The organism is Clostridium sulfidigenes, from assembly GCF_052067195.1.
Taxonomy (GTDB): Bacteria; Bacillota; Clostridia; order Clostridiales; family Clostridiaceae; genus Clostridium_J; species Clostridium_J sulfidigenes.
Genome location: NZ_JBQHQR010000002.1, coordinates 1 through 57,671 on the forward strand (window position 1 = coordinate 1; position 57,671 = coordinate 57,671).

At 29.7% G+C, this 57,671-nt stretch carries 42 protein-coding genes; 8 read left to right on the forward strand and 34 right to left on the reverse strand.

The features are described 5' to 3' along the window. Nucleotides 1-742: transposase (locus ACTNBA_RS02000; protein WP_441072158.1), on the forward strand; the 742-nt coding region annotated here is incomplete at its 5' end. A 220-nt stretch (nucleotides 743-962) separates the two neighbouring features. Here the strand turns inward: ACTNBA_RS02000 and ACTNBA_RS02005 are convergent. The 5 genes from ACTNBA_RS02005 to ACTNBA_RS02025 all read right to left on the reverse strand — a co-directional run bounded on the left by ACTNBA_RS02005 (nucleotide 963) and on the right by ACTNBA_RS02025 (nucleotide 8,229). Then, on the reverse strand, nucleotides 963-1,676 hold the full coding sequence (locus tag ACTNBA_RS02005; protein WP_441072160.1) for a phosphatase: 714 nt from the start codon (nucleotides 1,674-1,676) through the stop codon (nucleotides 963-965). A gap of 261 nt (nucleotides 1,677-1,937) precedes the next feature. Then, nucleotides 1,938-3,755, reverse strand: coding sequence for a 5'-nucleotidase C-terminal domain-containing protein (locus ACTNBA_RS02010; RefSeq protein ID WP_441072162.1), 1,818 nt, complete (start codon nucleotides 3,753-3,755; stop codon nucleotides 1,938-1,940). Between the two features lie 410 nt (nucleotides 3,756-4,165). After that, complete coding sequence (locus ACTNBA_RS02015; protein WP_441072164.1) at nucleotides 4,166-5,953, reverse strand: ABC transporter ATP-binding protein; 1,788 nt, start codon at nucleotides 5,951-5,953, stop codon at nucleotides 4,166-4,168. Beyond that, entirely contained in the window at nucleotides 5,953-7,680 is a 1,728-nt protein-coding gene (locus ACTNBA_RS02020) for an ABC transporter ATP-binding protein (RefSeq protein WP_441072166.1), read from the reverse strand. The genes ACTNBA_RS02015 and ACTNBA_RS02020 overlap by 1 nt, the downstream gene beginning before the upstream one ends. Before the next feature lie 261 nt (nucleotides 7,681-7,941). Then, entirely contained in the window at nucleotides 7,942-8,229 is a 288-nt protein-coding gene (locus ACTNBA_RS02025; RefSeq protein WP_150845806.1) for a DUF503 family protein, read from the reverse strand. A 315-nt stretch (nucleotides 8,230-8,544) separates the two neighbouring features. On the opposite strand from ACTNBA_RS02025, the gene ACTNBA_RS02030 reads away from it, so the two are divergent. From ACTNBA_RS02030 to ACTNBA_RS02040, 3 genes are all read left to right on the forward strand, one after another. Beyond that, complete coding sequence (locus tag ACTNBA_RS02030; RefSeq protein ID WP_441072168.1) at nucleotides 8,545-9,927, forward strand: MATE family efflux transporter; 1,383 nt, start codon at nucleotides 8,545-8,547, stop codon at nucleotides 9,925-9,927. A gap of 91 nt (nucleotides 9,928-10,018) precedes the next feature. Continuing rightward, the gene (locus tag ACTNBA_RS02035; RefSeq protein ID WP_441072170.1) at nucleotides 10,019-11,134 is read left to right on the forward strand and encodes an SLC13 family permease; all 1,116 of its coding nucleotides are present in this window, start codon (nucleotides 10,019-10,021) and stop codon (nucleotides 11,132-11,134) included. Between the two features lie 94 nt (nucleotides 11,135-11,228). Then, a complete protein-coding gene (locus ACTNBA_RS02040) occupies nucleotides 11,229-11,738 on the forward strand; it encodes a ferritin (protein ID WP_441072172.1) in 510 nt (169 codons plus the stop codon). 148 nt (nucleotides 11,739-11,886) lie between these two features. Here the strand turns inward: ACTNBA_RS02040 and ACTNBA_RS02045 are convergent, their stop codons facing one another. From ACTNBA_RS02045 to ACTNBA_RS02100, 12 genes are all read right to left on the reverse strand, one after another. After that, nucleotides 11,887-15,330, reverse strand: coding sequence for a pyruvate carboxylase (locus ACTNBA_RS02045; protein WP_441072174.1), 3,444 nt, complete (start codon nucleotides 15,328-15,330; stop codon nucleotides 11,887-11,889). A 502-nt stretch (nucleotides 15,331-15,832) separates the two neighbouring features. Continuing rightward, nucleotides 15,833-16,246, reverse strand: coding sequence for a hemerythrin domain-containing protein (locus tag ACTNBA_RS02050; protein ID WP_441072176.1), 414 nt, complete (start codon nucleotides 16,244-16,246; stop codon nucleotides 15,833-15,835). A 186-nt stretch (nucleotides 16,247-16,432) separates the two neighbouring features. Next, nucleotides 16,433-18,157: a flavin monoamine oxidase family protein gene (locus ACTNBA_RS02055; protein ID WP_441072702.1), complete on the reverse strand. Its 1,725-nt coding sequence runs from the start codon at nucleotides 18,155-18,157 to the stop codon at nucleotides 16,433-16,435. 106 nt (nucleotides 18,158-18,263) lie between these two features. Further along, complete coding sequence (locus tag ACTNBA_RS02060) at nucleotides 18,264-19,670, reverse strand: L,D-transpeptidase family protein (RefSeq protein ID WP_441072178.1); 1,407 nt, start codon at nucleotides 19,668-19,670, stop codon at nucleotides 18,264-18,266. A 188-nt stretch (nucleotides 19,671-19,858) separates the two neighbouring features. Further along, nucleotides 19,859-20,605, reverse strand: coding sequence for a transglycosylase domain-containing protein (locus ACTNBA_RS02065; RefSeq protein ID WP_441072180.1), 747 nt, complete (start codon nucleotides 20,603-20,605; stop codon nucleotides 19,859-19,861). A gap of 337 nt (nucleotides 20,606-20,942) precedes the next feature. After that, on the reverse strand, nucleotides 20,943-22,202 hold the full coding sequence (locus ACTNBA_RS02070; protein WP_441072182.1) for a GntP family permease: 1,260 nt from the start codon (nucleotides 22,200-22,202) through the stop codon (nucleotides 20,943-20,945). Between the two features lie 24 nt (nucleotides 22,203-22,226). Then, entirely contained in the window at nucleotides 22,227-23,369 is a 1,143-nt protein-coding gene (locus tag ACTNBA_RS02075; protein ID WP_441072184.1) for a glycerate kinase, read from the reverse strand. A gap of 304 nt (nucleotides 23,370-23,673) precedes the next feature. Beyond that, entirely contained in the window at nucleotides 23,674-24,759 is a 1,086-nt protein-coding gene (locus ACTNBA_RS02080) for a CdaR family transcriptional regulator (RefSeq protein ID WP_035131192.1), read from the reverse strand. A 75-nt stretch (nucleotides 24,760-24,834) separates the two neighbouring features. After that, nucleotides 24,835-25,998 carry a class I SAM-dependent methyltransferase gene (locus tag ACTNBA_RS02085; RefSeq protein ID WP_441072187.1) on the reverse strand — a complete coding sequence of 388 codons (1,164 nt, stop codon included), beginning with the start codon at nucleotides 25,996-25,998 and terminating at the stop codon, nucleotides 24,835-24,837. 265 nt (nucleotides 25,999-26,263) lie between these two features. Beyond that, nucleotides 26,264-27,805 (reverse strand): glycine betaine uptake BCCT transporter, encoded by a 1,542-nt coding sequence (locus tag ACTNBA_RS02090; RefSeq protein WP_441072189.1) that lies wholly within the window; start codon nucleotides 27,803-27,805, stop codon nucleotides 26,264-26,266. An 88-nt stretch (nucleotides 27,806-27,893) separates the two neighbouring features. Then, nucleotides 27,894-29,204 (reverse strand): betaine reductase selenoprotein B, encoded by a 1,311-nt coding sequence (grdH, locus tag ACTNBA_RS02095; protein WP_441072191.1) that lies wholly within the window; start codon nucleotides 29,202-29,204, stop codon nucleotides 27,894-27,896. 18 nt (nucleotides 29,205-29,222) lie between these two features. Next, nucleotides 29,223-30,548 carry a glycine/sarcosine/betaine reductase component B subunit gene (locus tag ACTNBA_RS02100; protein WP_441072193.1) on the reverse strand — a complete coding sequence of 442 codons (1,326 nt, stop codon included), beginning with the start codon at nucleotides 30,546-30,548 and terminating at the stop codon, nucleotides 29,223-29,225. 221 nt (nucleotides 30,549-30,769) lie between these two features. On the opposite strand from ACTNBA_RS02100, the gene ACTNBA_RS02105 reads away from it, so the two are divergent. After that, nucleotides 30,770-31,459 (forward strand): TetR/AcrR family transcriptional regulator, encoded by a 690-nt coding sequence (locus tag ACTNBA_RS02105; protein WP_346877228.1) that lies wholly within the window; start codon nucleotides 30,770-30,772, stop codon nucleotides 31,457-31,459. Between the two features lie 152 nt (nucleotides 31,460-31,611). On the opposite strand, the gene ACTNBA_RS02110 is transcribed toward ACTNBA_RS02105, so the two are convergent. The 9 genes from ACTNBA_RS02110 to ACTNBA_RS02150 all read right to left on the reverse strand — a co-directional run bounded on the left by ACTNBA_RS02110 (nucleotide 31,612) and on the right by ACTNBA_RS02150 (nucleotide 44,742). Further along, nucleotides 31,612-31,809 carry a cold-shock protein gene (locus tag ACTNBA_RS02110; protein ID WP_035131204.1) on the reverse strand — a complete coding sequence of 66 codons (198 nt, stop codon included), beginning with the start codon at nucleotides 31,807-31,809 and terminating at the stop codon, nucleotides 31,612-31,614. 180 nt (nucleotides 31,810-31,989) lie between these two features. Beyond that, on the reverse strand, nucleotides 31,990-34,926 hold the full coding sequence (locus ACTNBA_RS02115; protein WP_441072195.1) for an insulinase family protein: 2,937 nt from the start codon (nucleotides 34,924-34,926) through the stop codon (nucleotides 31,990-31,992). A 350-nt stretch (nucleotides 34,927-35,276) separates the two neighbouring features. Beyond that, nucleotides 35,277-38,357 carry a YfhO family protein gene (locus ACTNBA_RS02120; RefSeq protein WP_441072197.1) on the reverse strand — a complete coding sequence of 1,027 codons (3,081 nt, stop codon included), beginning with the start codon at nucleotides 38,355-38,357 and terminating at the stop codon, nucleotides 35,277-35,279. Between the two features lie 34 nt (nucleotides 38,358-38,391). Further along, nucleotides 38,392-39,333 carry a glycosyltransferase family 2 protein gene (locus ACTNBA_RS02125; protein ID WP_441072199.1) on the reverse strand — a complete coding sequence of 314 codons (942 nt, stop codon included), beginning with the start codon at nucleotides 39,331-39,333 and terminating at the stop codon, nucleotides 38,392-38,394. Nucleotides 39,334-39,613: 280 nt separating this feature from the next. Next, nucleotides 39,614-40,042, reverse strand: coding sequence for a large conductance mechanosensitive channel protein MscL (gene mscL / locus ACTNBA_RS02130; protein WP_441072201.1), 429 nt, complete (start codon nucleotides 40,040-40,042; stop codon nucleotides 39,614-39,616). After that, nucleotides 40,026-40,271 carry a hypothetical protein gene (locus tag ACTNBA_RS02135; protein ID WP_441072203.1) on the reverse strand — a complete coding sequence of 82 codons (246 nt, stop codon included), beginning with the start codon at nucleotides 40,269-40,271 and terminating at the stop codon, nucleotides 40,026-40,028. The genes mscL and ACTNBA_RS02135 overlap by 17 nt, the downstream gene beginning before the upstream one ends. Before the next feature lie 45 nt (nucleotides 40,272-40,316). Then, nucleotides 40,317-42,080 carry a PAS domain-containing protein gene (locus tag ACTNBA_RS02140; protein ID WP_441072205.1) on the reverse strand — a complete coding sequence of 588 codons (1,764 nt, stop codon included), beginning with the start codon at nucleotides 42,078-42,080 and terminating at the stop codon, nucleotides 40,317-40,319. A gap of 291 nt (nucleotides 42,081-42,371) precedes the next feature. Continuing rightward, nucleotides 42,372-43,760, reverse strand: a complete 1,389-nt coding sequence (locus tag ACTNBA_RS02145; RefSeq protein ID WP_441072207.1) for an MATE family efflux transporter — start codon at nucleotides 43,758-43,760, stop codon at nucleotides 42,372-42,374. 475 nt (nucleotides 43,761-44,235) lie between these two features. After that, nucleotides 44,236-44,742: a GNAT family N-acetyltransferase gene (locus ACTNBA_RS02150; protein ID WP_441072209.1), complete on the reverse strand. Its 507-nt coding sequence runs from the start codon at nucleotides 44,740-44,742 to the stop codon at nucleotides 44,236-44,238. A 343-nt stretch (nucleotides 44,743-45,085) separates the two neighbouring features. On the opposite strand from ACTNBA_RS02150, the gene ACTNBA_RS02155 reads away from it, so the two are divergent. After that, nucleotides 45,086-45,631 carry a GNAT family N-acetyltransferase gene (locus ACTNBA_RS02155; protein WP_441072211.1) on the forward strand — a complete coding sequence of 182 codons (546 nt, stop codon included), beginning with the start codon at nucleotides 45,086-45,088 and terminating at the stop codon, nucleotides 45,629-45,631. Nucleotides 45,632-45,708: 77 nt separating this feature from the next. Here the strand turns inward: ACTNBA_RS02155 and ACTNBA_RS02160 are convergent, their stop codons facing one another. The 5 genes from ACTNBA_RS02160 to ACTNBA_RS02180 form a co-directional block, all read right to left on the reverse strand. Next, nucleotides 45,709-46,368: an ABC transporter ATP-binding protein gene (locus tag ACTNBA_RS02160; RefSeq protein ID WP_441072213.1), complete on the reverse strand. Its 660-nt coding sequence runs from the start codon at nucleotides 46,366-46,368 to the stop codon at nucleotides 45,709-45,711. Continuing rightward, nucleotides 46,368-47,963, reverse strand: coding sequence for an ABC transporter permease (locus ACTNBA_RS02165; RefSeq protein WP_441072215.1), 1,596 nt, complete (start codon nucleotides 47,961-47,963; stop codon nucleotides 46,368-46,370). Before ACTNBA_RS02165 ends, ACTNBA_RS02160 begins: the two co-directional genes overlap by 1 nt. Next, nucleotides 47,963-49,012 (reverse strand): Fe(3+) ABC transporter substrate-binding protein, encoded by a 1,050-nt coding sequence (locus ACTNBA_RS02170; RefSeq protein WP_441072217.1) that lies wholly within the window; start codon nucleotides 49,010-49,012, stop codon nucleotides 47,963-47,965. Before ACTNBA_RS02170 ends, ACTNBA_RS02165 begins: the two co-directional genes overlap by 1 nt. Before the next feature lie 372 nt (nucleotides 49,013-49,384). Next, complete coding sequence (locus ACTNBA_RS02175) at nucleotides 49,385-50,677, reverse strand: sensor histidine kinase (RefSeq protein ID WP_441072219.1); 1,293 nt, start codon at nucleotides 50,675-50,677, stop codon at nucleotides 49,385-49,387. Beyond that, nucleotides 50,674-51,348, reverse strand: a complete 675-nt coding sequence (locus ACTNBA_RS02180; RefSeq protein WP_441072221.1) for a response regulator transcription factor — start codon at nucleotides 51,346-51,348, stop codon at nucleotides 50,674-50,676. Before ACTNBA_RS02180 ends, ACTNBA_RS02175 begins: the two co-directional genes overlap by 4 nt. A 170-nt stretch (nucleotides 51,349-51,518) precedes the next feature. Between ACTNBA_RS02180 and ACTNBA_RS02185 the strand changes: the two genes are divergently transcribed. Together ACTNBA_RS02185 and ACTNBA_RS02190 are read left to right on the forward strand one after the other, a co-directional pair. Continuing rightward, a complete protein-coding gene (locus ACTNBA_RS02185; RefSeq protein WP_441072223.1) occupies nucleotides 51,519-53,909 on the forward strand; it encodes an ABC transporter ATP-binding protein/permease in 2,391 nt (796 codons plus the stop codon). Between the two features lie 252 nt (nucleotides 53,910-54,161). Further along, on the forward strand, nucleotides 54,162-54,728 hold the full coding sequence (locus ACTNBA_RS02190; RefSeq protein WP_346847273.1) for a DUF6143 family protein: 567 nt from the start codon (nucleotides 54,162-54,164) through the stop codon (nucleotides 54,726-54,728). An 87-nt stretch (nucleotides 54,729-54,815) separates the two neighbouring features. On the opposite strand, the gene ACTNBA_RS02195 is transcribed toward ACTNBA_RS02190, so the two are convergent. The 3 genes from ACTNBA_RS02195 to ACTNBA_RS02205 are packed head-to-tail and all read right to left on the reverse strand — an operon-like array spanning nucleotide 54,816 to nucleotide 57,664. Further along, a complete protein-coding gene (locus tag ACTNBA_RS02195) occupies nucleotides 54,816-56,207 on the reverse strand; it encodes a HAMP domain-containing sensor histidine kinase (protein WP_441072225.1) in 1,392 nt (463 codons plus the stop codon). Beyond that, complete coding sequence (locus tag ACTNBA_RS02200; RefSeq protein WP_035131238.1) at nucleotides 56,189-56,875, reverse strand: response regulator transcription factor; 687 nt, start codon at nucleotides 56,873-56,875, stop codon at nucleotides 56,189-56,191. Before ACTNBA_RS02200 ends, ACTNBA_RS02195 begins: the two co-directional genes overlap by 19 nt. A gap of 33 nt (nucleotides 56,876-56,908) precedes the next feature. Next, complete coding sequence (locus ACTNBA_RS02205; protein WP_441072228.1) at nucleotides 56,909-57,664, reverse strand: ABC transporter ATP-binding protein; 756 nt, start codon at nucleotides 57,662-57,664, stop codon at nucleotides 56,909-56,911. Nucleotides 57,665-57,671 lie beyond the last annotated feature (7 nt).

A 57,671-nucleotide genomic window follows, 5' to 3' on the forward strand; every position in this document is an offset into this window, starting at 1 on the left:
GTATCGATCAAAGCTGAAAATATCAATAACTAGACTCATAGATATAATATTTCCTGAATTACCTAAACACGTTTGGTCAATTCATCAAAATTCTTCTTATTGCCTCCTAACAGAGTTATCAAGTCCGAAGGATATTGCAAGTTGTCATCTAACTAAGTTAACTAATATTCTTAATAAATCCTCTCAAGGTCGCTATGGTAAAGCTAAGGCTATTGAAATAAAGGAAGCAGCTAGTTGTTCAATTGGCATGAGCGTAAGCTCTTTATCCTTCGAACTTAAGCAAACCATTAGGCTAATTCAGTCAGTTCAAACAGAGATTGATGCTTTAGATGCCCAAATAAATAAGGTTGTTATTGAGACAAACACTCCACTAATGACTATTCCAGGTATTTCATACACTTTAGCTGCTATTATTCTATCTGAAATCGGAGATATCGATAGATTCACAACTCCAGCAAAACTCTTAGCCTTTGCTGGTTTAGAGCCTTCTACATACCAATCTGGTAAATATAATGCTTCGCATACACCAATGGTTAAACGAGGTTCTGCATATCTGCGTTGGGCCATGCTAACGGCATCAAGGACAGTTACTATGAGAGATGAAACTTTTGCTTTATACCTTTCGAAGAAACGAGATGAAGGTAAACATTACTACGTTGCTATGAGTCATGTAGCTAAAAAACTAACCCGTACCATATTTTATCTTTTAAAAACTAATACTGCATTTGTTCCACAAATGTAATCCAATAACTTTTTTTTAAAAAGCAACATTCAAGTTGCTTTATTTGTCATGCAAATTTTTAGGACACTAACAATTAAGAAATTTATATAAAAATTATATTGACTTCATATAGTTAGTCTCATAAATAGTATTCCACTTTAGTGATTTTATACACAATTAATTATTAATAAAGGTGATATATCCACACAACTATAACATTTTGTTGATATATCACCTTATATTATCTTTTTCCTAATATATATTCTAAGGAATCCATATTAAAATTTAAAACAAGTTTCTCTGGGAAATCTATCTCCTTAAGTAACTCATAGCAGGATGAAAATTCTCCTACATCATAATAAATATGAGCGTCACTGCCCATGATTATTTTAACTCCATGTTCTTTACATAAGTTTAGAAGAGTTATTTGATTTTCTCTAGCATTTCTTCTAAAGCTCTTTGGAGATATGGATGTATTATTCATTTCAAAAACCATATTTTTTTCTTTAGCCCCTAATACTACTTTTTCATAATCTAAAGGAAATCTACTATCATCAGGATGACCAATGATTTTAACATAAGGATTATCCATAACCTTTATTAAAGTATTAGTATTTTCTTCAATGGTTCCTGGTGCTACACAAGGTGGATGCATACTAGCTATGACATAGTCAAGTTCCAGTGCCAGCTCCTCTTGTACATCTATTCTACCTTCATAATCCATTATGTTAGCCTCTATTCCTTTTAGAATTCTAACTCCCATAATTTCATCCTTAATCACCTTTAAATTATTAAAATAATATTCATGAGCTGTACCTGGCATAGATATAGCATGATCTGAAACTCCAAGGACCTTTAGCCCCTTATCTCTAGCTTCCTCAATATTTTCCTTTAAAGTACTATAAGCATGCCCACTAGAAATAGTATGGGTATGTAAATCCATTAAAGCCTTCATTTATATCCCTCCATTACTTTATTTTTCTTTAGTCCTATCACTCTCCTCTATATTACCCCAAAACTGCATAATAAAAAAGGGATGATTCTTTCTATGTATTGTTCTATGAGTTATTCACATATTGAAAATCACCTCCAAAATAAAATAAAAAGCACGTAATCTTAACAACTGGACTTACGCTGTTAAGCTACGTGCTGTATCTATATTATATAAAGTAAAAAATTTTATTCTAAAGCTCGTTTAAAAAATTTTAACAATTTATTATGCTGACTTTTTCTTTTTCTTAGCAATATATCCGCCTAATGCAATTGCCATAATTCCCATAGTTCCAAATACATCTGGGGTTAATGGAGCACCAGTTTGAGGTAATTTGCTTGGATTGCTTGGATTGCTTGGTTTACTTGGATTATTAGTATTTGGAGTTGATGGCTTATTTTCTTCTTCTGGAACATTAGGTTCTGTTGGTTTTTCTTCTTCTGTAGGCTTATCTACAGTTGTATCTTCTCCTGCTACTAATATATCAAAATCTACTTCAGGGACACCATTTTTGTTCCAATCTTCAGCCATTGCATCTCTCATAACTACATTTGTGTTAACTGCATTTATAGCATTAGAGAAGTCATATTTATCTCCACCTGTTAACATAAAGTCATTTATTGCTATCGAATAGTATTTATCCATATCAATTTCAGTTCCATCATTTAGTCTTATAGATGAAACTTTTCCATCTTCTGGATTATACCAAACCTTTATACCTGCATATTGACCCCATGCAAATCCCTCTGTATTAATTCCATGTTCTATGATGCCATATAGGTCTGAACCCTTAACATCAAGAGTTACTATAGTGTTATCAAAAGGAAGAATTTCGTACATATCACCAATAGTGACATCTCCTTGTTCTAGACTTCTTCTAATTCCACCACCATTAGTTACAGCTATCTCAGTTCCTACTATTTTTCTCATAGTTTCTGCTACAGTTACACCAAGTGGAGTTACTGCAATGTTTTTATCATCATGACTTAAACGCTCTTTAAGTGAAGTTACCTTTTGTCCTAATATTTCACTTAAACCTGAATTCATATCATTTACTTCCTTTAATACATTTTCATCTACTGGAAGGGTAGCCTCTTTACCTAAAAACACATCAACACTAGGCTCTACGTCTATAAGTTTGTTGCTATCATCAAAGGTAAATGTAAGCTTAGCTAAGGCTCTACCATTATATCCACCTTCTACTACTGGTACTCCATTTATCTCTCCTGAAACTACAGCATGGTTATGACCTGCAATTACAGCATCTACACCTTCAATTTTTGCTATATCAGCAGCTTCCCCAGTTATTTCTTTTGTATTACTATCTTGATACGCTCCAGCATGTGCTATAACTACTACAGCATCAACCTTTTCTGTTTCCCTAAGTACTTTGTTCCACTTAGCAACAGTATCTACTGGATCTAAGAATTCTACATCTTTTACATTTTCAGCTAAAGTAGAAGTTGCTGTTTCTGGAGTAGAAATTCCTATTAATCCTATCTTTACTCCATTTCTTTCAACTACTTTATATGGTTGCGCATAGCTTACTCTTTCTTCAGTACCTTTTTTAACTATATTGGCAGCTAAGAAGGAGAATCCACCTTCCTTTGACCAAGCATTTATATTATCAATGCCCCAGTCAAATTCATGATTACCTATAGCAGATGCTTCAAGTCCCATAGCTTTTAGCATAGCTGTTACTGGTTTACCAGTGGTAAGATTAGAAATTGCTGTCCCTTGATATAAATCTCCTGCTGATACTGGTATAACACCATATTCAGTAGTAGCTTTAGCTTTATATTCATTTACAACTCCTACTAATTTTGCAGCCCCAATATTTTTACCAGACTCCAATACATTACCATGGAAATCATTAAAGCTTAAAATATCTACTACCTTGTTGTCATTACTAGATACGGCTTGGCTATTATTTGTTTTATCATTTTCTTCTGCATATGCCTTAGTAATATTTGATGGCATTACCAAGGTTGCAAACAAGAATAGTGACATTATAAATGCCGTAAGCCTTTTTTTCTCTTTCATACCCTTTCCCCCTAAATATAATTTAATAGGAACATAGTTAACTATATTCCTATTATCTTATATTTTATTACCCATTATTTTACTTTTCAATAGTTTTATTCTTTTTTTGTAATATATTTTATAAAGAATTATTAAAATGTAAAAAATATAGGTAAAAAATATAACAGGATTTTACCTATGTAAACCTATTTAACTATAAATCTATAAAGCTATATTCCTAGTTAAATATAGAACTATAAAACTATTTAAATAGTTAACTAGTTAACTAGTTGTTGTGCTCATGCGGGTTTCATCATATTAGGTTACTTAAACTATAAAATTAAATGTATATTTAATTTTATATTGTGCTATATATGTATATTAAAAAAATATAAAAACGTCTCTTAAAAAGAGACGTTTTCTAATATTATCTAACTTCTTACTTCTTCATTATTTCTAAATTGACTATTATAAAGTTTCTCGTAAAAACCACCCTTTATCATTAACTCTTCATGAGTTCCTTGCTCTATAATATTACCTTCATCCATAACTAAAATTAAATCCGCACTACGGATAGTTGAAAGTCTGTGGGCAATAACAAAGCTTGTTCTTCCCTTCATTATATTCTTCATAGCTTTTTGAAGTAATAGCTCTAGTCTAGTATCTACAGAGCTTGTTGCCTCATCTAATATCAATATGGCAGGATCTGATATTATAGCTCTAGCAATAGTTAACAATTGCTTTTCACCTTGAGATATATTAGATGCTTCTTCATTAAGAAACATGTTATACCCATCAGGGAGAGTCTTTATAAAGTGGTGTACATTAGCTATCTTAGCAGCTTCTATTATTTCCTCTTTCGTAGCATCAAATCTACCATACTTTATATTATCGTAAATTGTACCATTATACAGCCATGTATCTTGAAGAACCATTCCAAATATTGACCGTAGCTCTTCCCTCTTCATGTCTCTAATGTCTACTCCATCTACCTTTATAGCTCCCTCTTTGATATCATAAAATCTCATAAGTAAGTTTATAAGAGTAGTTTTACCTGCTCCTGTAGGACCTACAATGGCTACCATTTGCCCACTCTTTACCTCTGCACTTAAGTCTTTTATTAATGGCTTGTCGTCACTATACCCAAACTTAACATGTTCAAAGGTAACATTACCACGTGGATTTTCTAATTTTATTGAATCTTCTTTATCTGAAATTTCTTCCTCCTCATTTAATATTTCAAATACACGATCAACTGCTGCAAAAGCTGATTGTATAGCTGAGGATAATTGAGTTACCTGAGAAAGAGGTTGATTTATCTGCCATATATAACGAATAAATGCTTGTAGGTTTCCAACAGTAATGGCACCTGCTATGGCATTAATTGCACCTAATACTCCAATGGCTGCAATTCCTAAATAACTTACTAGAGAAACTAGGGGTGACATTATACTTGATATAAATTGAGCTTTAAATCCAGTACTACAAAGTTCTTGATTTATATCTCCAAATTCTCTTATAACATCATCTTGCTTTCCATATAGTTTTATCTCATTAAAGCCAGTATACATCTCCTGAACCTTACCGTTTAGGTTTCCTAAAGCATTTTGTTGATTATAAAACAGTTTCTGTGATCTTCCAACTATAACTCTAGATATCATATAGCTTATAGGTATTATAAGTATAGCTACTAATGCCATCTTCACATTTATTGTAAACATCATTATCAAGGCAAAAGTTAATGAAAGAACTGCATTAACTACTTGAACAAAACTTTGCTGTAATGCATTAGATATAGTATCTATATCATTGGTAATACGACTTAATACATCTCCATAGCTATTTTTATCAAAGTAACTCACTGGTAATTTTCTAATTTTATCTTGAACAGCATTTCTTAAATCCCTCATGGTATTTTGAATTGCATTAGTTAACATGAAGCTAGCTGCATATGTTGATGCTGTACCTCCTACATATACAACGACTAAAACTATTAAAATTTTTATTATATAATTAAAGTTTACTGAAGCTCCTGCTACTCCTTTCGCCATATCAAAGGCATCCTTGGTAAGCTGAGTTATAATTAATCCTTCTGTCATGGGAGCTAGAGCAGTAAAGACCGCTGCTATAATTACAAATATTATGGCCCCTATAAAAGGCCATTTATAAGGTTTTACAAAGGGAGAAATTTTACTTACTGTATTTTTAATCTTCTTCATTATGACAACTCCTCCTTTGTTAATTGTGATGATGCAATCTCTTTATATATATCGCAATTTTTCAGTAACTCTCTATGAGTTCCTATTCCAACTACTTCACCTTCATTTAATACTATAATTTTATCAGCATCCATAATAGAGCTTATTCTTTGAGCAACTATCAATACTACAGCCTCTTTAGTTTCATTTTTAAGCTTAGCTCTAAGAGTAGCATCTGTTTTGAAATCTAAGGCAGAAAAGCTATCATCAAAAATATATATTGCAGGCCTTCTTATTATAGCTCTAGCAATAGATATTCTTTGCTTTTGACCTCCAGATACATTACCTCCCCCTTCACTTATTAACTCCTCAAACTTCTTAGGTTTTTTAATTATAAAGTCATAGGCTTGGGCCACCTTTGAAGAATATTCAACCTCTTCTACAGTAGCTTTCTTTTTACCAAATCTAATATTTGTATCTATACTTCCTGTAAATAACCTAGTCTTTTGAGGTATAAATCCAATTTTTTTACGTAAAGTCTTTAAATCATATTCTCTAATATCTATGCCATCTATCTTTATACATCCTTCAGTAACATCATAAAATCTAGGAATTAGATTTATTAGTGTACTCTTTCCACTACCAGTACTTCCTATAAACGCAATAGTTTCTCCCTTTTTAGCTGTAAAGGAAATATCTTTAAGCACAGGTACTTCTCCATCTGGATAAGTAAAGGTAACTTTATTAAACTCTATAGTTCCTTCATTATTACTTTTCTTGATTCCATTCTCAGGATTCTTGATAATAGGTTCAGCATCTAATAGCTCTTGTATTCTATTAGATGAAACTTGTGCTTTGGGATACATAACAAATACAGTTGAAAATAACATAAGTGAAAACATAGCATGGAATAAGTACTCTATAAAAGCAACTAATTGTCCTACTTGAAGAGTTCCCACATTTATCATGCTACTAGAAATCCAGAATATGGCTATGATTGCTAAATTAAGCACTAAGAAAAAGCTTGGCTGAGATATAGACATAAGCTTGAAAATCTTCTTTGAAATCTCAGTATAGTCCTTATTAGTTTCAGCAAATCTTTCTCTTTCATGATCATCATTACCGAAAGCTCTTATTACCCTTATCCCTGTCAAATTTTCTCTAGATATTCTGTTTAACTTATCTAAATTTTTCTGTTGAATCTCTGACCATGGATGGGAAATTTTGGCTATTATAAATACACCAACAATTATAAATGGTAATGTAACAGCTAATATACTTGATAAGGATGAACTTGTTTTAAGTATCATCACTAGGCTTACTATAAACATTACTGGTGTAATCAACGCTAATCTAAGTAATATATTTATAAATTGCATTACTTGAAATGCATCGTTGGTAGTTCTAGTAATCATTGATGATATACCAAATCTATCATATTCACTATGAGAAAACTCCTGTGATTTTTTAAATATATCATTCCTTATATCTCTAGTTACATTTGTAGATATTTTAGATGAACAATATCCTAACAATATTGTCCCTAAAACCCCTATTATAGATATAACTACAATTATAAGTCCCATTGTTTTTATATATTCTATATCACCATTAGCTATTCCCTTGTCAATAACTTTAGCCATAATAGTTGGTATTCCAAGTTCAACTAAAGCAAAGCCAAATACTGATATTATATTAATCATAAGAAGCATTTTATAATTTTTTAAGTATTTTAAAATTAATTTCATTTTATAATTCCTCCCTTGTAAATATTTTTTAATACTAATAATATAAATTAATAAGTTAATTATTTGTTCTATAATTAACTTTAATTATTTACCACTATTAGAACATAATACCCACAGCTTAACTATGAAGTCAATGGAATTTATAACCGTGAATACAATTACATAAAGAATTATTAATATTTATTATTTTATTTCCCCTATGTGTGTTGCAACTTTCCCTTTTTTAATATCTTCTAAAATTTTTCACCACTTAATACCACATCAAAACACATCTTCCTCATTCTCAATTTTAATTATTTCTGCATCTGTATTTTCTTCTATAAAATTTATTATATTTTCCATGGTAGAATGGACCTGAGCTGATGTTCCACAAACTCCTACAATACCTATAACTAATGTCTGATGTATATCTTGTTCATCAACTTCGCCAACAGAAATATTAAACTTATTTCTTAGTCTTTGCATTAAACTCTTTATCACCATTCTCTTTTCCTTTAAAGAATGTACCCATGAGGCTCTTAGTGTCACACGCATTATTAATATTTTCATTATATTATCACTCCATTAATTTAATATTTTATATTAATTTCTCCAGTTTCAATATTGTTATGTTCTTACATGGTAAACCCATTGATATTACTGTAATTAGGGCTCCTAGAGCAAATCTAATCAATTACCTCCAATGTACCCTATTATTCTAATTTTATCACAATATTTCTATATATATCCTCCGTTGCTCTTCTTTTACATACATCCTATAATGATAAGGGGATTTTTTTATCTTAAGGTATATATAAACTTAGTTTTAAATTATAAACTTTAGATTAAAATCTATAATTATATCATTTGAGGAGGTAAACTATTATGAACTCTGAAACTATCACTAAAAGGGATAATAAGATTAAAGATAGTTCTATCACTGATATGACCATTGGAAACCCTTTTAAAATTTTATGGACTTTTTCTCTTCCCATGTTACTTAGTTCACTTTTTCAACAACTTTATAATATTGTAGATAGTATTGTAGCAGGAAAATTTATAGGAGTAAATGCTTTAGCTGCTGTAGGTGCTTCTTATCCTATAACTGCACTATTCATAGCTGTGGCTGTAGGCTCTAGTATGGGATGCTCTGTAGTAGTTGCACAAATCTTTGGTTCAAAAAAGTATACTACTATGAAATCTGCAATTTCAACAGCTATAATATCTCTAACTAGTCTTAGTATTATTTTAACTATCTTGGGTAGTATTTTTTGTAAGCCCCTTATGAGACTTCTTCATACTCCAGAAAATATATTTTCTGATTCTGCCCTTTATTTACAAATATACATAAGTGGTATTATATTTTTATTTTTATATAATACTGCCACCGCCATATTTAACGGTTTGGGAGATTCCAAGACACCTTTATATCTTTTAATTTTCTCTTCTATATTTAATATTATTTTAGACCTAGTATTTGTTATAACTTTTAAAATGGGTGTATCTGGAGTTGCCTTAGCTACTTTTATTGCTCAAGGTCTTTCTTCTATACTAGCTATAGTGTGCCTTATTATGAGATTACGTAAAATTGAAGTCACTGAAAAGTATCCTTACTTTAGTAGTTATATTTTAAAACGTATAAGTAGAATTGCCATACCAAGTATAATGCAACAATCCTTTATATCTGTAGGTCAAATTTGTGTACAAGGTCTAGTTAATAGTTACGGAGCCATAGTCGTAGCAGGATATTCTGCTGCCTTTAGAGTTCATACCATTGCTCTTACTTCTATGAGTACCATGTCTAGTGCACTTTCTAGCTTCACTGCACAAAACATTGGTGCAAAGAAAATTTCCCGGGTGAGAGAAGGATATAAAGCTGCAGTAGCTATAACCTTAAGTATATGTGGTGGAATTCTTATTCTATTTTTAATCCTTGCTCCAAAATTAATTGGATTGTTTGTAGATTCTAGTGAGAGCATAGATGTAATTAATGTGGGTACTGAGTTTCTAAGAACCCTAGCACCTTTTTATTTAGTAGTAGGTCTTAAGATGGTATGTGATGGTGTTCTCCGCGGAGCCGGAGCTATGAAAGACTTTATGTTTGCCACCTTTTCTGATTTAATACTAAGAGTAGCCCTTTCCTTCATTTTAGCTTCAATAATAGGATACTCCGGTATCTGGTGGGCCTTCCCTCTTGGTTGGATAATAGGAACTGCGTTATCTGTATACTTTTATTATAAGGGTACTTGGAAACCTTCAATTAATTAAATATATAATTATGTTTAGGCTATGTTTTACTTAATAATTAATTTATAATTAAAGTAATACATAGCTTAATTTTTAAAATGGAGATAAACAAATGAAAATAGTACAAATTTATAAAAATCAAATTATAAAATTCTTTAAAACCGAGACTATATTAGTAATAGCTATAACTTTAGCTATTCTCTCTTCCTTTATAGCTATACCCAAGATAGAGTATATAGATTTTAAGGTTTTATTTTTATTGTTAAATTTAATGATTATTGTGGCAGCCTTTAAAGATTTAAAGATATTAGACTTTATTGCAGTGTCTATATTAAATAAATGTACAAGCTACACATCATTATGTTTTTCCCTAATATTTATAACCTTTTTCTCCTCAATGTTAGTAACTAATGATGTAGCTCTACTTACCTTTGTACCGTTAACTATAATAATTAGTAAAAAGATTAAGGTTAATCCATTAAAACTAGTAATTTTTCAAACTTTAGCTGCCAACTTAGGTAGTAGTCTAACCCCTATGGGAAATCCACAGAATCTTTTTATTTATTCCTTTTATAATCTAACTCCTGTGGAGTTTTTTAGGATAACTCTACCTTTAGTTATAATTGCTATTATATTTTTAACTATATTAATTATAAATAATAAAGAAAATATTGAGGTTCCTAGTCTAGATAATATTTCCGGATTCAACACAAAAGGTATTATTATTTTTACTATTTTATTTATTATAGCTATTTTATCTGTATTTAGATTTATAGATTATAGAATTTCCATGGGGGTAACCTTGATATTAACCTTGATAATTAATAAAAACCTATTAAAGGAAGTGGATTACTCCTTACTTATTACTTTTATAGGTTTCTTCATATTTATAGGCAATATTTCCTCTTTAGATGTTGTAGAAAACTTTTTATCACAAATACTAAATAGAGCTAATAATACCTACTTTGCCTCTATTCTGCTGAGTCAAGGTATAAGTAATGTACCTGCTACAATGCTCATTGCAAACTTTACAAATTATTATAAAGAGCTTTTACTAGGGGTTAATATTGGAGGGATGGGCACAATAATTGCATCTATGGCAAGTGTTATATCCTTTAAGCTATATGTTAAGGAGTTTAAATCCCATAGTGGTAAGTTTTTAAAGAAATTTACCTTCTACAATATTTTAGGACTTTTTATATTCATTCCAATTATTAAATTGTTTTAGTTGTTATAATTTGAATAACTATGGTAAATCATGTAGAATAGTACTAAATATTTAAAATCCTACAATAAACTAAGGATTATAAGGAGGTATACTAATGTTAAGTGATAATTTATTAAAAAATCTTAATGCCCAAGTAAACTTTGAATTTTACTCATCTTACACTTATTTAGCTATGGCAGCCTATGCTGAATCTGTTGATTTAAGTGGAATAGCTAATTTCTTTAGAGTTCAAGCTCAAGAGGAATTATTCCATGCAATGAAACTTTATGACTATATTTTTCAAAAAAATGGTGTTGTTGAATTAGATAAAATTGATAAACCAGAGGGCAAATATGAAAGTATAATAGATGTATTTGAAACTGGTTATAAACATGAACAACTAGTTACAAGTAGAATTTATAAGTTAGCAGATATTGCTTCCGAAGAAAAAGAACATGCAACTATAAGCTTACTTAGATGGTTCATAGATGAGCAAGTTGAAGAAGAAAACACCTTCAACACTCTTCTTAAAAAGATTAAAAGAGCTGAAGATAATCCAGCAGCTTTATATATGTTAGATGAAGAACTTGCTACAAGAGTTTTCACTCCACCAACTACTGCTTAATGTGAAAATCAATTACTCATTATAATATTAAGTGAGTATAATGACAATGAAAAAGACTTACTTAGTGATAAAACATTAAGTAAGTCTTTTATAATATATATAAATTTTTTATAGGCAATTTATTTTGCTACAAATTAAGTAGATGTTATTACTTTAATTTTACTAGTAATTGTCCTGTCTTTACTTGTTGTCCTTCTGATACAAGGATGGAGTCAATAGTACCATCCATAGAAGCTACTATATTAGTTTCCATTTTCATTGCTTCTATTGTCAGTAAGCTTTCTCCCTCTTTAACTTGTTGTCCTTTTTCTACTAAGACTTTAATTATAGTTCCAGGAATACTTGCTCCAATCTCTAGCTTATCCTCAGCATTAGCCATCTTTATAGAGTTATCACTACCATTACTCTTTAAAGCACTTGCTGTTTTATCCTTAATTTTAATTTCTCTTCTATTTCCATTAATTTCAAAGGCTAGAGTTCTATATCCTTCTGAATCTAATTTACCTATTTCTATAAATTGAACTATAAGTGTCTTTCCTTCTGCAACTTCAACTTCACATGTTTCACCCTCTGCAAGCCCATGGAAGAATACATCACTACCCATACGACTTACATCACCATATTCTGAAACAAATTTTAAGAAATCTTCAAATACTTCTGGATATAAAGCATAACTTATAACATCTTTTTTAGATGGATTATATTTATATTTATCCTTTAAATATTCTTCAATTTTATTAAAGTCTTCAGGTGGTAATAATTCTCCTGGTCTATCTGTTATAGCCTTTTCACCCTTTAAAACTATCTTTTGTAGTTCCTCTGGGAATCCACCTTCTGGTTGACCCATCATCCCTTTGAAATAAGATACTGCCGAATCTGGGAAAGCCATATTTCTTCCCTTTTCACAGATATTTTCAGAAGTTAATCCATTTTGAACCATGAAAATAGCCATGTCCCCTACCATTTTTGAAGAAGGTGTAACTTTTATTATATCCCCTACCATATTATTTACCTCTTTGTACATAGATTTAACTTCTTCAAATCTATGACCAAGTCCAAAACTTTCTACCTGAGGTTTTAAGTTTGAATATTGTCCCCCTGGAATCTCATATTTATAAATTTCTGCTCTACCTGACTTAAGTCCTGATTCAAACTGTTCATATACTGGTCTTACAGCATCCCAATAATTTGATAACTTTTGAATTTCACTTACATTTATGCCAGTATCTCTGTCTGTATTTTCAAGAGCTGCTACTACAGAGTTTAGAGCTGGTTGGCTAGTTAAACCAGACATACTATTAAAGGTTGTATCTACAATATCTACTCCAGCATCTGCTGCCATAAGCACAGTTGCTACACCATTTCCAGTAGTGTCATGGGTATGTAAATGAATAGGTATTGAAATCTCATTTTTTAATGCTTTAATAAGTTTTTTAGCTGCATAAGGTTTAAGCAATGCAGACATATCCTTTATAGCAAGTATATGAGCTCCCATTTTTTCTATTTCTTTAGCCTTATTTACATAGTATTCAAGACTATATTTATCTCTAGTTACATCTAAAATATCTCCAGTATAGCATAGTGCAACTTCTGCTAATTTCCCACAGTTTAAAACTTCATCAAGAGAAGTCTCTATACCCTTTAACCAGTTAAGTGAGTCAAAAATTCTAAATATGTCTATACCACTCTTTGAAGATTCTCTTATAAATTCTCTTATTACGTTATCTGGATAATTTTTATATCCTACTCCATTAGCTCCTCTTATCAGCATCTGGAACATAACATTAGGAATTCTTTTTCTTAATTCTTCAAGTCTTTCCCATGGAGATTCTTTTAAGAATCTGTAAGCCGTATCAAAGGTAGCTCCACCCCACATCTCAAGAGAAAATAGATCTCTTCCATAGGCTGAGGTCGCCTTTGCAATGTTGAACATATCTCTACTTCTCACTCTTGTAGCCATTAGAGATTGCTGTGCATCCCTCATAGTAGTATCAGTAATTAATAGTTTTTTCTGATTTTTAATCCAATTTACAACGCCCTCTGGACCTTGTTCATCTAATATTTTCTTAGTACCTTGTATGCCTTCTAAAGAGTCTATAACTGGAATAACTGGTACATCAAATTCTCTTTTATTTCCCTTAGTTTCATTTACTATTTTTTCTCCAATGATTTTTAAAACCTTATATTCTTCATCAGTTCTAGGTTTTATATCAAATAATTGTGGATTATCTGCTATGAAATTAGTATCACATTGTCCTCTTCTAAAGGTTTCATTATTTAATACGTTTATTAGAAAATCAATATTGGTCTTAACTCCAGTAATATTTAACTCTTTAATTGAACGTATGGATTTTCTAATTGTATCTTCAAAGGTTCTAGAATAGGCTGTTGTTTTTACAAGTAAACTATCGTAATAAGGACTAATTACAGCACCACTAAATCCATTTCCTCCATCTAGTCTTATCCCAAATCCTGAACCTGTTCTATAAACATCTATTTTCCCTGTATCTGGGGCAAAACTATTAGAAGGATCTTCTGTAGTTACCCTACATTGAATTGCAAAACCTCTTGGTTTTACATCTTCTTGTGAACAGATTCCTATTTCCTTAGAATCTAAACTATATCCCTGTGCTATTAAAATTTGACTTTGAACGATATCTATTCCTGTAGTCATTTCGCTAACAGTATGTTCTACTTGTATTCTTGGATTCATCTCAATAAAATAGTGATTGCCATGTATATCTACTAAGAACTCTAAAGTTCCAGCACTTATGTATCCTACGGATTTTGCAATCTTCAAAGCATCTTCACAGATAACTTGTCTTTTTTCTTCACTTAGAGATACTGCTGGGCTAAATTCAATAACCTTTTGATGTCTTCTTTGTATTGAACAATCTCTTTCATAAAGGTGAACTATATTACCATGCTTATCTCCAAGAACTTGAATCTCAATATGTTTAGGTCCTTCTAGATATTTTTCTATAAATATATCATCTATTCCAAAAGCCTTTTTTGCCTCATTTTTAGCACTTTTAAAAGACTCCAGAAGTTCTTCTTCTTTTCTTACTATCCTCATACCTCTTCCACCACCACCGGCAGCAGCCTTTAGCATGATTGGATATCCACATTCTTTTGCAAACTTAATTGCTTCTGTCTCTGAAGTAATTGGTTTTTCAACTCCTGGTATTACAGGTACACCAACTTCTTTTGCTACAATTTTTGATTTTATTTTATCCCCTAATCTATCCATCATTTCTGCTCTAGGTCCTATAAATTCTATTCCTGCCTCTTTACACTTTCTAGCGAATTCAGGATTTTCAGATAGGAATCCATAACCTGGATGGATGGCATCTACACGCTTTTTTAATGCAAGATTAATAATTTCATCAATATTTAAATAAGCGTCAACAGGGCTTTTATTCTTTCCAATCTGATAGGCTTCATGAGCCTTTGTTCTGAAAAGAGAAAGCTTATCCTCCTCAGAATATATAGCAACAGTTCTTATTCCAAGCTCGTGACAAGCTCTAAATATTCTTATTGCAATTTCTCCTCTATTTGCTACTAATACTCTTTTGAATTTTTTCTTAGTCATATAAAAAACACCACCATCTTTTATTATTTTCAACTAAAAACTTTATAAATTTATGCAATATATAATCTTTAGTTTATGCAAAATATATTTTTTTAACAAAAATAATTGGACTCCAATAACATGTTTTTAATTATATCACACACTTTTTATAAAGTATAGCATTTTTATAAATTTATTATGTACAACTGAAATTTAATATTTTTATACTTGCAAATATAATCACTTGAATAAAAAAACGATTTAAAATAATTCTATTCGAACCATTTTAAATCATCTTCAAACCCTTGTATTTAGCTATTTTTCTTAAAATCCATTGTATATTATCATACATTTTTAATTTTACAAGATAATATTTTATGAATTTATATTCTTTAAATATTTTATTTGTGTTAAATCAATTTATTGTATTTTTATTTAATATTAACTAATTTATTGTATAAACCACCTATAATATATTAATTAATTCCATTTTTAGTAATAAAATATATAAAAATTTATGATGCTAATTAACATTTATCATTTTATATAATTCATTTTCTTCCTTGGTAATCCTTGTCTCTATAGCTTTTAATATACACTTAGTTTCTTCAACAAATCCTATTAAATTAGCTTCAATTTTATTCTTAGTATTAAATTTATTTTTATAACTAGTGAATACTTGTGAAATTTCACCCATTTCATTCATATATAAATTAGCCATTTTCTTAAGTGATAAATCTTTACCATTAATCAAGGTTGGATATAAAAATTTATCCTCTGATGTTAAGTGAATTTGTAATTTCCCTGCGAGTTTATTTATATGGCTTGCTGCTTCCATTGCATTTAATGCCATAACATTTTTATTTATCATTTCTTTTATTAGCCTTATTTCATCTGATATATCTCCGTGTTGTCTCATTAAATTATTTAAATTCATGGTAATACCCCCTACTGATTTACTATCTTTATTATAACCAAAATGTAGCATAAGTTATGTACCATTTGTTACAACCTTTAGCATATATCCTATATTTTAATTAATATTAGAAAAGGTCATATCAAAATAATCTATTAATCTTAAATTAATATAAGATTTAATATATTTTGATATAACCTCTTATTTTCAATTTATACCTGTTTTCATATAGTTTTTACAATGTTCTGCTACTTCATTTGCAGCCATCATTGCACTTTTTATTGCTCCTTGTATCCATCCATGTTCCTGTGAAATATGTTCACCAGCAAAGTATACTCTATTATCATATTCAGGTTGGCTAGAAGCATAGGCAAATAGCCTTTTTTGGCCAGGCATATAATAGCAAACAGCTCCAAAAAATCCTTGTTCATTATCCCATTGTATGGTTTTACTATCCAATACTATATCATCAAGATATCCTTCTTTAAGTCCTTGGACATACTCTACTTGTGTTTTTATCCATTCTAACCTAGTTATTGGTTCTAAATTACCAAGACGCATTGCATCTCTAGATAGATTGTAGGATGCTAAAAGAACCCCAGCCCCTCCATAACTTTTATACTCTCTTCTCACAGAAGGTATTACCTGACTTTCCAAATCAGCAATATTGTACTCAATATTATAAGACGGGTACCATATACTTCCTATTGGTAAGTCTGTATAAGAGGCGCCACCTATTATTTCTTTACTAGGTCCCCCTTCTTCCCAAAATTTCTCCTTACACATAAAGAGAGTTTTTTGTCCTGCTATATAATTAACTTCTTTGATTGCCTGCATTTTTTCTGTACTAAACATAGGATATATATTTACATTACGAAGACTAGAAAATGGGATAGTGCATATTACAAAATCAAAGCTCATAAGGTTACTACTTATTTCTTCTTCACTTTTATATTTTAAAATAACTTTATTATCTTCGTTATTTTTGTATATACCTTCTACTCTATTCCCATTTTTCCAAGTTATCTGTCCTAGTTGATTCTGTAAAATGTCATTATATTCTTTAGGGTCAAGTGACATTAATGAATAATACATTGCAACAGGTAACCATACTGTTCCTCCGTCTATTTGGTACCTAAAAGCATCATCTACAGTATACTGTTCTTGGAGACTTTCTATATAACTATTATCATATAGCCATCCAGAAAATGTAACAATAGATGATAACATTTCTATAGCACCTTCACTTAATCCCCGTTCTTCAAGTTCTCTTCTTATGCTTAAGCTGTCAAAGTATTCAATTTCTGGAGAGTACCTTTTTTTATTTTGTAATAACTCTCTTCTTATATCTGGACTAATTTGAAGTAAGCTAGCTCCTAAACCATAACTTACAAGTTTTTGCCAAGGTTCTTTTCTTTCCCATGGTGCTAAATTAAATTCAGGATATATTTTCTCCATTACACTTATCCCATCTGGATCATTGATAGCTCTTTTATTTCTCACATAAATAAAGGCATTATCATTATTTTGAATAAAAGGTGTTGTTTTTAATTTAAATAGATTTATATACTTCCATGTAGCTTCATGACTTATAGGTATTCTCATAGCCCCAAGCTCACCATAAAACCTTTTATTATCATCAAAATAGTAAGTATAAATTCTTCCTCCTATACGTTCCTTTTGCTGTTCAAATATAGTTATGTCAAAACCCAATTTCCTAAGCTCAAAAGCAGCAGATAAACCTGCAATTCCTCCACCTATTATACCTACATTAATCCCCTTGCATCCACCTGGTGGTAATATGGTTGTAATTTCCTTTGGAGGGCTAAGTAGTTCAATTAAATTATCATAGTCTTCTATTCGACCTACTTCTTCTAAAGCAAGTCTCAGCATCATATGTCTTTCTTCATCTGTAGGATTACTTGGCTGCATAACTTTAACTTCCCTAGCCAAATAGTTTCAACTCCTTTTAGTTCTATAGTAATTATAATATTCTACTTTACTAAAAAGAGTTCTATGGTTTAATTATATAATCGAACTAAAAATAACATATTACTGGTGTACCCTGAGTTATATATTCAAATATCTTACTAGCAACATCATATGGAGTATTTATACATCCATGAGAACCATCTGTTATATAAATTTGCCCTCCAAATTTTGAGCGCCAAGTAGCATCATGGATACCAATATCCCCATTGAAAGGCATCCAATAACTAACGGGTGCCGCATAATTTTCTCCTCTTAAAGTTGCATTTTTTTCTTTGTAAGTTAAACTGTAAATACCTGGTGGAGTAGCATGCTTACTATCAGCATTACCACTAACCATAGGCCCTTCCGTAATTAAAACTCCATCATTGTAAAACCATATATGCTGGGTTGTTAAATTAATTTCTACATAGGTATTTCCGAAATCATTTGTACCATAAGCTACAGCTGTTTGAGCATATATAGGTTGTCTTTCTTCCTTTTTTCCATCTTTAATAGCATTAATTAAAGCTTCAGTTTCTTCACTATAATTAATTAACCATCCATAGTCACCTCCGCTTACATTTACGGTAGTTCCAATGGAGGTTTTAAAATTTCTTGTAGCCCCATAAGTATCGTACTTAATAGACAGTGAATTTAAATATTCTCTTACCTTTTCTTCATTAATAGATACCTTAAAGTTTTTATCAATATCAAGCCAATTATGAATAGAATCTCCATTTAATACTTCTTTATTATCTCCAAATTTATGAGTAATTACTGAGCCTATATACTTATCAAGAGTATTTTTAGCATTTACCACTTCCTTTGAAGCAACAGTATACTTTGGTTTTTCATAGCATTCAATTTCTTCTAAATTTATTTCATCTACTTTATTATTAAGTGCTTCCTTAACTTTTTTGTATAGTATATCTTTTTTTACCTTATTTCCTTGTATTTCCTCTTTAATTACGTATTCCTTATTTTCATATTCAATTTTAGCACTCTCAGGTTTAATTATATTATCCTTCTTAAAACAATTTAAACTACGAAATTTCTTTTTTAGCAATTCATCATTATAAGATACTTTTTTTTCCAACTTATAATCACTAGTATTAAAAACTCCATAAATCCATCCAAAAGCACTTTGATTATCCTTCAAGTCTTCAATTTTGTTTTCTAAATTATACTTATATTCAATGTCGCTTCCATTTATATTTTCTTCAATACTATCTCTTTGCTTTAACTTTAATATATAAGATTCACTTTCTGCTAATATATCAGCTTCTATATCTTCCGTGGTTTTTCCAGTAACACTAACTCCATTAATCTTAGTTCCAAAATAGAATCTCTTCATAAAATATAAAGATGTACTTAAATATATAATTAGCAAAATACTAATGGAAATTATAATACCTATAATTATCCTCTTCTTTATATTCACACTTTTTTCTACTTCTTGATCTTTAATTTCCATAATAACCCCCTATATAACTAGCAATTATAAATAAATTTACCCCGATTATTTACAATTAAATAATATTAATAAATATATTCTCATACTATATATACTAATCATACCACTTTAAAAGTACAAAAATATAGGTTGTACCTATTATTATTAAAGTACAACCTATAAGTTTTAATTTATAGCTTTCTCAATCATTAATTTATAGTTTCTGAAGCAAGAGTAGCTTTATTGAAAGTTTTATCTATTTTATCGTTACATAGTAACTCTGCTTCCTCTCTTGAAATAACATTATTTCTTATCATAGACATTAATACAACTTCACTTCTTTCCTTTGCTCTTTCATAATTATTAGATAATGCATAGTTCTCTGGTGATTGTGGTAATCCAGCTAACAATAATGATTGAGATAAAGTTATTTTATTGGGTGATGTATTAAAATATCCTTTAGAGGCTTGTTTAATTCCAGAATAACCATCACCATAATATATTACATTTACATATAGCTCTAATATTTCTTCCTTTGAGTAATTATTTTCTAGTTCTCTAACCACAAAAATTTCCGCAATTTTTCTTTCCAATCTTTGCTCATGGGTAAAAAATAAGTTTTTTGCTAATTGCTGAGTTATTGTACTTCCCCCCATAATTATTTTTCCAGCATCGATATTGCTAATAGCTGACCTTCCTATGGCTATTAAATCTATTCCATTATGATTATAAAATCTATGATCTTCTACGGATACAATAGCATCTAGGAAGTCTTTAGAGATTTCATCTATAGTTACATAATCCTTACCATTTCTTATATCATTAATTTTTTCTTGTACCCCTATATCAGAGGTAGCAGCTCTATATAAAGAATATCCATCTTGTAAAACAAAAACTCCAAGTGCTGTCATGAAAACAATAACTCCTAAAGTAAGTTTAACTAATAACTTCTTCATTGCAACTCCTCCTTATAAGTTTATTATACATCTCTTAGTTCACATATGTTATCGAAGTAACTTACACTTATCTTACATTTTTGTAATTTACAATTTTATAGGTTAACATATTAATTATTAATTGCTAAAATTAATTAATATTATAGTCAATGACTAGTGATTTAAAGAAGGCTTTAAAATAAAAATACTATCATCAAAGAATTCATAAGTATTCCTTAATGATAGTATTTTCCTATTTAATGAAGAGTCTATGGATTTTAAAACTTGATATTGCTCTATTACTTTTAAAATTTAAATATTGTATTTATTTTTAACTATTATATCTATACTTACTAAACTAGAATATAATTCCCCACATTATTGTAGAAACTAAAGTCATTGATAATCCTACTAAAGATTCATATGGTATTAATTTTAAACGCTGTCCTATGCTCATCCCTGTTGCTCCTGCTGTTGCATGGAAGAAAGAACCATGTGGTAGATGATCAAGAACTGTAGCTCCAGCATGAACCATCGCCGCTCCTCCTATAGGTGATATACCTACTCCCACTATGGCTTGTGAGAATGTAGCTGATGCTATAGTTGACCCTGAGGTTGTTGAAGCTGTAGCAGCACACATTAATATTCCAGAAATAGGTGCCAATACAAAGGCTGGCATATTTAGAGCATTAAGCACTCCTATAGTTGTAGCCTGCAATCCTGATGCCTTTATTATTCCTGCTACAGTACCTGTCCCTATTAAAAGTATTGCTACAGGCATCATTTTAGATAATCCAAAGGTTAGATATTCGTTAATATTTTTACCTTTACCCATAACTAAAACTCCTACAATACCTCCAACTGGCAATGCTATAAGTGGATCTATTGATATTCCTACTAATGGTCTAAGTGATAGCAAAATTATAGTTACAACTGGACCAATTATTGCTGCAAAGAAAGATGGTAGTTCCACCTCTTCAACTTCTTCTATTTTTGTTTCTTTTGCACCTTTATACTTTTTATTAAGTAAAGAAGTCAATATTACTGTAACTACAAGTCCAACTATGGCAGGAATTATATTAGCTACCATTAAAGATGACAATTCTACTCCAAAATTTTCTGCTGCTGCTATGGTATTAGGGTTTGGCGATACTATATTTCCTGCCTTACCTCCACCAATCATAGCTAAAAGTATAACCATAGGTGAATATCCTAATTTCTTTGCTATTGCAAGGGCTATAGGTGCTACTGTTATTACTGCTACATCTATAAATACTCCAACAGCTGTTAGTATCATGGTTGATAACGCTATGGCAAACAGTGCTCTTTTCTCACCTAAGCTTTTTACAATTTGATCTGCAATTTTTGCTGCTGCTCCTGTCTTAATAAGTACTCCTGCTAAAACTCCAGAGGTCACTATACGAAGGATTGCTGGCATGATATCTTTTGCTCCGCTTATCATTACACTTACGGTTCCTTCAATTCCAGCTCCACCTACTAACCCTCCAACTACTGCACCTAATATTAAACTATATACAGGTTGTACTTTTTTAATGATTAATACTATGGCTACTACAAGTCCAAGTAAAGCTCCTAATGTTGTAATCTGTACTTCCATTATCGTCACCCCTATTTAAGATTTTTATTCTTTCATTGTCTTTATAAGTCTAAAAATTTGTGTCATTGTTGATGTCATATTCTTTATAGCCGTTTCTTTATTAACTGCTTCTTCTATAGTCATAGCTGAATTTATTATAGAAAAATAGGCATCTATTCCTTCTTCATTACACTTAACAGCATCTTCTGTAGTGCATCCTGCCACTGCTATTACCTTAACCTTATGTTTTTTAGCAAGCTTAGCGACTCCTATAGGCGCTTTTCCCATGGCAGTTTGATTATCCAGTCTACCCTCACCAGTAATAACTAAATCTGCATCCTTTAAGGCTTCTTCTAACTTAATTTCTTCTAATATTATCTTAATTCCAGATTCTAATTTTGAATTTAAGAATCCTAAAAATGCAAATCCAAGTCCACCTGCTGCTCCCACACCTTCTGTCTCAGCTATATCTTTTCCTAATTCTTTTTTAACCACCTGTGCAAAATTTCTAAGTCCTCTATCTAATTCTTTCACCATATCAAGAGTTGCACCTTTTTGTGGTCCATAAACATAGGCTGCTCCATTTTCTCCATACAAAGGATTGGTCACATCACAAGCTATTTTGAAGGTACACTCATCTAGTTCCTTCAATTTATTATGTGTTTTTATAGTTTTTATCTTATTTAATATCTGGCCACCAAAACCAACAGGTTCATTATTTTCATCATAAAACTCATATCCTAAGGCCTGTAGCATTCCTACTCCTGCATCATTAGTAGCACTTCCACCTATTCCAACTATAAAGTTTCTACATCCCTCTTTTATGGCAGCTTTTATTATTTCTCCAACTCCATAGGTAGTAGTTTTTAAAGGATTTCTTAGTTCTGGTGGAACTAGTGCATAACCTGCCCCTTGAGCCATTTCTATTATTGCTGTATTGTTATTTTTTAATATCCCATACTTAGCCTCCACCTTTTCTTCCACTGGACCTGTAACAGATATAATTTTACCTTCACCATTCATGCCTTCTACTAAGGCATCTACAGTTCCCTCTCCCCCATCTGCTAAGGGCATTATTTTTATATCTGAATTATTGTCTACATTCAATATTGCTGTTTTTATTGCATTAGCTGCTTCAATTGAGGTTAAACTTCCCTTTAAAGAATCTATAGAAATTACAATTTTCATTGCTACCTCCTCCTTTTATCAAATTATATCAAAGGATTTTTGTCACTACTATGTTACATACAACAAAATAATACGTTTTCACACCTTAATTTTTGTCATATCTAATATTGAATTTTCGAATTTAAAATCCTTCATAAAAATACTTTTACTTATAAATAAAAATATCTCAAAATTGGTTATAATTAATCCTCATTTTTATTTGATTGATACCTATTATTCCATATAGATACAATTTCAATAAAAACTTTAGATTTAATCAATTTTGAGATAATTCATTATTAAAAATTTCTTTGCAATTCACCTTTTATGATAATTTTATAGCTAAATAAAGTATTACGGATTCATTAAATTTTCTTGGATTAAACCCTGATTTATCATATATTCTTTCTAATCTGTACTGAAGGGTATTTTTATGTACATATAGCTCTTCTGCAGTTTGTTTTAGAGACATATCATTTTTATAATAAACCTCCAATAGATTTATATCCTCTTCATCAAGAGATTTTAATACCTTATCCTTATACTGATTTTTTGTTTCAGTATCTACACTCTCTAAAATAAGCTCTAAATTCAAGCTATCAAGATAAGTTAAAATATCATGGTTTTCAGCGGAGTACTTAAGGGCAATTCTAGCTTCTTCATAGGATTTATACGCTTCATATAAACCCTTTAACCTCCCTACTCCCCCAGTTAAAATTCCATGATACTTACTTAATGTTTCCAAATGAGTGTTTCTTAATTTATTATATCTTTCCTGGTTTACTAACGCTATGAATTCATTAGGATAAATATATAGCTTGAATATATTACCAATATCATCCAATACACCTTTTATATGGTTCTCTATAGTCTCTAGTTCTCTAAGATTATGATACTTATTTATCTTTAAAATAACTATTGCAAACTGCTGATCTAACTCTATTCCAAATTCCTGAAGAATATTTTCAATTTCATTTTTATCTTCAACATTATTATATATCAACGACTTTACAACATAATTTATTCTCTGTTTATCTGCTTCATACTTATAATTTAGCTGCTGTTCTTTTATAAATATTTCTGTGATTTTAGTGACTAAAAATCCAAATTTACTAACTTCACTAGGCTCTCCAGTTATACCTATAGCACCTACTGCAATATTGTTTATTTTTATGGGATAGTTTATACCTTTTCTACTTCCTTTATATTCCTCATTATCTTCAACAGTTACATTACTCAAAGTTTTTATAGCATTATATCCTGCTTGATGAAAGGTGTTAAGTCTAGATTTATCTGTACTACCTATAATTATCCCATTAATATCTATAAAATTTATATCTTTATCTACAACCTCTTTAACTGCATTTACTATTTCTTGAGCTAAGTTAAAATTGATTTTATTAATTATCATAATTTAAATCATCTCCTTGTGAAGCACTATATACAAACTTAAAGGAGGTTACCTTGTAACAAATATTATATACCACTAAATTAATTCATCCTGCTTTAATAAATTAAACAATGTAGGATTCAAATTAAATTCATTCATTAAAGCATTAACCTCTGAAAGTGCCTTTTTCTTTTTTTCCTTAGCTATACTAGCCTTTGATGCCCTAATTAATATGTTTTTAGGAGAATGAGCTATATCTATAAATTCTAAAAGCTGAGTTTTATATCCAACAGATTCTAAAAGATTTCCTCTTACTGCATCAGTCATGAGAGCTGCTACTCTTTCTTGAACTATGCCGTATCTAGTAAGTATAGATAAGGATTCTGTGTTCATTTGCTTATTAAACTCATGCTGACAACAGGGTACAGAAAAAATCATTTTGCTATTCCATTTAATAGCATTATATAATGCATAATCTGTAGCAGTATCACAAGCATGTAAGGTAATTACCATATCAACCTTATCATTATATTTAAATCCATTTATATCTCCAAGTTCAAAGTGTAAGTTTTCATAATTATATCTTTTAGCTATATCATTACACTTTTCGATTACATCCTTCTTAAGATCTAGACCTATCATCTTAACATTAATTTTCTTAATCTCTACAAAATAGTAATATAGTACAAAGGTTAAATAAGATTTCCCACATCCAAAATCTAAAATTGTAAGCTCTTTATAATCATTCTTTTTAATTTCATCATCAATGATTTCAACAAATCTATTTATTTGTTTATACTTATCATACTTAGAATTTACCACTTTGCCTTCTTTAGTGAAGATTCCTAAATCTATAAGAGGTTCAATTATCATTCCTTCTTTAAGAATATAATTCTTTTCTTTATTATGTTCTTTATTAATAAGACTTTCATTATTGCTTGTTTTCTTTCCTAAATGAACTTTACCCTTTTTAGATACTCTTAAATCAAAGGTAATATTACTTGCCCAAGCAGAAACTTGTTTATAATTATCCATTGTATACTCTAAGACTTTTTCCTTTAATAAATCTAAATGAATATTTTCATGAAATACCTGCTTATCAGTATACTTTTCTATTTGATAATACTCTTTCGAGTTGTTTTCCTTTAATATAAATATTATTTTGTTATATTCTATATCTTTATTCATCTTATTACTAATAACTAATTTTATAATATGTTCTTTTATAATTTCATCAATTGCTTTTCTTAATTCTTCCATCTTTACACACCTTACTATTTATATTTGTATCTATTGTATCATATATTAAATTATTGTGTTCTAAAAGAAAAAGTACATTCAAAATATTATATTATCTACATTGGGTATAGATAAATCTTTAATTTTCTATGAAGTGATAATAAAAATATTAATATAGCTTTAACTATTGGTTATAAAAATGAATATTAAAAAGGGAGTCTATGACTCCCTTAAACCTTATAAATTAACTTAATATATATACCTTACAATCTATCTAAATTGCTAATTATATCTTTTCAGTTTTCAGTGCCTTCCACAGTGAAACGCAACATAAAAGCATTACTATAATAAACGGAAATGCAGCAACTACGGATGCTGTTTGTAATGATGCTAATCCACCTGATAACAATAAAGCTGTAGCTAGCAGTGCTTGAAGTATACCCCATATTATTTTCTTTTTATTAGATGGATTTAAATCTCCATTTGAAGATAACATACCTAACACAAAAGTTGCTGAGTTAGCTGAAGTAATGAAGAAAGTACCTAATAATATTATAGTAAATACTGAAATTATACTTCCTAGTGGATATTTAGTTATAACTTGGAAGAATGCAGTTTCTGGTGATGCAGCTAAGTTCTTTAATACATCCATTGTGAGCTCGCCAGTAATACCAAGATTTACTCCAAGAGTTCCAAAGACTGAGAACCAAATTATAGATACAATACTTGGTGCTACAATAACTCCAATTATAAACTCTCTAATAGTTCTTCCTTTGGATATTCTAGCAATAAATACTCCTACAAAAGGTGCCCAAGCAATCCACCACGCCCAGTAAAATATTCTCCAACTATTTACCCATTTATTACTTGCAAAAGGTTCAATATGCAGGCTACTCTCTATAAACTCTGCTAGATAACCACCTGTACCATTTAAAAAAGTATTTATTATCTTTATGGTTGGTCCTATAAATAGAGATAAAATTAAAATCCCAAAAGCAATTACCAAGTTTATATTTGATATTGCACTAATTCCTTTTTCAATCCCACTAACTGCAGTCCAAATAACTATTACTGTTATGACAAATATTATAATTAACTGAACTATAGGCGTTTCTGGAACTCCAAACATATAACTTAATCCACTATTAATTTGTAGTGTTCCAAGTCCTAAAGAAGTTGCAACTCCAGCTACTGTGGCAAATACTGCAAGTATATCAATAGTTTTACCAATTGGTCCATTTACTCTTTCTTCTCCCAATAATGGAATAAATATGCTGCTAATTAGTCCAGGTTTATTTTTTCTAAATTGAAAATATGCTAGAGCAAGACCTATAATGCTATAATTTGCCCAAGGGTGGAATCCCCAATGCATAAAAGAAGATTTAAAAGCAAAATTTGCAGCTTCAACTGAACCTGGATCCATACCTTCTATTGGCGATACAAAGTGAGATATAGGCTCTGCAATTCCCCAAAATACTAGTCCTATTCCCATACCTGCTCCAAATAGCATTGCAAACCAAGCAACGGTGCTATATTCTGGTTTTGAGTCATCCGGGCCAAGTTTTATTTTCCCAAATTTACTAAATGCTAATACTACTGCGAATACTACAAATATCATCATAGAAAGCAGGTATGCCCAGCCAAATTTTTCAGTTAAAAAATTAAGAGCACTATTGGATATTTTTTCAAAACCACTTTTATCTAAAATTCCCCAAAATACAATAGCAAAAGTTATAATCAATGAAATAATAAAAACTGAATTTGACTCTTGCTTTCTTTTAGTCTTTACATTTAGTGTTGTATTTATATTAGTGTTATTATTCCCCATAACAATATCCTCCTTAAAATTAGAGTAGATAATTATGCCGTAGGTTTTCTTTAGGGGCTGTAAATTTACTTTCACAGCCCCTTAAATATTAAAACTTAACTTTAAAAACAGTTTGTTCTTTTACATCTGTAGCTAAGGCATCTAATGCAACTCCAACTCTGTGGTAACGAAGTTTCCATTGTTCTTCTTTTGAAGTTCCTGGATCTCCTAGCGGATATGGAATAGATATAGTAGGAATAATCTTGTTTGCTCCTGCTGTTTTTGAAACTGGAATTAAGTTTGCCATTTGTACAATTGGCATACCTGATTTTTCAATTTCCTTAACCATGGTTGCACCGCAACGCGTACAAGTTCCTCACGTAGAAACCATTATAACTCCATCTATGCCTTCATTTTTAAGATGAACTAAAATCTCCTGTGCCATTCTCTTTGCCTCAGCTTGAGTAGTTCCAGTACCAACTGTTGAATAGAAATACTCGTGAAGTTTTTTGAATTTTCCTTCTTTTTCATATACTCTTAATGCATCTATTGGAGCTATTACATTTGGGTCTGCATCTGCTGCTGCAGGATCAAAGCCAGCATGGATTGTTTTATAAACTCCACCTTTTAGAGCATCTACGCCATCAATATTGTATCTTCCCCATCTTGTTGCAGACGCTGATTGAATTCTATCTGGATTATCTACAGGTACGATGCCTCCTGTATTTAAAAGTGCTATAGTTGCATTTTTAAGATCTTTAATTGGCTCTGCTATAGGTACTATATCTGTTTTAGGAATTGGAAGTTCAGTGATAAACGGTCTTCCATATAATTTATCTATAAGCATTTCTACTGCTCTATCAGCACCCAACTTACCATCTTTTCTCCAAATTTGATGTCTTATCCCTCTAGGATAATATCCTTCTACTTCAGCACCAAGGGTTTCTTCACCTTTTAAAAGCTTATTTCCAAAGGTTGCCATAGCTTTTATATCACTTCTCATTTTAGCTGCACTATGTCCTCCTACAAAAACATACATATCTCTTTTAAACATTTCTACCCCAGGGTTTTCTATGTGCATAGAAGTAATTACTGGAACATTAAACTCTTCTTTAACAGCATTACAGATTTCACCACACGCAACTCCATATCTTCCTGCTTGAAAAGCTGGTCCTGCAAAGAAAATATCAAATTCTATACTTTTAAGTTCAGATATAATTCTTTTTATAGCTTCTTCTGTATTAGATCCCATAAAGTTATCTCCACAAATTATTGTATGAGTAACTTCTGCATCTAAGTTTTTATTTAGCTCTATAGCCGGTCCTATTGTGCCTTCCTTAATTATAGGCTCAAAATCCGCCTTATCTTCTCCACCTATTTGACCAAAGAATTGGTTTATATATATTACTGCCTTTTTCATTTTATCCCCTCCTAGTTACTAAAACTCTATCATTGTTTTTGGCGACCAACCACAAACCTGATCTCCACAGAACATAGCATTATTCTCCATTATTATTGATCCATCTGATCTTACAGAAGGTCCAAGTATCTCATCATTTTCCCAACCACCAGATACACCGTCTCTACCTAGAGATTCTAATTCTCCTATAACAGTTTCCATTGGTGGAAGAGTTATTAATTCTGACACATTACCACAAGACACTATAGCATCAGCCTTTTCGTCCATAGAAACTAGTGGCTGTGATTGTCCATCTCTTCCAGTACACTCATTAGTAAGTCCTACAACTTTTACTCCCGCATCTTCAAGAGCAACTATACAAGCTGTAAAATCTGCATCAGGGTTACCATACCCTTCCTCTGCAACTATTGCACCATCAGCTCCAATAGACTTTGCAATCTGTGCTACAAATAGTGCGGCACGGTTTTTTTGTTCTAAAGCTACATTCAGATTTGACATTACTATTCCTAAGAAATTTATTGTCTTTCCATGTTCTTTATAAAGTCTTTTTATTGTAGGATTATTTTGAAATTCATAAGTTGACCATTTAGATGAGCAAGGCATGAAACTACCTGATACCAACGCTCCATCTAAAACTTCATTGGGGTGCATAAAGGTTGGTAGCATACGATTCATGTCCCATCCATACAAAAATGTGTTATACCCTAACTCTTCCATTTGAGATTGAGGTTGCATAACAAATACCATACTTGGAAGTTCATTTACCCTTTTTTCACGTTTTATTACTGGCTTTAGTTCATATTCTTCAATTTCTTCTGGTTCTAAATCTTTAACAACACTACCTATAAATTCTGCAAGTTTATGTCCTGCTTCTCTTAAAGCTTTATTTTTTTTCTGTTGTTCTCTTTTTTCAAATTCTTCATCTGTATCAGCAACTAGTACTATATTTTTAAGTTGAGAATAGTAGGTATATTTTGCACCTTCTCCACTCATATCAATAAGTCCATCCTGAAATCCACCCCAATGTTTTCCCACTACCAGCAGACTACAATCCTTCAGTGCATGAGTTCTACCATTACCTGCTTTAACTAAATCTCCTGTATAACCTGGAAATAATGAATCTCCATTCAATTTTACTCTTGGCTCTATAGCTTCTTTTACTGGCATAAGTCGTACATTGTCACCTGGTTTAACAATAAATAAATCTGCTTCAATTATGTGCTTGTCCTCTAAAACAAAATCTAATGCTTCCTTTTTATTAATAGTTAGTATTCCTTGAGCAAATTCTGTTTTTTCGCCAAAAACTATATCTTCCACATGAAAATTTCCAATTTCTAGTTTCATACTCCCACTCCCTTATTATTTTTTTAATATTCTTAATATTTATAATATTATTTTATTCCTCTAATTGCATTTTGTAAACGTGTTTACGTTTTTTTGTTATTTAATTAACAAATTCTATGTATTTAAAAATCAAATAGTTAATCTTATATCATTATAAATTTAAATTTTAATGTTATAATAAAGATACATATTAATAATGAGTAAATTAAAGGGGTAATCTTATGACTAAGTCAGCCATAGAAAGAAAAGAAATGATAGTTTCTTTCATAAGTTCAGCTAATAAACTTATAGATGAAGAAGGTATAGAAAATGTTACAGCAAGAAAAATTGCTCATGCTACAGGATATAACGTTGCTACTGCATATAAGTACTTTAAAAATTTAAATCATATTTTGTTTTTTGCTTGTATGAAATATTATAATTTATATATTCAAGATCTTCCTAATTATATTAGTGAAGACAATTCATCTTTAGAGAATTATTTAGGTATTTGGAAGTGTTTCTCTATACACGCTTTTAACAATCCTAAAATCTTTAAATCAATATTTCTAGATCAAGGTCATCTTAGTGTTAAAGATACTATGAAGGAATATTATGAAATTTTTCCTAATGAATTAAAAAGTCTCCCAACATCTTTATCTACTATGCTAGATAAAGATTATATTAATGAACGTGATCTTGCTTTACTTGAAGTATGTATTAAAGATGGATATATAAATCAAGAAGATGTTAAAGAATTAAGTGAAAATATTATTATTTTTTTTGAAGGTTTATTGATGAAAGTTACAAACCATGTTGATGGATATAGTAAAAAAAGGGCATTAGAAATTATTCTAAAATTTATTTATAACACCTTGCATTATTATAACTTAAAGTCTTCCAATGTTTTATCACCTTTTTTAACTCTATAAAACGCCATTAATGTAGATGTATTTAAAATGAATATTAATTTAATATTTACATATATTGTGTAATCACACTTCTAAATAATTTATAATTTAAAATCTAAAAAACCCCTTAAATAGTATAACTATTTAAGGGGTAAATATTTACTAATTAAAAACTAGATAATAGTAATATTTTCTGCTTGTGGTCCTTTTGGTCCTTTAGCTACGTCAAAAGAAACTTTTTGACCTTCTTCAAGTGATTTATAACCATCAGAATTTATTTGAGAAAAGTGTGCGAAAACATCTGTTCCATCTTCTCCTGTAATAAATCCAAAACCTTTTTCTCCATTAAACCATTTTACTGTACCATTCATAAATGTATACCTCCGAAATTTTATTTTTCTTAAATTCATTGTAATAATTCACTAACAAAATTTCGATATTAACATACTCTATTTATTAAGTACTAATTGAAACATATTGGTTTATATTATTTACTATTAATTTAAGTTCTTATTAAGCATACTACACTTTATTATATAAAGCAAGTTATTTTATAATAATTTACTTGTTTTATTAAAAATAGTTTTATTTTCCTTAATTTTTCCTTCATTACCTACTATACAACAATAATTTTCATTCATTCCTATCTTAATCATTGAAGCATAACTTCTTATATCTTCATTAGTAGTACTTAAAAGTTCATCTCTCCATCTTTGAATGTCTTCTTGAGTTACATTGCAAATATAGTCTGCAACTGCTTTTTCACCTTTTCTATCAGGAGTTAATGGTTTATATAACTGTCCAACAGATCCTATTATAAATTTTTCCATATCCTCCTTGGTAAAATCTACTTCTTCTAAGAATTTATAAGCTTCATTATATACATCTATAGTTCTTGTAAGATTAGGATCACGATAGGAGAAAATTGCTAAATTACCATCCTTATTCATGTCACTATAACATCCATAAGCACCACCTTGAAGACGAACTCTAGGATATAAATATTCATTATCTAATATATTTAAAAGTACTCTCATTTTCCCTGAATATTCATAACCAAGATCTGCAAAATTAAATCCCTTAACTACATATTGCACATTACTAGCAGTTATTATAGCTTCGATATTTTTTTTGCTCTTATGCTCAAGATTATATAATTTAGTAGGTTCAGTTTTAATGTTACAAATAACCTTATTAATATTAGTTACTACTGTTTCAACTTCTTTTTCTTCTCCCACCACTGAGATAATTAAATTATTTTTATTAAATATTGTTTCATAAACCTTAATAAGATTGCTTCTAACTTCCTTACCAGATTTCTCAATACTTTTTTCTAAATTACAGATGAATTCATAATAAGTTGCACCACTAATTTTTTCCCAGTATCCTCTACCACAAGAAGTCTGTGCAAATACTCTGTTCATCGCAACCTCATGTCCTGCATTTATAACTCTCATTTGAAGCTTTGATTTTGTTTCTTGAATAATTTGTTTAAGCCTACTTAAATCATCAAATTTTGTAGTAGTAATTATTTCATTTACTAACTCTAGTAGAGATGAAATGTTTTCTGCAATTACCTTTGATTTAACTATAAATTTAGGATGATATGCCTGACTATTATTTTTCTCAGTGTATACTTGATTTTCAAAAGTTATTCCACCTGTAGTTTTATAGATTTCTGTGATTAATTGAGAATAACCTCTTTTCTCAGTATCAAGCTCCCCTAAAACATCCTTTAAAAGTCCTAAATAAGGAATATACTTTTCTTCAATTGCTTTTCCATCAAATAGCAGATTAATATACACTATTTTATTTGTAGGAATATGATGTTTTAAAATGGTTATTCCTTGTTCTTTTACAACCTCTTGAGGAATTTTTTCTACTTTTTTATCTACCTCTTCTATAGGCAGCTTTGGAAGAGTATCTTTTTCTTCTTGGGTATCAACCCTAACTTGAGCTTCTTTTAACTTCCTATTTCGCTCCATAAGCTCTTTTATTTCTTTTTCGGATAAAGAACTTCTATAATTTTCTAGCTTTTTTTCTAATGCTTTATTTCTAGCATCTTCTAATCCCTTTTTAGGTGTCAAAACTACTAAGGAACAATGGGAATTTTTAACCATATTCTTTTCAATAAACTTCTCAAAATATCCATTGTCTAAAGCAGCTTTTATCTTATTAAGGATATCTTCATACTTCAAGTGAACAAGAGGATCTCCATCATATATCCAACTATTTAAAATCCAATCATTATATTCGATTCCCTTATTAGCAGTTCTCCATGGATCAGCTTCACGCAAATCAAATTCAATGGTGTTTATAGCTGCCTTCAATTGATCTTTATCTAATCCCTTGTCTACAAGTTCTTTAAGAGTATTCATAATAACATTTATAAATTCACTCTTCTTTGTAATATCTACATTCTTAGCTACTATTGGGAATAATATTTCCTTAGTTGGATCCATATTCATATCATCCCTTGTTATAATACACTCACCTATACCAGCTTTAAGTAAGGCAGCTTTTATTGGAGATGCTGAGGATTCAATTAACATGTTATAAAGTATTTTTGTAGCTAAATATGCCTCTCCATTACGTGTTTCTTCAAAGGCAAAATTTAGTGCTAAAAATGCCTTATTTTCTTCATCTTCATCCTCACTAATAGAATAATTAGCAGTTCTTTCTACCATACCTTCAAAATTTTTCACATCATCTATATGAGAAGATATCTCTATTCTGTCAAATTCATAAAGATATTCATCATTTATAAACTTAAGACATGCATCCAAATCCTGATCCCCGTATAGATAGATATAACTATTAGATGGGTGATAAAATTTGCTATGAAACTTTTCAAAATCCTCTTGAGTTAGATTAGGTATATCCTCTGGATCTCCACCTGAAACAAAGGCATAAGTAGTATTTGGAAATATTGATCTATATATATCACTACAAATAACTTCCTCTGGTGATGACATGGCTCCTTGCATTTCACTATAAACTACACCCTTATAATCTAGTTTATTATTATCTTCATCTAACTCATATCTCCAACCCTCTTGACGTAGTATTTCATGATTTTCATATATTCTAGGATGTAAAACTGCATCTAAATATACGTCCATCAAGTTCATAAAATCTTTATTATTTCTACTACCTACAGGATACATAGTTTTATCCGTAAAGGTCATAGCATTTAAAAATGTGTGTAATGAACTTTTTGCCATATCCCCAAAAGGATCCTTAGCCTTAAATTTTCTTGACCCACAAAGTACAGAATGCTCTAATATATGAGCAACTCCAGTACTATCTGTTGGAGTTGTCCTAAAACTTATAGAAAATAGTTTATTATCATCTTCATTTTCTAAATGTAAAAGTCTTGCTCCACTTTTCACATGTTCAAATATTCTAGCCATGGATTGTGCCTCTTCTACCTTCTCCTCTTTTAATAATTTAAATCCATGGTAGATTTCGTTAATTTTAAATTGCATATAAATTCCCCCCATAATCACTCCTAATAATTATTTAAAATAAATTTAAACCATTACTATTCATAACTTTATATTAAATAAAAAAGTCATAGATATACCTTAGCTAAACCAAGATATCTACAACTTCTCATTTTACTAAAAAAATAAAAAGTCATAGAGTCCAAACAACCCCATGACTTAAAATATCAAAATAAATATGTTAAAATCTATTCTTAAGGTCGCTATAGGTATTATAAAATTCACTTTTATTCAAATTTTTTATACTTTTCACTTAAAAACGACCTCCTTTCAATATTTTAACAGTTTCATTGTAACATTTTTTAACATAGATGTAAATATAATTTTATGAATTATATTAATTTTTTTAAATTTCTTTTACCAATTATATACCATGCTAAACATATAATTAAGGAACATACACTTATTAATCCACCTAATCTTAACCCCGGAGTAATATATCTTAATTCTAAACTATGATAACCTTCATCTAATTCTATACCTGTAAATATACCATTTACTTTTAATAGATTAACTTTTTTACCATCTAACTTAGCTGTCCATCCATTTTTATACGGAATACTTAATGCTAATATTCCTTTTTCATTATTACTTATGTTTCCTGATACATGTGGTCCATCTACAACTAAACCTTCAATATTGTATTTATTTCTAGCATCTACCCACTGATTATACTTTTCATAAGAACTATGCCATAGCTCCATTTTATCAATTGTATAAGTTCCTGGTGTTAATTCCATTGTTATGCTTTCTGTATTGCCATTTAACTTAAATGTAAATTCATTTAAAGGATATGTCCATTGACCACTTTCTGGTTCTTTTCTACTTATTATGTCATTAACAGTTATTGCAAATCTTTCCCCATTTTCGGGTCTAATGTTTATAGTAAATAAAATCTCACCATCAATGTCTCTACCCTTGTTATCTATTGGAAATATTATATTACCTGATTCATTTACATAGAGTTTACCATCCTCATATTTAACATTTGATAGTTTAACATTATTAAAATTAATCTCTAGTTTATTAATAGTATCAAATTGTAATTCACTCTTTTTTATACCCTGTATCTCTTTACCTACTAATGCTGTATTTAATAACACAGCATCTCTCTGTGCATAATTAAAATACTCTAACTTATCAATATTTTCATAGCTATCATACCATAAGTCAAATCCTACCGTATTATTATTTTCATATAATGTATACTTATCATTAACAGATTTCATTTTATATCCATATGGAATTTGCTTGCTATCGTATTCTAGTTTATATCTAACACCAAAAGCACTTTCTAAAAATAGCCTATTGTTAAAATTCGCAAATCTACTAGGTGACACATGCTCCTGAACAACATTATAATCTACTTTCATCCACTTATGAACATTCTTATTTATTAAACTATTATAAGCACTAGTACCATAATTCATATAATTCATTGGTGAATTTTCTTTATCAATAATTTCATATATGGTTCTATAAAATTCATTAGTCTTAGGTATAGTTTGGTCTAATATTTTTCTTTCTAGATTATTATCCATCCCTCTATCACTTAAGAATTTCTCATTAACAAAATATGTATCTTTGTTAATTCTTGATAAATATACTTGTGAATTTCCCATAGATGCAATTAAAATGCAAATTATGATTATAAAACTACAAGTTGCCTGTATTATTTCATTCAAATTATTAAAGTTATTTTTTATATAAAGTAATACTATTGACATAATTCCTGAGAATAGTATTATTATATCAACTATTGCTACATACCCTACTCCTCTTTCATTCTTTGTATATATCATGATTACTGTAAATAACCCAATTAGTAGAACTTTAATAATACCTTTAGTTTTATAAAGTGCAGCTTCTTCTATCCAATTTGGAATAGCATAAGCAATTACAAAGTTAAATATATATAACCATCTATCTGCCATATAAGAAAATCCATTAAACATACTATATGCCTTTGGTATCATAAAAAATATAATAAATACAAATGCTAGCAATGTTTTTCTTTTAGTTTCATCATTTGCTTTTCTTATTGGTACAGTAAATACTAGTAATGCAATTAATGGCATACCTATAATTGATTCATATAAAAATATCTTTTCAAATACTCCCGTATAGAATCCAATATCAAATAATTTTGGTATCTCATAAAACACTTGAAATCTATCCGCACTCATGAATGCAATCACAGCAGGAATAAACAAAACTGCAGCTATTCCTATACTTAAGGTGATCTTAGCCCCAAACTGAAATCCTTTTTTAAAGTAGCTTTTAATTTTATCTATTACACTCTTTCCATCACCATTAGTAAATACAATTGCATAAATGCAATAAAAAATCAGTGACATATATCCAAAATAAAAATTACTTAAAACAGTTAATGCAATTCCTAAAATCAAGAGAAAATTCTTTTTGCTTTTTTCCCAAACTTTATAGCCCCAAATTGTTAATGGTAACCACACCATAGCATCTGTCATATAATCAAATGCTATAGCATTTCTTATAAATGTCATAGATACGCCATATGTTATTGCTCCAATAAAGCTTGTGTACTTCTTTTTATTCTCATATCTCAATAGATTATACATCAATATCATAGTAGTAAATTCTTTAAATATACTCATGTATAATCGAAAATTTATAGTAGAAAGATAACTCCAACTTTCCGCCATAAATTTTTTTATAAAATATAAAATATAGAAAAAAGGACTACTTGTATAGTAATATGTAAATTCACCTAAAACATCTCCACCTAAACCATATGTCCATGACCATAGTATATCTCCTTTATCAATAGCATTTTCTATAAAAGGAACAAAATACATAAATTGTGTCATGCTATCTCTATTGGCTAGCACAAATCCTCGATTCTTAAATAGATAACTTCCATGATTCAAAATAGCTATACCTAAAAAAACTATTGCAATAAATATGCCATATGCAATACGTTTGCCAGTAATTTTTTTTAATTTTACACCTTCCTCTTTTAATAATAATTTTGTCATTAAAAAAGTAATTGGTATTGGCAATATGGATGCCAATGGTCCTGCTATAAATGGTTGTATATTTAATATTTTCACTAAAATATATAGTGTTACTGTTGAAATACAATAATTTGCTAAAGTAGTTAATGGAAACTTTATAAATTTAGATAAAGTAGGTTTTGTTTTAAATGTAAAATAACAATTAAGAAAAAACGACCCTATCATACTTATTATAAAGGCCAGCGTAAAACTTATCATGTATGGCATAGATATTAATAAAAATAAAGCATACCAAATATAATTATGAATAGTATTTATACCACCTACAAAAGCAAAACGCAAAAACATGAATTTCTTACTCTCACCATCTCGTATGTTTCTCATTAACAATTTGAATCTATTTCTATTGTCTTCACTCATATAAGATTTCCTTATCTCCTTTCTAATAATACTATTAAAGTTTCTTACCAGTTACATTAGTATCTTTAATAATATAATGTGGTCTTTTCTTAACTTCATAATATATTCTACCAATATATTCACCTATAACCCCTATAGAAATTAATTGGACTCCTCCTATAATTAAGACTGCTGTTATTAATGTAAAATAACCTGGAGAATCTATTCCATTAATAATTATACCTATTAAGGTTATGAAAATATATATAATGCTTAGTAGTAACAATATTACACCTAAATAAATAATAGATCTTAATGGTTTGTTATTAAATGATATTATGCCATCAACACCATACTGTAAAAGTGATTTAAAACTCCACTTGCTTTCTCCCATTTCTCTTTCTTGATTATCATAATTTATATACTTTGTTTCAAATCCAATCCATGAAAATAGTCCTTTGGAGAATCTATTATACTCTGCTAAACTAACTAAGCTATCTATAGCTTTTCTACTTAATAACCTAAAGTCACCTACTCCATCAATTAATTCTACATCAACAAATTTATTAACTATTTTATAGTATAATTGTGATAACTTTCTTCTAATAAACTTTTCGCCGTCTCTATTTCTTTTACATATTACCTGATCATATCCTTTTTCATAATACTCTACCATTTCGGGTATTAGTTCCGGTGGATGTTGAAGATCTGAATCCATTATTATAGCAACATCCCCAGTAGCATTCCTAAGTCCAGCTAACATAGCTGATTCCTTACCAAAATTTCTTGAAAAGGAAATATATTTAACATGATTATCTTTTTCACAAAAATTTACAAGAAGTGCCTCTGTATTATCATAACTTCCATCATTTATAAATATTAGCTCATAGTCTCTATTGTCTTCTTCATATTTTGATAATATTTCTGTCAAATTTTTGTATGTTTTAAATATTACTTTTTCCTCATTAAAGCACGGAATTATAATTGATATATTCATCTTATCCCTCCTCATGAATATAATAATATCATATATTGTTTTAAATGTACTAAATAATCACTTCACTCAATTATGTAAAATATTAAATAATATTACATCTGACTTTTATCTATATATTTTATTCTAGTATACAATACTTATTTTACCATAAATAAAAAAGAAGTCACAGACTCCCTTTTTATTTTAAATCTCATATCTTCAATAAGTATTGACATTATTACTGAGTTTAATGAACATACAATTTTCTACCTACTCTATCTATTATTAAAGTTTGTACATCTTATAGTTCTGAAGTACAATGAGGACATTTTGATGCTTCAATTGAGATTTCCGAAATACAGTAAGGACATTTTTTAGTTGTTACAGGTTTTGCTTCTTCCTTGCCTTTAAACCTATCGAGTTGCTTTACCACAATAAATACTACAAATGTCATAATTAAAAAGTCTATAAGTCCAGTTAGAAAAGCTCCATAAGCAACTACTGCAGCTCCAGCTTCCTTTGCAGCAGCTAGAGTTACATATTCTTTTCCATCTAAAGCAATAAACAAATTTGAAAAATCAATTTTACCTACAAAAATACTAATAATAGGCATTATTACTGTCTCAACCAAAGATGTTACAAGCTTAGTAAAAGCTGCACCTATAATCATACCAATTGCTAAGTCAATCATATTACCTTTAATCGCAAATTTTTTAAATTCCTTTAACATACTTTTCCTCCTTAAAATAATAAAAAACTCTACTTGCTATACCTAATAGCCTAAAAGATCTATCATCATAATTACCATAGGATATAACTTGTCCATTATAACATAAATCAACACATCCAACAGCCCCTATTCCATCTAATGTTACATGTATAAATACTTCCATGCCAACATCTTTATTACTACTATTTTTTTCATCTATGACAACATCATTTAAAAGAAGTTCCAGCATAATATAAATTCTATTATACTGAAACTTCTTTGATATTCTTATTTTTTAATTTCTACTATTAATTTCTTCTGTGATTTTACTTATAAGCTCTTCAACCTCAAATGCGCCTCTTTCACTAATCATATCTAATGTAGCTATAGATGCCATAGTTTTAAATAATACTGGATTTTTTAGTTTACTAAACTTAGGGGAAAGGTTTAGTAAGAATTCTTTTAGAAATGGATATTTTTTTACTACGTCACCTATAACAGTTTCCTTTGTTAATCCATATTGATTTTTTATAACCTCACCACTAACCTCATCCTTTTTACTTTCTTGTTTTTCATTAGTCCAAGATAATAATCTTTGACTTCCCTGTAATCCTCTAATCTTTGTTACATCCTGCATCATCTCAAGTACGCCTCTAAAATTTCCTTCTTCATCTCTTACTGCATTATAGATTATATAAATAAACTTACCACCGATTTCTAACCAAAATTCTGCCTGATCTTGTTCACCAGCTCTAAACGCTCTAACAATTTCTTCTACCATATGAACACTTTCTCTTGGATGGCAATTTTGCACCTTTCTTCCTATAACTCCTGCACTTCTTGGAAATACTCGATGTTTTGTATCACTATAAAACTTTACAATCTCATTTTCATCTACATAGGATAAATCTACTTGAAGATGTTTAAAAATTAAGTTTATCTGCTTAAGTGTTAACTTTCCTTGGCTTACATCTAACACTTCATTATCTTCTTTATTGAATATTCCATGTTTTTGTAAAACCTTTGCCAAATCCTTCAAAAGTTCATTATTAGATGCATTTTCGTCTTTCTTAACTTCATCTTCTTTGTAATAAGGTGGTTTCTCAATTAGACAATATCCAATTTCATCATCACCTTTTCTCATCTTAATAAAATCTTCATGGTCAAGAAGATCCATTGAAGTTGGATAAAGTATTTCTTCTTCTTTTATCATCATATCCTCAATCATTTCAACTACTTCATTTTGAATATCTATAAACTTTTCATCTTCATCCCTATCTAAATACTCTTTAGCTTTTTTAATAATATCTTTTATATTATTCTCTAAGGTCCACATTACTTTAGAAGGTTTATCGAAGCCCTTACCCTCGAGAGCAGGATATAGTTGATTTTGCTTTCTTGAAAAATGTATATTAATTTCTTCTAATTTCTCATATACCTCAGCCCATTGATTTTTAATAAACTTTGTATTTAACATATTCTTAGCTTCAATTAAAACATTTCTTATAGCCTTTACTTCCTCTAAATAGGTTCTAATTGGATGACCTAATTTAGCATCTATTTTATTACTTGTAAGTATTCCATCAAAAATTTGCAGAATTTCATCCATTCTCTCTGCTAATTCATCATCAGTTATACCATATTGCTGAAGATATTGCTCACATATAGCAAATTCTTGAGCTGTTACACTTTTAACTGATGATATCATTTCTTCTTTTGCTAGTTCTAGAGATATTTCTCCTCTTAAATACTTAAGTTTTATTTCCATGATCTTTTTAATTTTATCATGGTCGATTTCTAAATTATCCTCCATTTGAATTTTTTCTATTTTCTCTTTAGGAGTGAAGTAAACATGAAATTCTTCATCACTTAACTTCTCTACATGTTTATCAAAGCCTTTATCATCCATCATTTTATACATAGGAAAAGGTTCGAAATCTTTAATTACATGTATACCTTCATTTGATTTTAACTCATTAATTGCTTTAGTAATGCAATCTTTAAAAGTCTCATGGTCTCCACGTCCATCAATGGTAATGTAGTTAATTTGTTTTTTCATATATTTTCATCCTCCCCATATTTTATATAAAATTTAAATCTATTATTTAAACTTAAAATTTCTATTTAACATCATATTGTTTCTAATTGATAGCATCTTTCATTTATAATGTATCATTATTTTATTTATGAATCTGTGATTACTATCACAATATTTCTTAATATTATTTAGTTATCTTCAGTATAATAACTGCAATATTTTCAATATCTAAAACTTAATAAAAAAAGATGATTATATCAATTGCACTATTGATATAATCATCTTCTTAAAATCTATTTAATTCATGTATTTTTAATCATGTCCAGCAAAGCCTTTATTTCTCCACTTACCTCTCTTGAAGAAAACTGTAGTTACAATTGCTCCAAGTGTCCAAGAAACAAGTAGTGATATAAATGTAGATTCTGGTCTTCCAGTAGGATAAGCTGCACTACGGGTTAAATATGCAATACCATAAGCAACAGGTACACGTAAAATCACCGTAGTAATTAGAGAAATCCACATAGGTGTCATAGTATCCCCTGCACCTCTCATTACACCTGATAAACTTTGAGTTACTGCCATAGCAATATAACCCACTGCAAGAATACGCATCATATGCATACTTAAGTCAACTAATTCTGCTGTATCAGTGAAAACACCCATAAGGTATTTACCAAAAATTAAAATTAAAATTGTTATAACAGTAGAAACTCCAACAGCAATCATAGTACCATCTTTAGTACCCTTATCAACTCTATCCATCTTTTTAGCCCCAATATTTTGTCCAGCATAGGTTGTCATTGCATTACCAAAGGTGAAGTTAGGCATCATAGCAAATCCATCTACACGCATAACAATTACATTACATGCTATAACCATTTCTCCAAAACTATTAGTTAGAGATTGTACAACAATCATTGCAATAGAAAATATAGCTTGAGTAAATCCAGATGGCAATCCAAGTTTTATAAGCTTAATAGAATATTCCTTAGCTGGTACAAGCATCTTAAGATTAAAATCAAAGGTACTATTCATTCTTGCTAACTTAATAATACAAAGAACTGCTGATATACCTTGAGCAATAATAGTTGCCAAAGCAACTCCTGGTACACCCATACCAAGTCCTGCAACAAACCAAAGATCAAGGAATACATTTAAAATTGTAGCAATAAGTAAGAATCCAAGAGCAGATATAGAGTCACCAAGTCCTCTAAGCACTCCTGCTAAAATATTGTAATAAGCAAAGCCTGCGATACCTACATAATAAATAACAAGATAATCTGCACACCAATCTATTATAGATGCTGGAGTGTTAAGAAAAGATAACAATGGACGAGTAACAAGAGGCCCTATAACCATTATGATTAGAGATGCTATAGCAGTAAGAGATATGCATACCCCAATGGTATGAGAAAGCTTTTCCCTATCCTTTGCTCCAAAATATTGAGCAACCATGATTCCTGCTCCTGTTGCAATTCCAACAAAAAGTACAAGTAAAAGATTTAATATTGGAGATGCACTACCAACAGCAGCCAGTGCATTGTCACCTACATACTTACCTACAATAATAGAATCCGCGGTGTTATAAAACTGTTGAGCTATATTACCAATAAGCATTGGTAATGAAAATTCTACAATTCGTTTCCACGGTGTCCCCTCAGTCATGTCTTTGGGAGAAAAAAGTTCTGAAAATTTTACCATACATCTACCTCCTGATTAAATTTAATAAATTAAACTTCAATTTTTCCTTAATTTAGAGCTAACCATAAATGGTTAGCTCTAAATTTCATTCTTTTATAATTTATTTTTATTTTTAAAATTTATATAATAAACAGAGTTCTTAGCTTCTTTGAATCTTACCAACTGAATCCTTAGTATCGGTATTTTGGGTACTTAGAAGTCGTTGTCCTTTAGGATAAATCTTTTAAATCCACTGGTCTTTTGAAAATTACTTCGATACTCGAATTAATATTAGTGTATAACAATTCTGAATTCTTGTCAATTTTTGTTTTAAATTTAATGTTGTGTTAAATGATAAAAATTCATTAGTAAAAAATTTATCTACTATAACAATAATTTAATTCTCAATAAAAAAACAACCCTCCCAGTTTATTACCTAAGATGGTTGTCTAAAATTTTTTCTTTATTATTTTATTTACTCTCATATAAAAGATTATTATGCTGCTTTCTTCCAGAATATTTCCTTTGTAATATGATATTCTACTTCTTTTTCAAGTTTTTTTATTTCTCTAAATCCAATTCCCTTTACAAGGTTTTGAGACCGTTTATTATCTTTCTTAATTTTTGCAACAACTTTTTCTGTCCTCATTTCAAAAAATGCAGTTTTTAACGCTTCCATAACTGCATTATGGCCTATACCTTTTCCCCATAGTTCCTTTTCTCCCACAGCTATAACAATTTCAATTGTTTCACCTTTTGGGATAAGTCTTAAAAAACCTATAGTTCCATAGGGATTTTTTATAGTAAAAAATCTACAGTTGTTATTAAATAAATGAGTTAAAATCGGCATATTTATTCTATCTATAACATTAATTAAGTTCTCTCTAGCCTTATTATCTTCATTTAAATACTTTACAATTTCCTCATCACTAAGCCAATCAGCTATCTTTTCTGCATCAGATCTATATACTTCTGGGCTTAGGACTATACTGTTTATTTCCACAAAGTACAACTCCTTAAACCTATTTAATGCTTGCAAACATATGTTAATTTACTAGTAACTATGATTTATAATACTATTAATCTTAATATAAGTAAAAATCTTAATTGCTGATTAACTAAGTTTAACTTGTTTTTATTGTACTTTCCTTTGTTTTCTACAACTTTTCCAATTAGTTTATATTTTCCATTTTTAGTTTTTTATTTACATTTTCAGTTTTTAAATTGCAATTAAAGTTATTAAAAGTATTTTTATGACAATATGTTGCTTTTCATTATGATATTATTTACAATAAGTATTGTTATCTAAATAATTACAAATAATGAATGAAATGGAGTATAAAAAAATGATTTGTAAAGTTGAAACTGAAAGATTAATAATTCGTAACTTTACTCCCGAGGACTGGAGAGATTTACATGAGTATTTTTCTGATGAGCAAGTATTAAAATTTGAACCCTACAAGCCTTTCTCCGAGGAAGATTGTAAAGAAGAAGCACTATCCAGGTCAAAGGGTGATACATTTTTGGCTGTCTCCTTGAAGAGTACTGGAAAAGTAATTGGCAATTTATATTTTAGTAAAGAGGATTTTATGACTTGGGAACTTGGATATATATTTAACTCCAAATATCATAGAAAAGGGTATGCTACTGAAAGTGTAAAAGCTATTATGAAATATGCCTTTGAGAATCTAGGTACAAGACGTATAATTGCTAATTGTGATCCCCGAAACATATCGTCTTGGAAACTGCTTGAAGCTGTGAATATGAGAAGAGAAGGACACCTTCTCAAAAATATCTATTTCTTTGAGGATGAAAATGGTAATCCTCTCTGGAAAGACACCTATGAATATGGGATGCTTGTAGATGAATGGAAGACCATAAATATGAAGTAAAGTGTCATTACCAACTTTATTTCACAGATGCAGTAAAGTCTCAAGTAAAACTCCACGACAAATTGTCGTGGAGTTTATCAATTCTTTTCTACTATTACACCATCTTTTAATACTATAATCTTATTTGCAAGAACCTTAGCATCCTCTATATCATGAGTTACAAAAATAGATGTTATCCCTGCCTTTTTCAATATTACTTTAATTTCATCTCTTATTCTTCCTCTAAGATTAGCATCTAAATTTGAAAATGGTTCGTCTAGTAACAATACTGATGGTTTTGGTGCTATAGCTCTAGCTATTGCAACTCTCTGTTGCTGCCCACCACTTAGTTCATAGGGATATTTATCTTTATGTTCTAATAAATTTATAAGTTCAAGCATTTCCAGAGCTATTTTTTCTTTTTCATCTTTGCTCTTATTCTTTAATCCATATTGAATATTCTTTTTCACGGTCATATGAGGGAAAAGAGCATAATCTTGAAATACCATTCCAACTCCTCTATTTTCAGGTTCAATAAATATTTTATCTGAAAATATATTCTTATTTCCAATTACCATACTTCCCTTATATGCTTCTTCAAGTCCTGCAATTATTCTAAGAATGGTACTTTTACCACTACCACTCTCACCTATTATTGCAAGTATTTCGCCTTTTGATAAACCCATATTAAAATCCATAATTATATCTTTTTTACTGCTTTTATATTTAAAATATATTTTTTTCATTTCAATAAACATTAACCATCCTCCTTATCAACAACTTTATATAATATAAATATTGCTATAAAGCTAACTATAACTATTATTAATGATGGTATTGCTGATTCTGGTATCATTTCATCATTAGCATATTCAAAAACCTTAGTTGATAATGTATAAAAATTAAATGGTCTTAAATTTAATACTAGGGGCAATTCTTTTATGATCTCAACAAATGTAAGAGCAAAAGCTCCCAGTATTACGGACTTTAACATATATATATCTACTTTAAAAAATGTTTTTGTAACTCCATAGCCTAATGACCTTGAGGCTTCAGTAAATTTATTCCCTATCTTTTCAAATCCGCCTTCAATATTTTCAAATCCAATGGCTAAGAATCTAACTAAGTATGCAAATATCAGCATTGCTATGCTTGAACTTAATGCTAATCCTTTAAACTTACTATCAATATCAACAAAGAAAAGAATCATAGTTATAGCTATAACTGCTCCTGGTATTGAATACCCTATTAGTGTTACTTTTGAATATATTTTTGAAAGTAGGTTTGAATTTATCCTTGAGTAATTTGCTATTATCAGTGACATAACTACAATTAAAAAACTACAACCAACTGCAATAAATATAGAGTTTGTTATCATTTTAAAGAAATCACTATAATAAATATTTTTATAACTCATAAAGCTCCATGCAATCATTTGTGCCACTGGAATTAAAAATCCAAGTGAAAATACTAATAAAGCGTATGATGAAGCTAAAATTTTATAAATACCTTTAAGCTTTTTTCTCTTAATCGGTCTTACCTTTGTATTTGTAAAACTAAACTTCTTTCTACCTCTTAATAATTTTTCACCAGATAATATTAGAAATACTACAACCATAAGTATTCCAGCAAGTCTTATAGCTGAGTCTACATCTCCTAATGAAATCCAACTTTTAAATATAGCTGTACTAAAAGTTTGTACTCCAAAATAAGATACAACGCCATAGTCACTTAATACTTCTAAAGCTACTAAAGTAGACCCGGCCACTATAACCCCTCTACATATAGGCATTATCACTCTAAAAAATACGCCTATTGAATTACTTCCTAGAAGTCTAGCACTTTCAATTAATCCTGCTGACTGTTTCTCTAAGAACGTTCTTGTGACCATGTATACGTATGGAAATAGAAATAATGTAAATATAAATATAGTACCTTCTATAGACATAATATCAAAATATCTTTGATTTACTTCTATGTTTAGAGTATTTCTCAAGAATCTTTGAACAACACCTGTATAACTCATCATTCCTGCATAAGTATATGCTCCTATATACGGTGGTATAGCTAAGGGTAATATAAGCGACCATCTTAAAAACTTTCTAAATGGAAAATCATACGCTGATATTAGCCATGCAAGGGTTACACCTATAATAACTGTGAATATTATTGTAAATGTAACTATAATTATTGATGCTGTAATATAGTCTTTTAATAAATATTCTTTTATATGTACCCAAGTTCCATTTGGTTTTTGAAACAAGTGAATAATTATGTCTAAATTAGGAAGTACAATCATCAAACTGATGATTGTACTTAAAATTGCCCATCCATTAAATTTTAGTTTTTTCATTATTCCCATCCTATTTGGTCAAATATTAATGTAGCCTTTTGTATATTTTCACCTAACTTTTCAAAATCTATATGTTGAGTATCAAACTCACCCCATGATTTTAATAGTTCTGGAAGTTGAACTTTTTGATTTAATGGAAATTCTCCATTTGCTTCTGCATAAGCACTTTGAGCTTCCTCTGATGTTAAGAATTCCAATAATTTAATTGCATTCTCTTGATTCTTTGCACTTTTAGTAATTGAACCAAAGCTTAAATTAATATGTGTTTCTTTTGGAAAAATTAATCCTATGTTTTTAGATGCATTTACTTCTTCTACATCTGATGAATTCACCATCTTAGCTATATAGTATGAATTAATGATAGCAACATCTCCTATTCCAGCAGCTATAGCTTTAACTTGATCTCTATCATTACCTTCTGGTACTCTTGCAAGGTTATTTACTACTCCTTGAGCCCATTCCTTAGCTTTTTCTTCACCATCTTCTTGAATAAATGAAGATAACATTGCTACATTGTATGATGAAGTTGAACTTCTAGCTAAAATTTTGCCTTTAAATTCATCTTTTAATAAATCATTATATGTATTTATATTCTCTGGATTTACTCTATCTTTATCATAGGCTATAACTCTAGCTCTTGATGTTAATCCAACCCAATTCTTTCCTCTGTATTCTTCTGGTATATTGGAACTGATAACATCAGAAGAAGCCTCTTTAATTAGGTTTTTTTCATTTAATAAAGATATACTTTCTGCACCAACTGTTAAAAACATATCTGCTGATGATTTGTCTCCTTCCCTTGACATTCTCTCTATTAGTTCATCCGATTTTCCTTCAACTAAATTTACCTTTATTCCTGTTTGTTCTTTAAACTTCTTAAATAACTCTTTATCCACATCATAATTTCTAGCTGAATAAACATTTACTATATTTTTATCTTCTACCTTGTCATTTTGCCCTTCTTTTCCTGAAGCACAACCTGTAAATATACCTAAAGTCATCATTGCAGTTGTAATTCCTACTAGGAATTTTTTTCTTTTGTTTAGCATAGTTTCCCCTCCAAATTTCTTTTTATATAATATATTTCTAAAAATTTTTAGATCACTGTTTTCTTTTATAATGATAATCAATATCATTTGTTTTGTCAATGGTAATGATAATTATTTTCACTTATTTCTCTAAGTAAATTTTACCTTATACTCATAATAAATATTACTTAAAATATTCTCAGCAAAAAAAAGAAAAGAGGATTTCATAAAAAAACCTTTTTATGAAATCCTCTTATATCTTTATATAGTTCAATAAGGTATAAAATTTTTATTACATTATTACAACTACAACTCTTTTCTTTCCTCATTTTTCATATCTACTCTTCCCAAAATTTTAAATCTCTAAATAGGAATATCCTATTTATAAGAATATTATTTTTTAGGTAGTTCTATTGTGAAAGTCGTGCCATAATTAAGCTTACTCCTAACCTTTATTTCACCATCACATAGTTCAATTATTCGTTTTACAAGTGATAATCCTAATCCATTTCCCTCGCTTAAATGAGATTTATCACCTTGATAGAACTTATCAAAAATATGTCTTCGAGTTTCTTCATTCATTCCAACACCATTATCTGAAACCTTAATAACTATTTTATCCTTCAAATCCATTAACTTGATACCAATAGTTCCACCCTTCTCTGTGAACTTAATAGCATTTCCTATTATATTTAGCCATACCTGCTGCAATAAATCCTCATTTCCTATAATACTGACTTTATCTAGGTCTATATCTAAGTCAATTCCCTTTTCACTCCACTCTGGTTCCATTATAAGAATTGCACACCTAATCTGTTCATCTAATGCAAACTCTGTTTTTCCAGTAATAACCTCTTGATTTTCAAGCTTTGAAAGCTTTAATATATTTGAAGTTAGCTTAGAAAGCCTTGATGATTCACTAATAATAATATCTGTAAATTCACTTCTCTCATCATCATTTAAGTTTTTATCTTGAATTAACTTTGCAAAGCCTTGTATAGATGCGATGGGTGTTTTTATCTCGTGGGAAACGTTACTAACAAAATCATTTCTTAAGGTTTCTATACTACTAAGCTCATGAACCATCTTGTTAAAATTTTTTGCTAATAATGCAAATTCATAATCCTTAGGAATACCTATTTTAACACTAAAGTTTCCCTTCGCTACCTCTTCAGTAGCTTTACTTAAAGTTCTTATTGGCCTTAAGATTCGCTTTGATGCTATACCTGATATTATGGTAGCTATTAGAGTAGATATAATTAAGGATGTGATAGTTAGAAAAAATGCACGTATATGCACACTTTTTTCATTAAATGAATTAGATATTTTTATATACCTATCATCTACCTTTAATATAGTATTAATAACAGGAAGTCTTTTTGTTTTAATCTGTAGAAATTCTCTCTCATGAAGCTTATCAGCAGTTCCAGCATACTCATGCAAATCATTGATAAGTATTACTTCATATCTATCATTATTACTTAACTCTATAATTTTATTTAAAGTAAAATCTGTATTATCATATAGTTCTAATATAGTATCTACTACTTTCCTTTGGGCATTTTTTGATTCATTCTCTATATTTCCACTAAACATTAATGCAGATATTATAAGGGAACAAATTCCTGATACAATCATCATTAATAGAAGAATCACTACAAACTTAACTCTTAGATTTTTTCTCATATCTTCTTAACCGCCTTATATCCAAGACCACGTACTGTAACAATCTCAAATTCTGTACAACTATCATATCTTTCTCTCAATCTTTTTATATGAACATCTACAGTACGCTCATCCACTTCATTATCCATACCCCATATTTCATCTAACAACTGTCTTCGTGTAAATATAACATTAGGATAAGATAATAATTTAAATAATAAATAAAATTCTTTTTTAGGAAGGGTAGCACTGTCCCCATGCCGACTTACAGATATTGAATCATAATCTAAAATAATATCACCTATAGATAGTCTATGTTCATTAGATATCTTAGCTCTTCTAAGAAGTGCTCCAACTCTTAATATCATTTCATTTATATCAATAGGTTTTACCATATAATCGTCTGCGCCAACATTAAATCCTTTTCTCTTATCTTCGAACATTTCCTTAGCTGTAACCATAAGTATTGGCATATTATATCCTGAGTCTCTCAAATCTTTCACTAAATTGTAACCATCTAACTTAGGCATCATTATATCAGATATTACTAAATCAATATGCTCTTTATCCATAATATCAAGAGCTATTTCCCCATCTTCTGCCATTAATGAGTTATATCCATTTTGTTTTAAGGTTGCTGATATAAGTTTTCTTAAATTTTTATCATCCTCCACAACAAGTATATTAAACAATATTATCACCTCAATTTATTATGTTACTTTATATAATAATTATTTTATGTTAATTAAATATGAACTTTACAAATAAAAAAGAAATAAAAATATACTTTTAGACCATAATTCATATTAGGTTCATATTACGATTTTACAATTAGAAAAGTTAATCGTAAAGGAGGAGCATAATGTTACAATTAAAAAACATATTTAAAAGTTATACTACAGGCGAATTTACTCAAGTTGCATTAGATGGAATAAGCCTAAAATTTAGAAAATCTGAATTTGTTGCAATTCTTGGACCAAGTGGCTCTGGAAAAACAACATGTTTAAATGTTATAGGTGGTCTTGACCAATATGATGAAGGTGATTTAATTATCAATGGTAAATCTACAAAAAATTTTAAAGACTCAGATTGGGATGCCTATAGAAATAATAGTGTTGGATTTATTTTTCAAAGTTATAACCTAATTTCTCACTTAAGTATAGTAGATAATGTAGAAATGGGAATGACCCTTAGTGGAGTTTCAAATACAGAGAAGCACAAGAAAGCTCTTGAGGTATTAGAAAAGGTTGGCCTAAAGGACCATGTTCACAAAAAACCAAACCAACTATCAGGAGGACAAATGCAAAGAGTTGCTATAGCTCGAGCACTAGCTAATGACCCTGATATAATTTTAGCAGATGAACCTACTGGGGCTTTGGACACTCATACAAGTATTCAGATTATGGAGCTTATTAAAGAAATTTCAAAGGATAAACTTGTTGTTATGGTAACTCATAATCCAGAGTTAGCTAATGAATATGCTGATAGAATTGTTGAATTTAGAGATGGTGAGATAAAATCTGATAGCAATCCATTTTATGATGACTTAGATACTTCTGATTATAAACTTAAGAAAACAAGTATGAGTTTCTTTACTGCTTTAAAACTATCTGGCAAAAACATATCTACAAAGAAATGGAGAACAGCACTTACTGCTTTTGCCTCAAGTATAGGTATAATTGGTATTGCCTTAATACTTTCATTATCAAATGGATTCGATAAACAAATTGGAGAATTTGAAAATAGTACATTATCTGGTTTTCCAATAATGATTAATCAAAAAACCGCCGAAGTTGATATGGATGCAATGAGAGAGCAACACAAAGAAGCAGTGAGTAATTCCGTAAATGAAAATCAATTTCCAGATGTAGATTACATTTATCCTTATGACCCTAGTAAAAATAGTATTGAACACACAAATGTATTTACTGATGAATACATAGAGTATATTGAAAATATTGATTCATCTCTGCTTTCTGGAATGTCCTATACAAGACTTGTTAATATGAATCTTTTGAAATCTGATGGCAAAACTGCAACTCCAGTAAATACATCCCTAATTAACTTTTCATCATATCCCAATAGTCTAAATTTAGATACTAAAGGATACCTTGAAAGCAATTATGATTTATTAGCTGGGTCATATCCTAAAGAAAAAACGGATCTTGTTCTTATTGTCGATAGCTATAACAGACTTGACAACTCTATGCTAGAAGCTTTAGGTATAGATTCTGAATCAGATACTGTAAGTTTTAATGATATTATAAACAAGGAATTTAAATTAGCTTTAAATGATGATTACTACAAACAGATGGGCAATATATTTACAATAAACGGTACTCCAGACAATCTTATAGATATTTATAATAATGATAATGCTATTACTCTTAAAATTGCTGGTATAGTTCGTTCTAGCAAAAATTCAAAGCTAGAAATTCTTTCACCAGGACTTTCATATTCAGATGAATTATCACAATATTTTATTGATAATGCTAAAAACTCTGAAATTGTTAAAGTACAGCAAGATTCTAACTATAATGTATTAACTGGAAAGCCTTTTGGAGGTGCCACAGCTGGAACTAGTATGCCTACTAATCCAATGGCTGCAATGTCACCAATGGGAGGAGCTAGTAGTAGTACTCCTAATGTTACTAAAGATGACGTACTTTCTCAATTAGGTGCTACTTCTACCCCATTTGCTATTACCCTTTACCCTAAAGATTTTACTACCAAGGATAGGGTACTTAATTACTTAAATTCATGGAATGATGGAAATGCTGTTGAAGACTCTATAATATATACAGATTTAGCAGCTACATTCACAAAATTATCTGGTGGTATTATGGATTCAATAACCCTTGTTTTAATTGCCTTTGCCGCAATATCACTTGTTGTATCCCTTATTATGATTGGGATAATAACATACATTTCTGTATTAGAAAGAACAAAGGAAATTGGTGTATTGAGAGCATTAGGTGCAAGGAAGAAAGATATAACCCGTGTATTCAATGCTGAAACATTCATAATAGGTTCTTGTTCAGGATTACTTGGAATATTAATATCATACTTATTAACATTTCCAATAAATAGCGTTCTTAAGAATTTAACAGACCTTGAAGGTGTAGCAAAACTTAATCCAGTTCATGCTATAATACTTATAATTATAAGTGTTTCTTTAACATTGCTGGGTGGTGCTATTCCAGCAAAAATGGCTGCAAGAAAAAATCCTGTAGAATCATTACGTACAGAATAATATATAAATTTAATGTTACATACTCCTTATTTTAAAGAGTATGTGACATTTTTATTTCCTATAGTTATCTAGAAATTAATAATTAAATTTTATATTAAACACTATCTTAAATTCTCAGATTTACTAAATTTTCAACTCCTTGTACACCCCTTATATCCGTACAACATATATTAACAGTATACAGATTTATTCTTATACCTTATGTATGGAGAATATGAAAAATCTATACTTTTAATAGGAGATATTATGAAAATGGAAAACACAAAAAATTGTAATGACTCTATAATCTTACCTAATCCAATAACTCAAGTAGCTAGTATGCCATATCCTCTATATCTTTCACTTCAAGGAAAATATTTTGTAGGCTATGCAGATGAATTAAATTTTGGAAGAGGTAAAAGTGCATGGGCAGGATTAGTAAATCCTTATTATTCAGGAGTTAATCTACACGTATATGTCTGGACTGTCACAAATATTGGAGAATCACCAATAAGAGCGCAAATATGGTTTAATTCAAATCCACCTGGATGTCCAGAGATATCAGAATTAGTTACTCCAGCTAATACAGCTCTTTGCCCATTACCAAAGCCACGAATTAGGTTGCTTAAAGCAAGCAATGTTATAGGAGAACCTAAAGGTGGAGTTAAGGCATTTGTTAGAAGAGCCCTTCCAGAGGTTACAATTGCCGATGAAGAAGTAGGTAAATTTATTTTTCCTCCGGGAGGATCATTTATTATTTTCTTATCCAATCCAGAAACGCCAAATGAACTTGCTCAAGGTAGAGTCGCATTTGGATGGTGGGAAGAAAAGATAAAGTAAATCCTACTAATAATTAAATTAAAAGATAAAAAAGGTGCTGCTACACAATAGAAAATAAATTCTGAGGTGTGACAGCACCTTTATTAATTATATTTTAAGTATAGTAAAACTAATAGTAGTTCCAGATTCTAAAGAAGATGAACACTTTATATTTCCTCCATGACTCTCTACTATATACTTAGATATAGAAAGACCAAGCCCTGAACCAGATATATTAGTGTTTCTATACTTTTCACCTCTATAAAACTTATTAAAAACAAATGGTATATCATCAATGCTAATTCCACTACCAAAATCCTTAATATTTACAGTAATTTTATCTATCTCATCATCTACCCATATCTCAATTTTTTCTCCTGATTTAGAGTATTTTATTGAATTTGAAATAATATTATTTATAACTTGATTTATTCTTATTATATCTATAGAAATCAAAGCCCTTGGCAATTGTCCCTTAACATCTAATTTCATATTATGAGTAGCTACATCAATAGATAAGTCACCTAAAACTTCCTTTAGATAATCATCAGAGTATATTTCTTTTCTTTCAATTGCCATTTCATTCAACTCTGTTTTCGATTGCTCTAATATATCATCTATTAATTTTGAAAGTTCCTTAGATTTCTTCAATATAATGTTTGAATATCTTTTTATACCATCTTCATCCTTTGCAATTCCATCTCTTATTCCTTCAACATATCCTGAAATTGATGAAAGAGGAGTTTTTAAATCATGTGAAATACAAGCTAATAATTCTTTTTCATTTCTTTTAAGCTTTTCTTCCTTTTCTTTTGAGTCTATTATTTCACCTCTCATAGCTTCAAAATCATGACAAAACTCTCCAACTTCCCCATGATAATCGTAGTTTACTTTACACTTATAGCTTCCATTTAGTATGGTTTTTGCACTACTATGGAGCTCTTTAATTGGTTTTATTATATCTATTTTTACAAACCTATTTATCATAAAAGCTAATATTCCTATTAAAAATAAAAGTATCCACAGGGGTATAAACTTCTCATTTTTGCTTTCCTTTTTTAATATACTCTGTGGTAAATCTATAATCATAATACCTTTCTGAGCCTCATCATTAATTAACGGTGTGCTATATCTAATTAATCCATTCTTTCTATTGTGAAAGGCATTATCATAACCTATTTCATTTTCAAGATTTATCTTTTCTCCTTTATTAAAATCATCTATAGAAGAAAATATAACCTCCCCTTCTAAGTTTATAACTGTATAATCATAAAAATCATTTTTCATGTAATAGCTATTTACTTTAAACATTTCTTTAATCAATTCCCTTTGGCTTGATGTTTCTATCCTTAATAAATTAGACTTATCTTCTTTTTTAATATCTTCCTTTAAAATTAGGAAAGAATATATCACAGATAGTATAACAAATAGACATATTAACCCTGCAAATATGTCTATTTTTTTATTGAGGTAATTATTACTTACTCTATTATTTCCCACTTATATCCTACTCCCCATATTGTCTTTATCGACTTTTCACCGTATTCTCCAAGCTTCTCTCTTAACCTTTTAACGTACACAGCTATAGTATTTTCATCCATATATTCACTGTAACCCCATACACTTTCATATACCTGAGACTTTGAAAACACTTGGGAAGGATTAGAGGTGAAAAAATCTAATATTTGAAATTCCTTAGAAGTTAGTGGTATTTCCTTATTATTTAGTAAAGCTTTATATGCCTTAGAGTCTACTATTAAATCACCAAATTGTTTTACATCTGATAGTGTATCACTAGAAAATGAAGTATACCTTCTTATATGAGCTTTCACCCTTGCCACTAATTCCATTGGAGAAAAAGGTTTTGTCATATAGTCATCTGCCCCTACTCCTAATGTTAGTATCTTATCCATCTCTCCACTTTTAGCTGATAACATAAGTATTGGCATTTTCGATATCGTCCTTATTCTTTTACAAACTTCAACACCATCTAAAAGTGGGAGCATAATATCTAAAATAATGAGCTTTATCATAGGATCATTAGCCAGTTCCACACCTTTTAACCCATCATTAGCTATCAATACCTGAAACCCATCTATCTCTAAGTAATCTTTTATTAAGTTTCCTAAATCATTATCATCTTCAATTACCAAGATTTTATCATGCATTCTACTCACCCCCACTTCCATTATATCATTATTTTACCAGCCCCTACTTTTTATAAATTCAAATATCTTTTTTTCTCTACTATCTGAATCTTTTTCATTATATCTTCCAAGAGACAAATCACCATCAATTCTTCCATCCTTTAAATAAATCAATCTACTTGCTCTTGAGGCTGCTTTTAAATCATGGGTTACCATTACTATGGATTGTCCCTCTTCATTTAATTCTGTAAGAATATCCAATACCCTGGCTCCCGTTGAAGAATTAAGTGCTCCTGTTGGCTCATCTCCAAAAATTATCTTAGGATTGTTAATTAATGCTCTAGCAATTGCAACTCTTTGCTGTTGTCCTCCTGATATTTCTGAAGGATATTTATTCTCAATATCTTTCAGCTCTAATCTATTCAATAATTCATCTGTTTTTTTATTTACGCTCTTCTTATCTTTATTGTTTAGATAACCACAATAAGTTATATTTTCTCTTATAGTTAAATCATAAAGTAAATTTATACTTTGAAAAACAAAGGATATATCTTTATTTCTAATACTTGTAGCTTCTTTTTCACCTATATTTGTTATATCTTTTCCTAAAAGCTCAACGCTACCTGCACTTGGGCTATCCATAGTACTAATAGAGTATAACAATGTAGATTTTCCAGAACCTGAACTACCCATTATTACAGTAAAATCACTTTCATATATATCTAAATTAATATTTTTTAATACATTGTTTGATGTTTTTCCTAAAATAAATGATTTACATAATCCACTTGCTTTAATAATACTTCCCATCTCTTCT

Bases quoted from the DNA above. Each gene is read 5' to 3' on its own strand.
- ACTNBA_RS02005 (WP_441072160.1), bottom strand. From the start codon at position 1,676: ATGAAGGCTTTAATGGATTTACATACCCATACTATTTCTAGTGGGCAT.
- ACTNBA_RS02010 (WP_441072162.1), bottom strand. From the start codon at position 3,755: ATGAAAGAGAAAAAAAGGCTTACGGCATTTATAATGTCACTATTCTTG.
- ACTNBA_RS02015 (WP_441072164.1), bottom strand. From the start codon at position 5,953: ATGAAGAAGATTAAAAATACAGTAAGTAAAATTTCTCCCTTTGTAAAA.
- ACTNBA_RS02020 (WP_441072166.1), bottom strand. From the start codon at position 7,680: ATGAAATTAATTTTAAAATACTTAAAAAATTATAAAATGCTTCTTATG.
- ACTNBA_RS02025 (WP_150845806.1), bottom strand. From the start codon at position 8,229: ATGAAAATATTAATAATGCGTGTGACACTAAGAGCCTCATGGGTACAT.
- ACTNBA_RS02030 (WP_441072168.1), top strand. From the start codon at position 8,545: ATGAACTCTGAAACTATCACTAAAAGGGATAATAAGATTAAAGATAGT.
- ACTNBA_RS02035 (WP_441072170.1), top strand. From the start codon at position 10,019: ATGAAAATAGTACAAATTTATAAAAATCAAATTATAAAATTCTTTAAA.
- ACTNBA_RS02040 (WP_441072172.1), top strand. From the start codon at position 11,229: ATGTTAAGTGATAATTTATTAAAAAATCTTAATGCCCAAGTAAACTTT.
- ACTNBA_RS02045 (WP_441072174.1), bottom strand. From the start codon at position 15,330: ATGACTAAGAAAAAATTCAAAAGAGTATTAGTAGCAAATAGAGGAGAA.
- ACTNBA_RS02050 (WP_441072176.1), bottom strand. From the start codon at position 16,246: ATGAATTTAAATAATTTAATGAGACAACACGGAGATATATCAGATGAA.
- ACTNBA_RS02055 (WP_441072702.1), bottom strand. From the start codon at position 18,157: ATGCAGCCAAGTAATCCTACAGATGAAGAAAGACATATGATGCTGAGA.
- ACTNBA_RS02060 (WP_441072178.1), bottom strand. From the start codon at position 19,670: ATGGAAATTAAAGATCAAGAAGTAGAAAAAAGTGTGAATATAAAGAAG.
- ACTNBA_RS02065 (WP_441072180.1), bottom strand. From the start codon at position 20,605: ATGAAGAAGTTATTAGTTAAACTTACTTTAGGAGTTATTGTTTTCATG.
- ACTNBA_RS02070 (WP_441072182.1), bottom strand. From the start codon at position 22,202: ATGGAAGTACAGATTACAACATTAGGAGCTTTACTTGGACTTGTAGTA.
- ACTNBA_RS02075 (WP_441072184.1), bottom strand. From the start codon at position 23,369: ATGAAAATTGTAATTTCTATAGATTCTTTAAAGGGAAGTTTAACCTCA.
- ACTNBA_RS02080 (WP_035131192.1), bottom strand. From the start codon at position 24,759: ATGATAATTAATAAAATCAATTTTAACTTAGCTCAAGAAATAGTAAAT.
- ACTNBA_RS02085 (WP_441072187.1), bottom strand. From the start codon at position 25,998: ATGGAAGAATTAAGAAAAGCAATTGATGAAATTATAAAAGAACATATT.
- ACTNBA_RS02090 (WP_441072189.1), bottom strand. From the start codon at position 27,805: ATGGGGAATAATAACACTAATATAAATACAACACTAAATGTAAAGACT.
- ACTNBA_RS02100 (WP_441072193.1), bottom strand. From the start codon at position 30,548: ATGAAACTAGAAATTGGAAATTTTCATGTGGAAGATATAGTTTTTGGC.
- ACTNBA_RS02105 (WP_346877228.1), top strand. From the start codon at position 30,770: ATGACTAAGTCAGCCATAGAAAGAAAAGAAATGATAGTTTCTTTCATA.
- ACTNBA_RS02110 (WP_035131204.1), bottom strand. From the start codon at position 31,809: ATGAATGGTACAGTAAAATGGTTTAATGGAGAAAAAGGTTTTGGATTT.
- ACTNBA_RS02115 (WP_441072195.1), bottom strand. From the start codon at position 34,926: ATGCAATTTAAAATTAACGAAATCTACCATGGATTTAAATTATTAAAA.
- ACTNBA_RS02120 (WP_441072197.1), bottom strand. From the start codon at position 38,357: ATGAGTGAAGACAATAGAAATAGATTCAAATTGTTAATGAGAAACATA.
- ACTNBA_RS02125 (WP_441072199.1), bottom strand. From the start codon at position 39,333: ATGAATATATCAATTATAATTCCGTGCTTTAATGAGGAAAAAGTAATA.
- mscL (WP_441072201.1), bottom strand. From the start codon at position 40,042: ATGTTAAAGGAATTTAAAAAATTTGCGATTAAAGGTAATATGATTGAC.
- ACTNBA_RS02135 (WP_441072203.1), bottom strand. From the start codon at position 40,271: ATGCTGGAACTTCTTTTAAATGATGTTGTCATAGATGAAAAAAATAGT.
- ACTNBA_RS02140 (WP_441072205.1), bottom strand. From the start codon at position 42,080: ATGAAAAAACAAATTAACTACATTACCATTGATGGACGTGGAGACCAT.
- ACTNBA_RS02145 (WP_441072207.1), bottom strand. From the start codon at position 43,760: ATGGTAAAATTTTCAGAACTTTTTTCTCCCAAAGACATGACTGAGGGG.
- ACTNBA_RS02155 (WP_441072211.1), top strand. From the start codon at position 45,086: ATGATTTGTAAAGTTGAAACTGAAAGATTAATAATTCGTAACTTTACT.
- ACTNBA_RS02160 (WP_441072213.1), bottom strand. From the start codon at position 46,368: ATGTTTATTGAAATGAAAAAAATATATTTTAAATATAAAAGCAGTAAA.
- ACTNBA_RS02165 (WP_441072215.1), bottom strand. From the start codon at position 47,963: ATGAAAAAACTAAAATTTAATGGATGGGCAATTTTAAGTACAATCATC.
- ACTNBA_RS02170 (WP_441072217.1), bottom strand. From the start codon at position 49,012: ATGCTAAACAAAAGAAAAAAATTCCTAGTAGGAATTACAACTGCAATG.
- ACTNBA_RS02175 (WP_441072219.1), bottom strand. From the start codon at position 50,677: ATGAGAAAAAATCTAAGAGTTAAGTTTGTAGTGATTCTTCTATTAATG.
- ACTNBA_RS02185 (WP_441072223.1), top strand. From the start codon at position 51,519: ATGTTACAATTAAAAAACATATTTAAAAGTTATACTACAGGCGAATTT.
- ACTNBA_RS02190 (WP_346847273.1), top strand. From the start codon at position 54,162: ATGGAAAACACAAAAAATTGTAATGACTCTATAATCTTACCTAATCCA.
- ACTNBA_RS02200 (WP_035131238.1), bottom strand. From the start codon at position 56,875: ATGCATGATAAAATCTTGGTAATTGAAGATGATAATGATTTAGGAAAC.
- ACTNBA_RS02205 (WP_441072228.1), bottom strand. From the start codon at position 57,664: ATGGGAAGTATTATTAAAGCAAGTGGATTATGTAAATCATTTATTTTA.